The sequence below is a fragment of the Paenibacillus sp. 11B genome (assembly GCF_030487755.1).
In the GTDB taxonomy this organism is placed as follows: Bacteria; Bacillota; Bacilli; order Paenibacillales; family Paenibacillaceae; genus Paenibacillus; species Paenibacillus vandeheii.
Map to the genome: position 1 here is coordinate 173,014 of NZ_JAUKNS010000009.1, position 57,671 is coordinate 230,684.

A 57,671-nucleotide genomic window follows, 5' to 3' on the forward strand; every position below is an offset into this window, starting at 1 on the left:
GAGTGCCACATCTCTAACGCCTGCACGCGTCCCGGATTAACGGGGCGCTTTTTTAATGTTCTTTTTATAGCCAGAGAGCTAAAAAAAGTGACGTCATCCGGATCATAGCTGGTATAAATCTGTCGATTTATGCAAGAAGCTTGGATATGAAGCCAAGGAGCACCCCGCGCCACTGGCCGGACAATATGAAGGAGAGAAATGAAGATGAGATGGCGTAAAATGATGGGATTGCTGCTCTTGTGTGTGCTGCTGGTAACTGTGGCCGCATGCGGCAGCAAAGAAGCTGCACCTTCAGGAGAGAACAGCGGAAGCAACACCGAAAACAGCAGTGAGGGTGACAATGCAGCCCTCAAGGATATTAAAGTGGTACTGGACTGGACACCAAATACGAATCATACCGGCCTGTATGCGGCCGTAGATCAAGGTTTTTATAAAACTGAAGGCTTAAATGTGGAGATTGTTCAGCCAGGTACCGGAGGCGCGGATACCATGGTTGCTTCGAACGAAGTGCCTTTTGGCGTAAGTTATCAGGAGAGTGTGACCCAGGCCCGCACACAGGGCGTACCGCTCGTGTCCATCGCTGCAGTTATTCAGCATAATACATCCGGATTTGCTGCTCCGGTAGATCGGAACATCAAGTCTCCCAAAGATTTCGAAGGCAAAACCTATGGTGGCTGGGGCTCCCCGGTAGAAGAAGCCGTAATGCAGTCCATTATGGAAGGCGAAGGTGCGGATGTATCCAAAGTGAAAAATATTAACATGGGCGATGCAGACTTTTTCACAGCTGTGAAACGCGATATCGATTTTGCCTGGATTTTCTACGCGTGGACGGGCATTGAAGCCGAACTTCGCGGCGAGCCGATCGACATGCTGTATGTGAAGGATTATTCCGAAGCCCTGGATTACTACACACCTGTGCTTGTGACGAATGAACAGACGATTCAGAATGATCCCGAGCTGGTTAAAGCGTTCTTGAAAGCGACTTCCGAAGGATATCAATACGCGATTGAACATCCCGAAGAAGCTGCCAACATTCTGATCAAGGCCGTACCGGATCTGGACAAGGATCTTGTACTCGCGAGCCAGAAATGGCTGAGTCCAAAATATCAGGATGACGCACCACGCTGGGGTGAGCAGAAGCAGGAAGTATGGCAGAACTACACGGATTGGATGTTTAGCAAAAAACTGCTCGATGAGCAGGTAGATGTGTCCAAAGCGTATACAAACGAGTTCTTACCCCAATAAAAATTGTTTAAGTTTAACTTTTTTTACACCAGAACGAAGAGTGCAGAACCCATCTGAAGAAGCGAAGCGGTCGCCTAAAAGCTTTCTTAAAGAAAGCTCCTTCGGAAGCATATGCTATCCCCGGATTTTCCCCATGGGGAAAATGGAATCAAAAAATCCGGGGATAACAGCGATCGGAAGAGGGTACTGCAATCGGAGTGGTAAAGTGTAAAGCTGGTTCAACTCATGCAATTTAACCCGAAAGGAAAAGTGATGTTTCATGGCAAGCACACTACTGAGCATTCAAGTCATTCCCAAAACGCCCAATGGCGAAAATTCCTATCCTTACGTTGATCGTGCCATTGAAGTTATTCAGCAGTCAGGCTTGAAATATCAGGTTAATCCACTCGATACCACGATGGAGGGAGAACTGGAGGAGCTGCTGGAGGTTGTCCGCAAAATGCATGAAGTTCTTGTGGAAGCCGGCAGCCCCAGCATCATCTCACAGATCAAGATCGCCCATAGCCCGAGCGGCTTCAGCATGGACACCCTGACGGAGAAATATCGCTAATGCATGCCTATTGGAAAAGCGTATGGCCGCCCTTCGTGGCGGTTATTCTCTTTATAGCGGTATGGCAGGGAGCTGTCTCCCTGTTTCATATCGAGAAATGGATGCTGCCTGCGCCTTCTGACATCGCCCATGAAGCGGCCTCTCAGGCCGAGCGACTTGGCATGCACGCATGGGCAACCATCCAACTGACATTGATCGGGTTTGCAGCAGGTACACTTACGGGATTACTGATTGCGATGGTGCTGCATCTGATTCCATTTTTGAAATCTGCACTCTATCCATTACTTATTCTTAGTCAAAATATACCGACCATCGCGCTCGCTCCGCTCTTGCTGATCTGGTTCGGATTTGGGCTGCTGCCCAAACTGATTACCATCATTCTGGTCTGCTTCTTCCCGGTGGCTGTAGCTGCCATGGACGGGTTGACCCGCACCGATGCGGCGATGATGAACTATATGCGCATGGCTGGCGCAAAACGCGGCTCAATTTTCTGGAAGCTTGAGCTTCCACATGCGCTGCCCTCGGTGTTCTCAGGGATCAAAATTGCCGCTACGTACAGCGTCATGGGTGCGATCATCGCGGAATGGATTGGAGCAGATAAGGGCATCGGGTATTATATGATGCTGCAAAAATCGGCCTATCGGACGGACCGTCTGTTCGTAGCAATCATGATTATTGTGGCACTGAGTCTGCTGCTCTTCCTGCTCATTGCACTACTGGAGAAGCTGCTCGTTCGCTGGCGACCGCAGAAGCGATAATTTTGAAATATGCCCTATATAAAGGTTAGGAAGTGATGACGAGATGACACCCGAACACAACGAGCGGGCAGCTGCTTCGCCGGATGCGCGTACAACAACTCCAACGGGTAGCAGAGGTCCTGAACATGAAGCCGTGACCTTAACTGCTAAACATTCATCGCCAGCGTTGGAAGTTCAGAATGTGCATGCCTCGTTCCGCGAGCGGCGTAGCACATTACCCGTTCTGGATAGCTTGTCCCTGAACGTGGAACAAGGAGAATTCGTAGCCATCGTCGGCCCCTCCGGCTGCGGCAAAAGCACCCTTTTCCACATCATCGGCGGTTTGCTGAAACCACAGGAGGGCCAAATTCTGATGAATGGTCAGGATGTTACCGGACAGCGCGGCAAGATCAGTTATATGCCGCAGCAGCCTGCCCTCTTCCCGTGGCGTACCATTGAAGACAATGTGCTGCTTGCTGGCGAGGTGTCTGCGGACACACCGCCACGATCCGAAGCGCTTGCCAATGCCCGGAAGTGGTTGGGCAGTGTCGGACTGGCCGGATTCGAACGAGCCTATCCGCATATGTTATCGGGCGGCATGCAGCAGCGGGTTGCATTTCTGCGCGCCCTGCTCAGTCCACAGGAGCTGATGCTGCTGGACGAACCATTCAGCGCGCTGGATGCACTGACCCGCAGCGACATGCAGCGCTGGCTGCTCGATATCTGGGAACAGAATCGCCGCTCGGTGCTGTTCATTACGCATAATATCGAGGAAGCCTTGCTGCTTGCTGATCGCATCTATGTTTTATCGAACCGGCCTGCAGCCGTACTGCACGAGGTCGATGTTCCCTTTGAACGTCCACGGCGCGAAGCGATCACGGAGGAACCTGCTTTTCTTGAGCGTAAGCGGCAAATTTCCCAGTGGATGAGAGAAGAACAACAGAAGACCCGCCTATCCAAATAGTGCGGGTTTTTAAGTTATTATTTTCCTGAAATGGGTGATCCAAGAGAGACTACGCTGCGTAACATTGGTAAAAGACAAAAAGGAGGAGTTTATCCATGCACTCAACCGCTTTTGCACCCTTGATCGATGCACATCTTCACTTGGACAAATATACACCTGAAGAACAACGCGAGATGCTGCATTCCTTCTCATCCCACCAAGTTGAAGCCGTCATCGCCGTCTCCATGAATCTGGCATCTGCCCAAGCCAACCTGGAACTAGCTTCACAATACCCTCGTGCCGTATATCCAGCCTTTGGTTTCCACCCTGAACAGGCCCTGCCGTCCCTGGCAGAGCTGGATCTGTTCTTCCACTGGATCGAAAAGTATATCGGACAAGCTATAGCGATTGGGGAAGTTGGATTGCCTTATTACAACCGACAGGAAGCCGAACAATCCGGACAACTCTTTGATCAGAGCGGCTATATCGATCTGTTGGAGCGATTTATCCAGCTGGCGAAGCGGCACAGTAAACCGATTGTACTGCACGCTGTATACGAGGATGCCGATATCGCCTGTGACCTGCTGGAGCAATATCAGCATCGCCGCGCTCATTTTCACTGGTTCAAAGGTTCCAAGCGGACCGTCCAGCGAATGGCTGACAACGGACACTTCGTCTCATTCACACCCGATATCATCTATGAAGAGGAAATTCGCGAACTGGCCCGCCAGTATCCTTCGGAGCAAGTTATGGCAGAGACCGATGGACCTTGGCCTTTCGAGGGGCCTTTTCAGGGAAGAATGACACACCCTGCCATGACCAGACAAGTGATTCAGGCCTGGAGCGAAGTGACCGGTATGGGCACAGAGCGGGCTGCGCGCCTCTTTTATCAGAATACGAAACGCTTCTACGGTCTTCCTTAGACGCTATTCATAAGCACCAAAAAAAGAAGTCAGCTGGCATCCGCCGTACTGACTTCTTTGGAATTCACTTTTTAACGCTTCAGGAACCCTTTACCTTCGAGAAAAGGCTTCATCTGTAGACGTACCGGCTCTGTGAGACGTTTCGCCATCATTTCGGACCATGGTGTCGAACGTTCCCCTTGGGTGCGCTCCTTCATGTATGCAGCGGTCGTTTCATCATAGCTCTCGACGCCTTTGAGGGTCTGCTCAGCGTTATAGTGGCCATGGTGTAAGACGGCATCCAGCGGTAGACGCGGACGAATGCCCGTCTCCTGATCCGCAACACCAATGCACATGCCATAGACCGGATAGACACCTTCAGGCAAGCCTAACACTTCGTTGACTTCTTCAATGCGGTTACGCAGCCCGCCAATATAGACAATACCGAAACCTAACGACTCTGCCGCAAGCGCCGCATTTTGTGAAGCAAGCGCAACATCAATTGTCGCTACCATAAAGTTCTCAGTGGAGTCCTCATAGGATTCCTTCTCCGGCAAGTGACGTTTAGCAGCATCACTCAGACGATAAAGATCAGCACACCACACAAGAAACACAGGACATTCGTTGACGTAAGACTGATTACCCGCCAATTCAGCCAATTTGGCCTTCTGCTCCTGTTCGGTAACAGCAATTACAGTATAAGCCTGTACACTACTTGAAGAGGAAGCCATCTGCCCGGCTGCCACGATTGCTGCCAGCTGTTCCTCGCTTACCGGGTCTGGCTTGAATTTCCGTACAGAGCGGTGTTTCATCATCAATTCAATGGTTTCGTTCATTGCCATTCACTCCCAATCCTCGTAGTACGAATTCAATGGTTTGCTCGGCCAGCTCATCTGTATTCATGTGCTGATAGTCAAAGCTAAACCGTGAATTCTTGGCCCGTTTGTGCGCCAAAGCCACACCCATGACCTGAAGCATCGCATAAGACACGGACTCTATTTGGAACACGCCCTGCTCCTTGCCTTCACGAAGCAGTTCCCTCACTCTGGTCCAGACGGGGTCCAGAAAGCGAAACACGGTATGTGTGCGATGAGTACGAAGCGTAATTTCCAGCTGTACAATATCGCTCATCTCCCGGTCCGTCATCGTGAACTTTACGACTTCACCTATGATTCGTCGGATACCTTCCACAGGCGAGGACATGGACTCTGCAGCCAACTCGTTCATCATATGATCAGGAAAAAAGTGCTCAAATAATGCTTCGAACACCTTTTCTTTGCCGCCAAAATGATACGAGACCAGCGACACATTCGCACCCGCCTCATCACAGATTTGACGAACACTTGTCCCATCATACCCCTGCTGTGCAAAAAGTTTCTTGGCTGCAAGCAGAATCCTCGTCTTGATATCCAATTCCGGTTCCGTCATTCGTTCCGCTCCTCTTGTCCGTTCTATTCATATGCTCCAGCTCACCGGGCTGCAGCAAGACTGCTCTATCGTTTCATTATGAAAGTTTGTGCATCAAAGTGCAAGGTTTGCCGTCTGCAATCCTGCAAGTCTCAACCTACTATTAAACCAAGCACCCCGGTGAAAATCACCGGGGTGCTTGATCATATCCTATGAAGATCATTACGTCTGGAATATTAGCTGTTCATTGGAGCCGGGCTTGGTACCCCGGCTGGCATGCGTTGTTTTTTCAACAACGTCACTACCAGGGAGAGGGCTACTGCAATGACCAGCACAATAGCAACCGATCCAGCTGCCGCTTGGACACCAGGTCCTCCGAGCTGAACGCTAAGAATACCTTGTACTGCATACGTTGCAGGCAGATATTGCCCAATGCCGCTGTAGAAGCTGTTCAGCAATTCACGTGGCACCATTGCACCGGAAGATACCAGTTGCAGAGACAATGAAATGATATTGAACAGGCTTCCCGCCGGTCCGAAGCAGATCAGGAAGAACTGGGAGAAGAACATGAATGTGCAGAGGAACAACGCCTGGAACAACCAGAATGCGATAAATCCTTGCTCAATCTGTCCGCCCAAGGACACAATTAGTGATGATCCCAGCAGGGAAACCACCAGGGCAGACCCAATGTTAATGACCATTCTGGCACCGAACAAAGTAAGACGGGAGTAAGTAGTGGACAGCATACCCATCACTGTCTGCAGGTTCATACCCATGATCATGGCTCCTACATAAGAAGCCAGTACCATCATCATCGGAACCATCTGGTTATTCATGCCGTTAACCGGATTGATTGAAGTGGTTGTGCCTTCCACACGGGTAGTCAGGTTGGTAGCAGCTTCAGCAGCCTGATCCGCAGGCGCTCCTGCGGCCGTCAGCACGGTCTGTACACCCTGAGCTGTTGCTTGCTTGTTAATCGTGTTCGTCACGCTTTGCGACACGCCTTGCATCATGCTTTTAATCGTAACCGGGTTCGCCTCGTTAATGGTGTACTTAATCTCGGCGGTGGAACCGGCTGTCTGAAGCAGTTCATTAAACCCTGCCGGAATATTCAGCACCATATGAATCTTGCGATGGTTTAACTCATCCAGCGCTTCAGCGGCACTCAGATTAGATACGGTATGAAAAGGAAGTGTCTCGGCCATGCGATCTGCGATCCCCTTGGACTGCTCTCCATCCTCATTGACAACGGCAACCGTCAATTCATTCATCCGGTCATTCACTCCGGAATATGCTGTCATCCAGATCACGCTAAAGATCACTTGGAACATAAGTGCCGTCACGATCCCTACAATTACTGGTGGTTTTTTCAATAACACGCGTAAAGCCTGTAACATAAATGATGTCCTCCATTACTAGATAGTTCTAATTTGATTTAAACGTTTGTTTGAATCAAACGATTGTTTTAAATTTTAAATCCATATGTCTATATTGTCAATTAATTTCTGAAAGGTTCAGAAAAGATAAAGATGTCTTTCGCAAACCATAGTCATTCTTTTCATAAAAGGACATTCCTTCATATGCCCGTCTTCTACTAACAAGGAACGGACTTTTGCTTTAACCTTTCAGGCCATTTTTCCAACAAAAAAAACACGATCCGTCGCAACGGACCGCGCTTTTATTTATGGTTTTTGAAGATAGAAACGTTGAGCCCTTCCATACAGGGTAATCAGTCGTTCCGTTTCAGTTTCATTCGTTGCAGACGTAGCGAATTCAGTACAACCGACACAGAGCTGAACGCCATGGCCGCACCTGCCAACCAAGGAGCTAGGAAGCCTACTGCTGCAATTGGAATACCAATTACGTTATAACCAAGTGCCCAGAACAGATTCTGCTTGATATTGCCCATGGTGCGTCGGCTCATCTCGATGGCATCTGCAATACTGTTCAAATCGCCGCGCATCAGCGTAATATCCGCCGCTTCCATCGCTACATCGGTCCCGGTTCCAATCGCCATACCGATATCCGCTGTAGCCAGAGCTGGAGCATCGTTGATTCCATCTCCAACCATCGCTACCTTGAGTCCGCTCTCCTGAAGCTTCTTCACTTCCGCGGCTTTGCCCTCTGGCAATACCTCAGCCAGGACTTTACCGATTCCAGCCTGTTCTGCCACGGCGCGAGCTGTTCGCTCATTGTCTCCCGTAATCATGATGACATCAATTCCCATGGCTTGCAGCCGCTTAATGGCTTCTCGTGAAGTTTCCCTGATGGTGTCAGCCACAGCAACGATCCCTGCCCATTGACCATCCACCGCGATCAGCATCGCAGTGCGTCCTTGTTCTTCAAGGTTGTTCATCTGCTGCATGGTTTCCTCAGAGACATTCACCTTCGCATCCGTAAGCAGTCGGCGTGTCCCGACCAGGATCTCTTGCCCTTGAACCTGGGCCCGCACACCATATCCCGGTATGTTCTCGAATTGCTCTGGATTGTTCAGTTCCAGGCCTTTACCTCGAATTCCTTCCACAATCGCTTCAGCCAAAGGATGCTCCGAACTTTGTTCTGCTGCTCCCACCCGCTGAAGCAGATCTGCTTCCGTCCAATGTGGAGCTGTCACTACATCCGTAAGCACGGGCTTCCCTTGGGTAACTGTACCTGTTTTGTCCAGTACAACCGTCTGGATCTGCTGGGCCGATTCCAGATGTTCGCCGCCTTTGAATAACACACCATATTCAGCCGCACGTCCTGATCCAGCCATAATGGACGTTGGCGTTGCAAGGCCAAGCGCACAAGGACAAGCGATCACCAGTACAGCAATCGCCTTCTCCAGCGAACCGGCAAAGTCGCCAGGACTCGCGAACAGATACCAGATCAAGAACGTCACTGCCGCGATTCCTACAACAATCGGAACAAAGATACCGGAGATCACATCGGCAATCCGCTGAATGGGCGCTTTGGAGCCCTGCGCTTGCTCAACCACTTTAATAATCTGCGATAACGCCGTGTCAGAGCCTACTCGGGTCGCACGCAGTCTTAATACTCCATTTTTGTTCAGCGTAGCACCTGTAACGGTATCTCCCGGTTTTTTATCAACGGGCAGGCTCTCTCCGCTTAACATGGATTCATCGACAGAAGACTGTCCTTCCTCCACGACGCCGTCCACCGGAATACTATCTCCGGGTTTCACGAGAACCAGATCACCTACCGCGACATACGCCGACGGTACAACAACCTCCTGACCATCACGAATCACTCTGGCTTCACGTGGAGCAAGTTCGATGAGGCTCTTAATCGCCTGAGAGGAGCGCCCCTTGGCTACGGCCTCAAACCATTTTCCCAATAGGATCAGCGTAATCAGAATCGCACTCGTCTCATAATAAAGCTCTACTGTTGGCATGACTGCTGTAGTCATTCCCGCCCCGCCATGATCCATCATGGTCGAAGCTGTACTGCCACTGGTCAGGGTCAGATACAGACTGTAAAAGAAAGCTGCACTTGTACCCAAAGCAACCAGTACATCCATGTTGGCACTGCCATTACGCAGCGCTTTATAGGCGCCCACATAGAACTGCCAGCCAATTACAAACTGTACCGGAGTTGCCATTACCAGCTGGAACCATGGATTCATGAACAAGTCGGGTACCCATATCCAGGATGTGAACGAGAAATGGCCTACCATCGCCCACAACAGGGGCAAAGATAACAAGGCAGAGATCATCCACTTCCATTTTTTGCGCTGCAACTCACGTTCACGCACCGATTTCGTCTCTTCTTGCGTCTGTTGCAGCTCAGCTCCATAACCAAGTTGCTTGATCTTCGCCGTAATATCGGATGCCTTCAATACTCCGGCAACGTATTCCACATGCCCTTTCTCAAGCGCCAGATTCACATTCGCACGGGTTACACCCGGTAAACGTGAGAGGCCCTTTTCGATTCGAGCAGAACAAGCAGCACAGGTCATCCCTGTAATGTCCAGATCCACCGATTCCGTTACTGTACCGTAGCCAAGCGCCTCCACCTTATCCCGCAATGCATTGATGTTCGTTGTCTTCGGATCATAGGAAACCGTTGCTTGCTCTATGGCGAGGTTAACATTCGCCTGATTGACCCCTTCCATTCGGGACAACCCCTTCTCAATTCGTGTAGAGCAGGCAGCACAGGTCATACCTGTGATTTGCAGTGTTGTCTGTAATCCCGCTGCTTCCGGTGATGGTTCTGAGGCTGATGTGTTTTCCATTGCCGATGACTTATCCATGTTGTTAGCTCCTTTCTTAATAAAATATTTTTACGTGTTCAATACCCCCAAGGGGTATATAAAAGACAAAAAATCAGGCTTAAACAATGAACTCATTTATTGGAAAAGATCTGTTGAGTTCCTTTCCATACAAGGGGAAGTTCAGTTTAAGCCTGCAATGATTAGACTACGTCATACCCTTGATCTTCAATGGCTGCCTTGATCTGATCCACATTGACTTTTTGCTCGTCATATTCAACTGCGACAGTTCCTGCTGCCAGATCAACCTTACCATTCGCTCCCGCATTCTTCACGGCTTCTTCAACCGATTTCACACAGTGATTGCAAGACATTCCTGTAACGTTCAACGTAATATTAGACATGGATAGTTCCTCCTTGGATATATAAATGATGAGTTCATTCAAAAATAATTACTTCATTAACTTCCTTACCGTTACCAACAATTCATCCACGACCTCATGCTCTCCGGCCTGAATGCGCTCAACAATACAGCTCTTCATGTGACCTTCCAGCAACAGCTTGCCTACCGAATTGAGAGCAGACTGAGCCGCAGCGATCTGCGTCAGCACATCATCACAATAGGTATCCTTCTCGATTAATCCCTTGATCCCGCGAATCTGTCCTTCAACGCGGTTCAAACGGGAAATCAGGTTGCCCTTCATCTCCTGGGAGTGATGGCTCTTACGCACATGTTTCCCGTCACTGCCTGCCGTATGACATGAATTGGCTTGCTGATCATCTGTCTGTGAAACTTCGTTCACCTCTGTTACGGATGACTCCAAAGGTTCCTTGGGATGGCTCTGATGTTCCATCACGAACACCCCTTTTCTTTCGTTCTGTTATAAGAGTAACATACCCCATGGGGGTATGCAAGATTATTTCATTATTTTATTCAAAACGGATGCTTACCATGCTTCCTACGATTGAAGTATTGCACCAGACATCCCCATTAGTCTTCGTACAGGCGGACTATAGTATGTATTCCATTCTGCTGCTGCGTACAGCCAGACCCAATTGCTCATAGAAAGCCTGAGCTCCAGTATTGAATGTAGACACCGTCAGTTCAACGCTGTCGACCTGAATTTCTTTGCCAAGTTCGATTAACTCCTGCATCAACCGCTTGCCTGTCCCATGTCCGCGATGTTTGCTGCCAACGATGATTTCATTGATGTACAGCATCTTTCGATCCTTTAACAAATCCACATTCTGAATAACATTCAGCTGTGCACTTGCATATCCAACAATCTCACCTTGATTCAACAATTCCGCAACATAGAGATAACGATGATCCGTCCCCATGAGTTGTTCATATTCCTTTTCGCTCATTCTCGTCTGCAGCTCTCTGTAAACGTCTGGCCTAGCTTCTACATGCAACTGATGAAGCTCATCCATTAATGCAGATACTCCCGTATAATCTCCGATGACAGCCCGTCTAATGTTAATCTCACTCATCTTCGTATTCTCCTCTCACAAACGTTTCCCATAATTATACAATAAAAAGCAGATACCTTAACGGTACCCGCTCTGTTTCAAGCTATATTTGATTCTACTATTCTTTAGATGATTTACCTTCATCAAATGCTACAGGTGACGGTTTGGCAGCCCATTCGTCCGCTTGCGGCTCAATATCTACACCATTCAAAATTTTCTTTTTCTCCATCAAGGAATCCCCGTCTTCATCCAGCTTGTTACGAATTGCCGCCTCATCCTGAGGTTGATTGTTCTGTTGTGTCATGTTGGAGTCCTCCTTCTATTATTTCATCGTTATTATGATGTTCCTATATATAACTTACCCAATTTTTTCATTGTCATTCTGACAAGCAAGTATATCATCTGATTTTTGTATTTTACTTTGATGAAAAGTGAAATTCGCGATGCAAATTGAGTATCTGATTGAGCAGCATATTGAAACCTATGAAAAGGAGAAAGGCGTTATTAATCGAAGTCCACCTGTTTATCCAAAGTGACTTCCTCCAATTTGTGTTCCAACTCTGGTATAGAAGGAATTAAAGAGAATTGAACGTTTTCCAGAGAAAAAGGCAGGGCAGGAACTACTCGGAAACTCAATTGTGTCTCCCCACCTCCTCCACGACTGCCTTGTCTCATAGTCATATGTCTCTGTCCGCTCAACACCTCAAGAGCCAAGTGTGGCACCAACTGTATACGTTCAGACTCATTTCCCTTATATTGAATTTCCACATATACGAGACTTTCGCCTTCATACTGCATCGAATGTGTAATGATGTACTCACACGAATCTTTAATCGTTTTCTTCATGATCGGCACAACACCCGTTAATTGAAGGGGCTCACGTGGAAAGTAATGCCGTTGTGGCATCGGCTGCACACTACGGAGAACATATCGAATATCTTCCTCCTTCATATCCAATAATTTTACCCATTGATCGATGGTATCTTGAGGGGGCTGATATTGGACAGCTCCGGTTATATTCTTTCTTGCCGCAACCAACTTTAGTAGTTGCCCATCAATCTGCTGTACTTCTTCATTGTATTCATTAGGGATTTCACGAAATTCACTCCAGCTCATATTTAATCACCCTCCTAATTTAATGAAATACCATGCAAATACAATTCGCTATGGTACCTGCATCCCCTCTTCTTTTTCTAGGTTTAACCAAAAAACGGTGAACCTTCCCTTTCAGCCACAACAGCCGATTCGAGAAAGTTCACCGCATAGCTTTAGATTTTCGCCACCTTGCTGCCCTTTACTTTAACATTTACAAGCAGGATGCTGGCTATGATCATAACGAGACCTGCGATCAGATTGACCGTCACCGACTCTCCCAGGAACAGTACACTGCAAAACAGGGCAATCAGCGGAATCAGAAATGTGAATGATCCTACTTTGCTGGCTTCGCCAGAGCTGACCAGTTTGAAGAACGCGAGCCAGCCCAACGCAATGACAAACACCGAGATAAACAGCATATCCAGTATAAAAGGAAGCACCCACTGTACATCAGCCCAGCTCTCTGTGACCGTACCCGTTAAGGTCAGTACAACTCCACCAATTAGAATCGGAATGGCTGTCATCCAGATTCCATCGACCTTCATTGAAGTTCGCTTCATATATACGGTCCCGATCGCCCAGCTAATTGCACTAAACAGCCCCAGCATAACCCCTTCAGGTGAGACTTTGCCTGTCATGCCGCCTATACTGATCGTAGCCACCCCCGCAAAACCGAGCACCAATCCGGCGATTTTCATTCCATACATGGACTCTCCCAGCCACAACCAGGCCCCGATTCCAAGCAGCACAGGCTGTAGGAACACGATGGATGAAAATAATCCTGCCGGCACTTCCGTCAGCCCCACGGTCTGAAAGCCGTAGAAGAAGATAATATTAAGCACCGCAGATATGGCATAGATATGCCAAGTTTGTTTCAGTCTCAGCGTTTTGTAGCGGGGAAAAGCATACAGCCCCAGCACCACCCCCCCAATTAACAGGCGCGTGCCTGCGAATATAAGCGGCGGTGTAAAATTTAATGCGTATTTGGTCAGGGGCCAGTTTACTCCCCACATGAGTACCAGAAAAGCCAGAACCCAGCCTGCTTTTGCACGTGATAAAGCCATATGTCTATTCTCCTATCCGGCACACTTCTACAGGCACAGTTTAATCAATCACACTTTATCCCGCGCTCTCTAGGTGCCTGCAAATCATTTGGAATCCGATCCAGACCCGTTATACATCTGTTCTTTGATCGTTCCGTTTCTCCATGATACAATAATGATTATAATAATTGAAATGCATGTTAATCATAAGGAGCATACCAATTCTGATATGAACAATTCACAGTTGCAGTTATTCGTGAAAATTGCAGAAACGGGAAGTTTCACCCGTGCAGGCCAGGAACTAAATATGACGCAGCCCGCAGTCAGTCGGGCCATTTCTTCGCTGGAGAATGAGCTAGATGTCACTCTAATCATACGGGATCGCAGGAATGGCATCGTGCTTACGGATGTGGGACAGCGGATTTTGGTCATTTTCCGCCGGATTTTACAGCAATTTGATAAGGTGCAGCAGGTCGTTGCCGCTGAAAAAGGTTTGGAGATTGGCACGATTCGCATTGGCTCTTTCCCCATGTCATCAGCCCATCTGCTGCCGAAAATTATCCGCTCCATTCGGGACCGCTATCCTCAGATACAATTTGAGCTGCATGAGGGAAACATCCTTGAAATTCAGGAATGGCTAAGCTCACGGGCTATTGATGTAGCTCTCATTATTGCAACCGACAAAGAGCCCATAGATACGGCTTATGAGACACTCCCGCTGTATAGCGAAGAGATGCTGGCTGTGTTTCGGAACGATGAGCCCTTTGCAAATCAGGAAACCCTGCCCGTACAAATGCTGGACAAGCACCCCATGATCATCTGCAAAGGCGGTTACGAAGTGCCGATTGTGGATCTATTCAATCGAGCAGATGCCGAATTACATTTCGGATTTGTGGTGTATAACGTAAACACTTGTCTGAGCATGATTGAGCAGGGTCTCGGAGCCGCCATGCTGCCTGCCATTTCTCTATCCTGGCTGCCTCCGGGTGTCAAAGCACTCCCGACGGAGCCGAAAGCCTACCGTAATATCGAGATTGCCGTTCCTTCACTTGTCGATGCTTCCCCTGCATCCCGGTTATTTATTGAGACGGCGCAGCAATTGTTTGGACAAGGTTAACGGATCGATTGGCCTTCCAATGTTGAGCCAGTCGCTCCTTGTTCCCAATCAAAAAGGGCGTCCCATCGGTCATGAACATGACCTTATGGGACGCCCTTTTGATATTGTCCACCTTAGATGGACATCATTGAAGTGTTTTTCTTTTTACCAGCAGCAGCAGCAGCACAAAATGCCCCGATGATCTCAGCTTTACGCCTGATCCTGGCGAGCGAGTGCAGCCAGCGCACGCAGCGCCGCTTCGATCTCACGCTCAACCGCATCAGCTACCGCATTTGTATGCGGATCATACTCTGCCGCCAAGTCGCTATCTGCAAAACCGTCGATAGCGACAATCGCCCCGGCACGAGCACCGCGCAGTGTGCTTACGATGTAGAGCGCTGCAATCTCCATCTCAGCGGCAAGAGCACCCGCCTGCTTGTACTTGCGGTGAGGAATCTCTTCCACCCCAGTGAAGAAAGCATCCAGCGTAACGGTAATGCCCACGCCAACTTTACCCGCACTCGAAGCATCCGTTCCACTTGCATGCTTACGAGTCGCCTCAATTAACGCTTGTGTAACGCCAAGGTCTGCTACCGCAGGAAAACCATCCGGTACGAGCTGACGTGTCAGCCCGTCCGTACGCACAGCGGCCGTGCTGACGATAACACTGCCCGCTGGATAATCAGCGGTATACGAGCCCGCTGTACCTACACGAATCAGGGTCGTTACCCCTGCACGGATTAGTTCCTCGAAGCAAACAGCCGCTCCGGGTGAACCTACGCCATGACTGACCACGGCCATGGGTACACCTTCGTACAATCCAACAAATGTGCGATACTCCCGGCTGAACGCCAGTTCTTTCGCCTGCTCCAGCTTACGGGAAATCTTCTCCGCACGTGCCGGATCACCACAGACAATGGCGTATGCAGGCATATCTTCGGAATGAATTTGCAAAATAGGCATCAACATCTTAATCAAACTCCTTCTTCGTCCATTCGTCTTCCGGAATCGGAATATCTTCACCCGAGAAGCGCTGCTCCTTGAACGGATCGGCAAAATGATGGAAACCATTAACTTCCCAGAAGCCATTGCGGTCTTCTTTCATGAATTCCAGCCCCCGTATCCACTTCGCGCTCTTCCAGAAGTAGAGTTGCGGAACCACCAAGCGCAATGGATAACCATGCTTTGGTGTAAGCGGCTCACCGTTAAATTTAAAGGCAAGCAGTACATCGTCATGCATCAGTTCTTCGAGCGGAACGTTCGTCTCGTAATCATGATCCGCATGGATCATGACGTATTTCGCTTCGGGTTTAACGCCAAGAAGCTTGATGAAATCCGAGAATCGGATGCCTTCCCACGGTGTATCAAACTTCGACCAGCGAGTTACACAATGAATGTCGCTCACCGTGTTCACTTGAGGCATCGCCTGAAGCTCGGCGAAGGAGAACACCTTCTCCTCTTCAACCTCGCCGAATACTTTCAAATCCCAGGTCGCGAGGTCATATTCAGGCACTTCACCTTCATGCAGAATCGGGAACTTCTCGGTCAGTACCTGCCCCGGCGGCAGCCGGTCTCCGTGCTCAGCACCCGCTTTGGGTGCCGGGCTTTTCGTTTTTTTCAGACGTTCAGCCTTATTATGCAAGTGTGATTCCTCCTTCTTTATATGCTTCCAGCATAACATTCAGGAATTAACGCGAGCTTCCGCCCGCTTTCAGTGCATCCTGTGTGTAGGTACGATCTTTGAAAAAGAACATCGCTACCAGTGTCACAATATACGGCAGCATCATGGTAAAGTGAGTTGGCAGCGCGAAGCCCTGTAGTCGGATACTGAGTGCTTCCATGAACCCGAACAGCACACTGGACCCCATAACGCCAAGCGGATTCGCTTGCCCCAGCATAGTCGCTACCAATGCGATGAAACCGCGACCTGCGGTCATGCCTTCGGTAAACATCGTAACCTGACCAAGTGATAGCTGTGCACCCGCCAAGGCGCACAGTACACCACACATCAGGACTGCACCATATTGAATGCCGCGCACCTTGATGCCGATGCTCTGTGCTGCTACCGGATTCTCGCCAACCGAGCGGAGACGGAACCCGGAGACACTTTTGAACAGATAAAATTGCAAGGCAATTACGATAATAATTCCGAGATACACGAGTGGGCTATGCCCTGAGATGACATCACCTACCCATGGAATGTCCTTAATAAGAGGGATATCCCATTTGGGGAGTCCCACCATATCTTTGTCGTAGTACGCACCCTTCACGTCAAAAATCGCCCGTAGCGCAAAAGTCGTCAGTCCTGTCGCCAGAAAATTAAGCGAGATCCCGACTACTATCGCGTTGGCCTTAAGATTAATACTGATAAAGGCAAATAGCGCAGAGAACAACATAACGATCACAATCGAGAATATGACGGCCAGCAGTACATTACCGAACAGATAGTTACCAACAATAGCGGAGAAAGCGCCGATCAGTACGAGTCCTTCCAGACCCACGTTGAACAGACCGACACGAGAGCATAAAGCCCCACCGAGCGCTGCAAGCAGAATCGGCGTCATAATCCGCAGAGTAGAGCCAAACATGGCTGCATCAAACAGTTGTTGCATTGGACTTTTTCTCCTTTCTCCGCTTCAGGAATGAATAACCGATCTGAGCCGATACAAATAACGTCAACACCGCTTGGATGACACTGCCGACTTCCAGCGGCACATCCGTATTCCGTTCCATCCCCATGGCACCTGTCTGCAACGCTGCAAGCAGAATTGCCGCCACAGCTGTTCCTAGCGGATGCGAGCGGGCAAGCAAGGTTGCCATGATGCCGCTCCATGCATAACTTGCAGATGACAACGAGCCATCAAGGAAACGGTACTGTGTACCCAACACTTCGCCTGCACCCGCAAGACCTGCAAGTCCGCCACTAATGATCATGGACAGCATCATCATACGAATGCGGCGCACGCCGCCATAGGTTGCAAAGGAAGGATTACTCCCCAGCATGCGGATCTCATAACCCGTTACCGTCTTGTGTGTGAACCAGTAGATGAGAATAGCCGCTACGATAGCAATGATGAATCCAGCATGCAGTCCCATGCCCTGGAACAGCTTCGGCAGCCAGACACTCTGATCAATCATTGGCGTCTGGGCCATCGCCGCCGATCCGGTGCGGTCTTTGAACGGATAGGATACCATGTATCCTCCAAAATAAATCGCAATATAGTTGAGCAGCAGCGTTGTGATCAACAGATTCATACCGAAGCGAGCATCCAGCCAACCGGCAAACAGCGACCACACTCCACCGGCAATGATCCCCGCCACAATGGCTGCAATACAGACAAACCAGCCTGGACCCGGCAGGTAGAGCGCCGTCAGCGCTGCACTAAGTCCGCCGAGAACCATCTGTCCTTCGGCACCCATGTTGAAAAATCCGGCGCGGAACGCCAGTGCTACGCCCAGTCCCGCGAGAATAATTGGCGTCGAACGCGCTAATGTGTTGGTGAAGAAGTAGAAGTTGCCGAAGGCCCCTTTCCACATCTCCGCATACGTATCCACCACGGACCCGCCTACGACCAGAATGGCTACAGCACCTGCCAGCAAACCGATGAATACGGCAAGCAGCGGCTGTACGAGTCCGCGAAGTGTTTCTTTTACCCGATTCATATCCGCTCTTTCCCTCCTGCCATCAACAAGCTGATCTGTTCTTCTGTTGCTTCATCTGCCTTCAGTTCCCCAGCGATTCCGCCTTCATACATGACAATGATTCGATCGGATAATTGCAAAATCTCGGACAATTCGGATGAAACGAGCAGAATTCCTGCACCTTCATTCCGTTTGCGCAGCAATTCGGCATGAATCGTTTCCATCGCTCCAATATCTACACCCCGTGTAGGTTCAGCCGCAATGAGAAACGGTGTATCCTGGGCAAATTCACGTGCGGCAATCAGCTTCTGCAAGTTACCACCGGAAAGGAACTGTGCCTTCGTTTCCGCAGAACCCGTCTTGATGCTGAACTGCTTGATCCAGTTCTCCACCATGGTCCGTGCTGCCTTTGCTTTAATGATACCGCGTGATTGAAGCCGATGATGATGGCCCATCAAGCCATTCTCACGAACGCTTGCATCCTTCGCCGCTCCCCACATATAACGGTCTTCCGGGATATGGGCAAGTCCAAGTTCCCGAATGCGACGCACCGGCCAGTTTGTCGTATCCTGCCCTGACAGCAGGACGCGGCCGCTATCCGACTTGCGCAGTCCGGCAATGATCTGGATTAGTTCAGACTGACCGTTCCCGGAAATACCCGCGATTCCAACGACCTCACCTTTCCGAACTTCCAAATGAATATCCTTGAGTGCGGAACGGTCCTCAGCCCCTGACAGACTCACTGCTTCCACCTGAAGCACCGCTTCTCCCGGAACGGATGGCTGCTTGTCCATACGTACCAACTCACGTCCAACCATTAAGCGGGATAACTCCTCCACATTCGTATCTTTCGCTTCCAGCGTACCTGTCACCTGACCATCACGAAGAACCGTGATCCGGTCTGCCACATCCATGACTTCCTGCAGCTTGTGCGTAATCAATACAAAGGTTTTGCCCAGCTTGGCGAGAGATTTCATATTCGCGAGCAATTCTTTCACTTCCAGCGGTGTCAGTACCGCTGAAGGTTCATCCAATATAATGATATCTGCGCCCTGATGCAGCACCTTGAGAATTTCAACTCGCTGCTGCATGCCCAGAGGGCATTCATATACTTTTTTCCACGGATCAACTGGCATGCCATACGTTCTACCCAGCTCATTCACCTGGGCCGCTGCCTGTTTACGGTCAAATACACCTGCAGCAGACGGTTCACGGCCGATCACGATGTTCTCAGCAACCGTAAAGGAAGGAAACAGCATGAAATGCTGGTGCACCATGCCGATACCGCTTGCCATGGCCTGAGACGGGGTAGCGAAGCTTACCTCACGTCCACGAACTTTGATTGTGCCTGATGTCGGTTGCTCCATTCCATACAACATACGCATCAGGGTTGTTTTACCGGCTCCGTTCTCACCCACGAGGGCATGAATCTCTCCTTCTCGCAAATTAAAACGGATGTCCCGATTAGCGGTGAAGCCGCCGTATTTCTTCGTAATCTGCTCCATCTCCAACAGCATATCTCGCGTTCTCTCCTCTCGGTCTATATACGTTCAACTAAAGCATATTTACACTAGCCACTATGATGACAGAACAACCTTCCGATCGCTTATCCCCAGATTTTTTTATTTTTTTTCCAAAGGGGAAAATCCGGGGATAAAGGCGAACGCTTCGCTTCTCCAGGTTTTTTCTGTCCTCTCCGTTATCGGGTAAATGTTCAGTTGAACATATATAGTTCATTGTAATAGCAGCAAAACCGGCTGCCTGATCGGGCAGCCGGCTGATCAACTCAATTAATCCATCCTATGGAACAAAGATTACTACTGTTGCAATGGATCTTTTACAACGATTTTGCCGGATACGATATCATCCTTGATCGCTTTAACCTTGTCGATTACTTCTTGTCCAACAAAAGCATTCAATGGAGATTCGCTATCACGTGTTACATAAGTCAGGCCTACGCCATCTTCTTTCAAGCCATAATTTACAGCACCCGCTTTGAAGTTTCCTTCTACGAAATCCTTCACGGTCTGATAAGCAACCGTATCGGTCGACTTCAATTGAGACAATACGATATGTTCTGGATCTTCAACAGTACGGTCCGTATCCTGACCGGAAGTATAGAAGCCTTTTTCCTTCGCGGCTTCGAACACACCCAGATCGCCTACAGCAGATGCTCCAGCAATGAAGTCAGCGCCTTTGCCGAATTGTACCAACGCCAGCTCTTTTGCTTTGGCCGGGTCATTGAATCCACCAACATAGTTCACGAGGAATTCCGCATCCGGGTTAACCGATTCCAGACCGGCTCTGAAACCTTCTGTATATTTCTTGATTAATGGAACGTCCATCGCAGCAATCATGCCGACTTTGTCTGTTTTCGTAGACAGTCCAGCAGCTGCACCAAGCAGGTACGCTCCTTCATATTCATGGAAACCAACGCTACGAACGTTAGGCAGGTCAACGGTTGTGTCTACAATGGCAAAGGACTTGTCCGGATTCTCGGCAGCAACCTTTTTCAATGCATCTTCTGCCTGGAAAGTTGCTGTAATAATCAGATCATAGTTCTCAGCTACTGCAGCACGCAGATTTTGCTCAAATGCAGCCGGGTCAGTCGATTCGATCGTTTTGGTATCTACCTTGAATTCCTCGCCAGCTTTTTTGAAACCTTCATCCATCTGTACGAAGAACGGGTTGACCCCAATTTTTTCAGGAAGGACAAGTGCCATGCGTAGTGATTTTTCACTATCGCCACCTTGAGCCGATTGTTCGTCTTTGGAACCAGAATTTCCACAAGCCGCCAGCAAAATAGCCACCATCATGATCGATAAGACGAACGATAAACCTCTTTTCATTTTGAACTTTCCCCTTTTCACAATTCTTTTTTATAATCCTAGCGGATACTGTCGATCCTTGTCAATAAATCTTTGAGCGTATACACTAAACGGAATAAAATAGCTGATTTACATTCTACAAAGCGTCGGAAGGCGCTCTAAACCAAGTTTTTTTCCGTTGACATCCGAAGCTGCCCCATGCTAAAGTCAATCCAATTATTATATTCAGATAGGTTTTGTCAGAATTATAACGCAAGCTTGTTTATTTTCCTATCCTATTTTGAGGAGGCTATTCATTTGAAAAAAATCACCCAGATCACACTGGCCGCTCTGCTCGCCGCTCCGGTTACACTCAGCAGTCTCAGCTTGCCCGCTTCGGCATCCGCAGCATCGGCTACTCCCGCCGGACAAACTACCTCACAGGCGGTTAAAGGACCGGTAGCTCAAGCTCCTTCAGTCTATACCGAGAGTGCAGCCGATTACGCCCAATTCCTGCAGGCCAAATACAATATCCAATTGCCGCAGAAGTTAGCCAAGGGTGACTTCATCAAAGCAATTGCTGCCATTCTTGGAACAGGTCAAGCTGCACCTGCTACAGATGAAGCAAGTGACAGTGAAGTCAAGGCTCCGGCCTTCACTGATCTGAACTCCAATGATTCTGCGTATAAAGCTGCCGTTTCCTTATATAACAACGGTATCCTGTCCGGTACGGAAGTGCGTGCCAATGACAAACTGAGCACTTATGCTGCTGTCTTCATCGCAGTCAAAGCAGCCGGATTCAAAGAGCTGGCCTATACATATCCTGAAGACAAAACAACAAAGGCACTTGCTAAACTGGGCATTAGCCCAGGTCGCATTGAGGGACAAGCGGCGCAGGAGCTGGCCGCTGCCATTGATACCGGTTTGATCCCGGAAAGCCTGTACCCCGCTCTCCGTAAGGGCGGCGAAGCAAGTTCTGATTTTGCCAACATCTTGCTTGGACGGGTATTGACCAGTCAGGGCAAATACAAAAATGAAATTGGTCGTTCTGGCGATACTGACATTTACTCCAAATTGTACGCTGCCTATCGCACCGCTGATCTAATCGAAGCACCGGAACTTCGGACCATTGTGGATCAAGCACTGCGGGATGATCTCGTTACAGGTTACAATCTTAAAGACAGTCGCTTCGATTCCAACTTCATCGATGAACTGACCTTAACTTACGGGCATGATGATATTAAACACGCGGTACAGTTAATTGGATTGTTGCGTAGTGAAGGCATCGATGCGGACGTACAATTCCAGCCGAAGACTTCTGCCTTCATTTATTTGAAGGAATGGGGAGAGCCCAAAGAAACACCGGATTACAAGGTTACCCAGATCGAGAATGGCAATTACATTGCCTATGCCAAAGAATATGACATTCAGTTTGAATTCAATAACACAGCGGACAAAGCCCGCTTCAACGACATTATATTGAAGTATGCCAAAAAGAACAGCGATGACACCTCTGCCTTAATTCATGCTTCTTGGTGGCAGCCGCTGTATTACTCACCAACCACTCAGGCGGAATATCCAGTCATCGCCAACAATAAAATTTCGCTTGGCAACTATTATGCACAATCTTTCTCCCTTAAGGAGAATTCCAAGGCAATTCAAGAAGGATTCCGTAAGCTGGCCCCTGATGCGGACATTTCCAGTTACACCTTCTGGGTGGACCAACCGTTCTTCAATTATCTGAACGGGGAATCAGAATAAACTGAACGTATACCAAGTGAATTAAAACTCGCAATTTGACATAATATAAAGCCGTCTTTACCGAACTTTCCCATGGATTCGACCCATTGGTTCGTAAAGGCGGTTTTTGTTTTATTTTTTTGCAAAATTCTTCTCAAAAAAAATAATTTCATTGCAGGATTTACCAGTAAAAGGTCGAATAACATAGGTACACAAACACGCAATTACATTTACACATATCTGTAAGACAGGAGTTAATCATGGTATACGATGGCATTCTGCTCGGCTTGATCGTTGGACTGTTCCGGGGAGGATTTCGGTATGGTCTCCACCAGTTTGCAGCTCTCAAGCTGCGAGGCGGCTGGATATTCCCGGTGCTGCTGCTGGCTCAGTTCTTCATCTTTTACTTGCAGGAAAGACTTGATTGGGTTGCATCCATCAACGGATACCTGTTTGCTGCCGTTTATGTCACAGGCTTAGCATTTTTGTGGCTTAATCGACATTACAAGGGTTTCACGCTGATCTGGATCGGTGTTTTCCTCAATTTCATCGTCATGGCGGTAAATGGGGGGCGTATGCCGGTTTCCGTGGATGCCTCTGCTGTTCTTGGGCCCTATTATGTGGACATGCTGCGCGAAGGCGGAGCGGTATCCAAGCACTATATGATGGATGCTTCCACACATCTTTCGTTTCTGGGCGATATCATCCCGCTGTCCAGTCCTTATCCGAGGACACAGGTGATCAGCATCGGCGATGTGGTCATGAACATTGGCATATTCCTGTTTATCCAGTACATGATGGTGAATCGAACCGGAGAAGCTTTGAAGCCAGTGAATTCCATCAGGCCTGAAGAGATTCGGACAGACTCCAAGGAAGGGAGGTCTTTTCCATGAAAAAATTCGAAGGCATTAAATATTCTCGTCTCGTTATCAACGCAATCATCGTAGCTTCTGTCGTTGTTGCATTGACTTCGGGATACAAGCTGGGCGGCTAGTACATATACTCGCCAACCATGACAAACAGGCTGCCAGCGGCCTGTTTTTTCTTTCTGGATTTTTGGGAGGTAACTTGTTATGTTATACATCAATATAGTACAAGCCGATATATTCACATCAAGAGCAGACTAAACCAAGCAGGAGAATTTTTATGAACTTTATTCGTAACCTTATCCATAAAGCAGATCGGAGCACCATGTATGTTGTGTTGCTTAGCTGCACAGGCATCGGTATTTTTCTGTATATGAACAAGTTGTCTTATCTCCATCTATCCTCTGACGAATGGGTAATGGTATACACGATGCTCGGTGCGGCGCTGATTTTGGATTACTTCACGTTTCAGATTCCGCCCAAAGGCAATCAGCAATCCATGGACTCTTCCGTGTACCTCGCCTGTATCTTCATGTTTGGTGGTGCATTCAGTCTGTCTGTACTGCTACCCGTTTCCCTCATACTGTTAATCAAGGATCGCAAACTCGCCTGGTGGAAGCATATCGTTAATTTCAGCATCTACAGCCTCATGATTGCTGGAGCCGCTTACGTATTCACTTGGACTGGAGGAATTCCGGGAGCACTGGATGGATATAACCTGCTGCCCTATTTTGCGGCACTTGCAGCCTACTTCATCATTAATACGATCACGCTAGGGCTGTTCTTTCATTTCTCGACAAAGGATGCATTACAGCAGATGAAGCGTGTGTTCGTCACCGAATCACTGCTCGTTTATTTATGTACATTGATTTTGGCGCTCGTGTTGACCATTCTCGTTGTGCACAACGGTGTTCTCGGCCTGCTGCTCTACCTCAGTCTTAGCATTCTGCTATCGCATGCGTTCAAACAGCTGTTCGTGATGTATCAGAGTATTGAGGAAAAGGCGAATACGGATCAACGCACAGGTTTGTTCAACCACAGTCATTTTGAAAGTATGCTGGAGAGCGAGCTTGGTAACGCCCGTTCCCAAGGAACCCCGCTTTCGCTGGGACTCATCGATATTGATGATTTCAAAAAGTATAACGACCGCTTCGGTCATCTCCAGGGCGACAGTCTGCTGGCCCTGCTCGGAGATTTCCTCATCCGGAAGACGGAGGGCACTCAGGTCACCGCCTTTCGTTATGGCGGCGAAGAGTTCACCCTGCTTATGCCAGGCATGGATCTGGACGAGGCCTATGCGTTCATGAACAAGTTGCGCAAGCAGCTGAACGACACCCCTTTTGAAGGAGTTGAAGTGTTTCCGCACGGTTGCCTCTCCTTTTCGGCAGGTGTTGCGCGTTATGAGGTTGATATGTACAACAAGTCACAACTCGTGGATCAGGCGGATAAAGCGCTATATTATGCCAAGAAACAAGGCAAAAACAATGTGCATCGCCACGGCAGCAATGACGGCATGGAGCATGAGATTGATCTGGTCCAGGATGTGCGCGATATTGAGCAGCAGCTCAACTTGTTCAGATATAAGGATATGGATACATTCAAACATTCCAAACGCGTATATAAATATGCCCTCGATTTAAGTGAGTTGCTGGAGCTCGATAATGTGGAAAAGCGAAATTTCGTGCTGGGTGCACTGATTCATGATATCGGAAAGCTCGAAATTCCGTGGTCCATCCTGAATAAGAAAGAAAAGCTTACCGCTGAGGAATGGGAAACGATCAAGGGCCATGTCACCTGGGGCAAAAAGATGGCTATGACCAACGAGCGTTTTGCCGATCTCATTCCCTATATCGAATTGCATCATGAACGGTATGACGGGGCAGGCTACCCTTATGGCCTGAAAGGCTCTGAGATTCCACGGTTGTGCCGGATGCTCACAGTAATTGATTCCTTCGATGCAATGACAACGGAGCGACCATATCAGGAAACGAAAAATGTGGATGAAGCAATCAAGGAACTGCAGATGTGCTCCGGTTCACAGTTCGATCCTGAGCTAGCCGAGCTGTTCATCCGATATATTCAGAAACGAACCGTGCAACAGCAACTTTTGTAACGCTCACCGAATATCCCCTTATTAAAGCCAAAAGCGCTACCCCCGGTCTGATCGGGGATAGCGCCATTTTCATGTTCATCATGGAATGAATCATGCACGAGACTACTTTATTCTTGTGCAGATTCTGCGTTATCGAGTGGTATTCATTTCGTGTGAAGTCTGATGCAGCTCTTTAATCATCTGCTGCAAAAACATGTTATCCTGACGACTGATTCCGTGCTGATTGTCTTGAAGAAGCATTTGATGAATGTTCTTCTTGAGCAACTCGCTGCGACGTTCCAATACCTCTTGATTCATGTTGTTGCGTTCACTCCTTAACATCTTTTGTAATGAATTTGTGTTCTATATAAGTATAGAGGACCTCCTCCAATAGGGAAAATGGATACAGCCCCGCTCATCTGTACTCATCAAGGCTCACCCTGCGTGACATAATTTCACCCTATGTTGTTCTTAGATATCCTTCTAAATGCTCCCTTATCCACCCGAGGTTCCTTCAAAGAAAGCCAGACTAGGGTCTGAAGCAAGCATGCGTTATAATGGTGCCAACCCTCGAAACGGATACATATAAAAGTGGACCTTATATCAAAGGAGTTCTGTATTCATGTCATACAAACAAATTAAATGGATGATTCTGCTGGTCCCCACATTCACGGTTGGCCTCTGGGAATACATCCGTCATCAATTCCTGATGCCCTACCTTTCCATGGATGCGGGTAACTGGCTTACCCCCCTTATCCTTTACCTCATAAGCGTCACCTTGCTAAGTCGCTTATTCAACATGCTGGAAAGTGCCAGGGCTGCTCTGGAACAGGAGCGTGCCTCCAAAGCGGCACTCGAAGCTCGGGATCAACTGGCTCGGGAGCTTCACGACGGCATCTCGCAGTCTCTTTTTCTCCTGTCGGTAAAAACAGACAAGGCCGAGCGCAGTTTAGCTGGAAGTGGTTACGAGAATGAAATCCAAGACATCCGCAAAACCGTACACGAGGTTAACGCCTATGTACGGCAGGCCATTGCCCAGCTTCGCTATGTCCCTGGACAAGCGGCAGTACCAGAGGGAACTTCCCTGCTGTCACAGGTGGAATTGCTTGTACAAGAGACGGTGCCTTCGGCGCGTCTGGAGTGGGATCTGGACAGCACCTTCTTCTCCCCAAAGGAGCAGGTGGAGCTGCTCGCCTGCATTCGTGAAGCACTGCTCAATGTTCGCAAACATGCCCGGGCTACAGATACTCGGGTGATTGCAGAAGGAACTCCTTTTGTCTGGTCGATCTTCATTCAGGATAACGGTGTTGGTGTGAGCGGAGATCCGCTTCACTTGAAGGATCGGTACGGCCTGCGAATTACGAAGGAACGTGCAGCTCAGATGGGCTGGTCTTTCGCCCTCGATTCAAGGCCAGGCTACACACGAATAACGATTGGAAAGGGGCATGATTAATATGGAACTTGTACGGGTATTGGTCGTCGATGATCACGCGCATGCGCGTGAAGCGATCTGCAGTATTTTATCCGAGGATAGCCTGTTTGAAGTGATTGGGACCGCTTCGAATGGAAAGGAAGCGCTGGAGCTTACCGGGCAATGGATGCCCGATCTTATCCTGATGGATGTACAGATGCCAGATATGGATGGACTCGAAGCCACCCGGCAGATCAAACTGCGCTTTCCGTATGTCATTATCGTCATGGTCACGGTATCGGATGATGTCACGTACCTGTTTGAAGCGTTGAAGCAGGGGGCTCAAGGATATTTGCTCAAAAATCTGGCTCCCTCCACCTGGCTCGAATACCTTCGCGCCATCGTCAGCGATGATGCACCCCTGAGCAAGGAGCTTGCCTATCGAATTCTCCAAGAGTTCCCTGCGCCTCGCACTGAAGATGTACCCGATAATCCGCTGACTACGCGGGAGCTTGAGATTTTGCAATGGGTATCTGCGGGATATACCAATCGTGAGATTGCCGACCAACTTGGCATTTCGGACCAAACGGTGAAGAACCATCTGAAGAATATTTTACAAAAATTGCAGCTCGAAAATCGTGTACAGCTAACCCGCTATGCATTGGAAAGCGGACTGGCGGGTCGTAAGCTTCGGAAATAGAGGAGCATTCATGTTTTTGTCACAATTCTATGGATCATTTCGTTTTTTTATAGCCCAATGTAGTCATACGGTGTTATTTTGGACAAAGTTATAATGGTATAGATTGTGCTTGGTTGACAAAGAATGACTTACAATTCTAGACCTAAGGGTGATGATTTTTTGATTTTGAGTAGATTCACCATGAAATTGGGCAAACGGCACTGGGCACTGATGGTCGCCCTGATGTTATTGTGCTGCCTTGTTATGCCGCAATGGGCATCTGCCCATGCTTATATCGTGCAGGCCTCACCGGGTGAAAATGAACTGGTGGCGACTGCACCAGAACGCCTGACTCTGGAGTTTAACGAGTCTTTGCAAACGGCCTTTTTTGATATTAAAATCACCGCACCGGACGGAACACAGGCAGATGACGGGAATGTGCATGTCGATGAGGATCGTCCTCATATTCTGGAGACCGGTCTGCGGACCGGACTTGGAAACGGAACCTACGCTGTGAATTGGAAGGCCGTATCTGCCGATGGTCACCCAATTCAGGGAGCCTATGTGTTTCACATCGGGGAACCATCCGGCGCTCCTGCCGGTTTCGCGGATTTAGCCTCAGGTTCAGGCCAGGCTGGCGGACCGTTAAAATGGATTTTGTCGCTGACCGACTGGATTCAATATCTTGCGTTGTCTGTGATCCTGGGCACACTTGCTTTCCTGCTGTTCCGAATTGCCCCTCAGTCCATGGCGAGGGAGCCGCTGGAAGTCCCAGGAAGCTACAGGCTGTTATGGATCAGTTATGGCGCCGCTTCTGCTGCCGCTCTGATCAGCCTGCCCCTGAACACATTGTATGAATCAGGCGTTGCCATCGGGGAGTTCAGCTGGGCATTGATGGGCAGTGCACTCAAATTGACGTCATTTGGCCAGATCTGGATGGTACAAATGCTCATTGTGATGCTGCTGGCGGTTACCATCCTTTCCGGCTATGACCGGGATCGCTCACTGCGTACCCGCATCTGGTCCTCCTACGGATCACTCGTCCTCGTTCTTGGCTGGTTGTTCACCCATGCCATGACCGGACATCCGGCTGCGGCAGAACAACGCGCGCTCGCCATCGCAATGGACTTCGTTCATCTGATCGGAGCCGCTTTCTGGATCGGGGCATTAACCGCCATGGCCGTGTGCCTGCCTCCGCTCGCAGATAAACTGCCTTCCACTGTGCGAGGAGAGGTCTATTGGACAGCTATCCGGCGCTTTACAGCCTGGGGCATTGGTGCTGTTGCTGCTCTCGTCGCTACGGGAATATATAGCAGCCTGATTATTTTGCCAGCACCTATACTTACGTCCCTGTTTACAACGGCGTATGGTCTTGTGCTTATCGCCAAAGTTGTCTTGCTTGTTGTGATGCTTGTATTAGCCTGGCGTCATGCCAGAATGGCACGTGCAGGCAGCGGCAACCGACTCGCTGGAAGTCTGAAGGCCGAACTGATTGCCGGAGCCGTCGTCCTTGCGCTTGCTGCCGTGCTGACACATCTGTCACCCGGACAACCGGCAGCCGTAGGGCCTTATAAAGAAGTGCAGACTATGGATGACGGAACTACGATTACGCTTCAGGTAAGTCCCAATCGTACCGGTGAGAACCAGTTCAAGGTTGACGTGAAGAAACCGGACGGCAGTACAGTCAACGATCTGGAACAGATCACACTGTCACTGACCCACCTGGATATGGATATGGGCATTTACGAGATTACGATTCCAAAAAATGATACTGGCGTATATGAGGCAGAAGAATATATCTCCATGCGAGGACGCTGGAACATCAAGGTGCATCTGCTAACTCGAACCCTGGATTCGCTGGATAGCGAATTTGAGATCGACACCGCTAATCCGTAGGTATAAGCCATTCAGATTTGAAACGCGACTCAATCTAAAATCAGTGTCTCAACAAGCTGCAATTGTAGTGAAGGGGACGAAATCGATTCTGGAAAAGTGCAACGTTCGCCTTTATTCCCGGATTTTCACTTATAAAGTGAATCCAAAAAATCTGGGAATAACAGCGATTGAAAGAACGATTCGTAACCGGAACGGTGACTTTGCTGCACATCAGGCACTTATTTTAGAAAATGGGCCGAAACATAAATGATAAGAAATTGAGAGGGGTAAATTATTTTGAAAAAAACATCATGGACTTCCAAACTGACATCCAGCCTTACTGCTGGAGCCGCTGCGCTGATGCTGTTCGCCGGATTCGCCAGTGCACACGTTACCGTTAACCCAACCGTGGCACAGACAGGTGCATGGCAGACGTATAGCATCAAGATTCCATCCGAAAAAGAGCTGCCTACCACCAAAGTTACGCTGAAAGTACCGCAAGGCGTTGCATTCAAGCAATACCAACCACTAGCAGGCTGGAAAATCTCTACCGAAAAAAATGATGCGAATGAAGTAACGTCAATCACTTGGGAAGTGGACGGAGATAACGAAGGAATTCTGGCTGGTCAATTCCAGCAATTCAACTTCGTAGCACAGAATCCGGATACCGAAACAGAAGTAGCTTGGGATGCATTCCAGTATTATAGCGATGGTAGCATCGTGGAGTGGACAGGCGAACCAAGTGACAGCAACCCGCACAGCATCACAGCCATCAGCCAAGATCCTGCGGCTACAGGTAATGCTGCTGCAGGCGGAGGTCATGATAGTGCAGGCACTGCTGGTAATGCGGGTCATGATGATAAAGCAGCAACAGGTGATGATACAAAAGCAAACGACGATACCACTTTGGGTGACGCGTTGAACGACACCGTTACGGGTGAGCCAAACAACACGGATTCAGACCCAGGCACATTGAAGCTGCAACAGGCAACACTGATCGTATCGATCCTGGCGTTGATCATGTCCTTCCTGGGAATCGCTCTGGCAACCCGCCGCAAAAAACGTTAAGAGTTAATTGAGAGTTAACCTGCAGTCTACTATGTAGATAGAAAAAGAAAGGAGCCTTTGGCATACGGGTCTATTCCCGATGTGCCAAGGCTCCTTTTTGTTATCTGTATGCTCGCGCAGACTTCAATTCCAAACTCATACTTACCACCACTGGCTAGAATTGCTTCATTTACGCACTTACGGCACCCTTACGACTCTTTCCTTTACCGTTCCTGATCCGTCTGGATCATGATTTCAATATATTGCAGCAAGTTCTTCTTCTGTTGTTCAATGGACTGTATCCGTCCAGACAGACCTGCGAAGAACGCTTCGATCTGCTGCCTTGTATAATCAGCCGATTGGCCCTTCCAGTCGTCGAGACGGTTGTATAGGCTTCTTGCCTCCTGCTCATCAGCCTGGAGACGGGCAAGCAGCTGGGTTAATTCCTTTTCAGCAATTCGGAGATCATTCAACTCAACCAGCAATTGACCGCTCACTCGCGTTCCTCCCTCCCTTATGTAATTTCTACTCGCCATACCCTTTGCGCAAAACTCTATTTAAAACTGACCTGACTCTCATCCGCCTGACGAAATGCTTTGGCCTTCTCTTCAATAAAGTTCAAGAACTGGCTCGTATGCTTCATATGCCATGTGCTCAATTCGTTAATAGATGCATCCAGCTGGGTGACGATAGGTTCGAGCCTGCGGCTTCGGCTGGAATGCAGGTATTGGGCCATCCGACTTCGCACCTTATTCAACTCTGCATTGCACTGCTGTGCATTCTGCTTCCATCGGCCTGCAACACTTTTGAGTTCTTCTGGCGTTACCTGAATCAGGCCAGATCCCCCTGCTGCTGCGCCCATGCTTCTTGCAAGGCTGCCTGCTTGCCCACCCAGATTCCACATGAATGCCGCCAGATCGGACAGGACATTGGACGGCTGACGTGGTGAATAACTGATTTGCTCGCCTGTAACCGGATCATATAGATCGTTGGAAATATAGCCGTTCTCGAACTTGTACTGTTTCAGGCCGTGATACTCTTCGCCACCAAAGGTGTTACTGATTTTATCCCACATGCCCATGTCATCATTCATATCCTTGTAGTTGGAATTAATGTAATACATGGAGCCTACATGACGATCGTATCCACCAAAAAATCCGCTGGTTACAAAATCTCCGGGATGCCCATAGTTGATGATTTGACTATCAAAACCACCCTCTTCAGCCTTTCGTTTCGCCTCTGGCGTGAGACTGGATATCACGGATGGCGCGCTGAACGTCACCGCGGATAGTCCTGTGTAAGCAGCTGCATACTGGGCATTCCCTCCGCCAAGCGAATGTCCTGTCAGCGAAAAATCCAAGTCCTTGTATTTTTTCTGCATATCTCTGGCGTAGTCTTCCGCTTCATACATTTGATTGGGGCCCAGTCCGATGGTCTTATCCAGCTTTTTATCCAGTTCCCCCACAGCATTCTCTACCGTAGTGATCCCGGTAACATCTCTTACCTTCTGGATTCCATGAGCCAGCCAATCTGGCGTCAGGTTTGTACTTTGTTCGATTTTTCGGCCAAGCTCAGGCAAACCAATTTGAGCATCCGCATAATAATCAGGGGTACTGCGATCCAACGACGCACTTCCCTCTGTACCCCGATAAGCGATAACCGCCTGTTTGGTCTCCGGATTATAGAATGTCACCGCATCGAAACCGGATTTTTTGTTTCCGTGTGTATCCTCTAGAACTTGCCATCCGGGAAGATTCTCGAACTCAATACCTGATTTCAGATTCTCGTAAGCTAATTCAGACATCTTGTTGTATGTTTCATCATCAATCTTCGGTGATTTACTCACAACCGCTGCACCTCCAAGAAAATCCATCCTGAATTATGATTTTATTTGTTAAACGGCTCATAGCCCTTAGCGATGATGGCTTCCTTTATTGCTGGACTCATGCCAAAGTTTTTGATTTTTTTGTCCTCATAGTCATACGAGATCGTAAATTCTTGCTCTTCATGAGCAACCACATGTCCTTCCATAGCAATCGAATCAAGCGCCATCTCAGGTAACAACTCTTTGTTCGTGATGACTACATCCAGTTCATATTTATTTTTCAGATATGTTACAGCTTCGGCTTCCGCTTCTTTAAAATAAGCCTGTTTTTCACTTTCCTTCATATTCTGACACCCTCCCAAAATGAAAGTGGATAGTATGGTCAACAAAAATACACATGCGAGTTGTCGCTTCAACCTCATATCAATCACCTTTTCTTTTCTATTCATGAATGTCCATATTGAACTTCTGGTCACATTTCTCGCAGAAGCTTCATCATGATGTAGCCTATGCAATAAGGAGCCAGCGTATATCCACCCTTTTCTTCTGTTATCTGCATCATAGTACAAAATCAACAGGATCACATCGGCTGTTAGCATCGTTTTTGTGTAACTTTGTTCCTAAATGATTCCAATAGGGCATTTCGGTGTACATTACCCATTTCCCTGGATTTTGTATCAGTTCCATGATTTTTTATTTTGCTTATACAAAAAAAGAGCCTGCTCCAGAGAGCGGCCCTAAACTTGCCATTATCCATGCTTTACTCCAATACCATCCGCAGCGCGGTCAGTGCAATCCCGATCACAAAGCCGGTAACGGCCCCGTTAATTCGAATCCATTGCAGGTCCTGTCCTACCTTATCCTCAATTAACGAGATCAATGAGGCATTATCCATTTTGTCGACATTTTCACGCACGAGGTTGCCGATCTTGGAATGGTTTTTCTCCAGCAGCGTCGTTACGCCTTCCACAATCTTCGCATTCAACCCTGCCAACAATGCTTCATCGGAGCGCAGATCAGACAATACTCGCTCAATCGCAGGCAGCGCGTACGTATCCACATACTGACCATCTTCCATCGCAGTAAGCGCCTTATCCCTCAATTCGACCAGTTTGTTCAGCACGGTTTCCTCTGCGTTCCATCCGTCCAGCATGTTGTTTTTCCAGCCGTTGACTCCATCCTGCACATGCTCACTCATCGCTAGCCGGACCACCTGGGTTCGCATTAGATCAAGCACTTTATAACGAAGGGCGCTGCCTTCCCGCTTCATGTCCTCTACCCGATCAAATAGATACCCTTGCAAAATGCTGCCCATACGCTCCTCGTTCAGATAGCCCATGAACGCATTCATCGCAAATTGCATTAATCCATTCATCTGGATTCCGCTGATCGCCTTTAAGCCGCTTTCGCCTAAAAACATGATGGTCTCCGGTTTCACCAGCCACTCCTCTGCCTGTTTCAGACCGTAGTCCAGCGCTTTGGCATCATATCCACGCTCACTCATCTGGATCGAAGCCCGTTCCAGAATCGGACCCAGGTCGAAGGCACCCGCCTGTGATTTGATCTCACCCGCAACCAGTGGAGCGATCTGCTCCAACGGCAGGCCTGCAAGGATACGTTTGCAGAGTGTATCGATCATACTTTTGACTCCATCGTTGTGAAGTTCCCGTTTCATGGTGTCCAGAACGATTTCTGCCGCCTTGAAACCCGCAATTTTCTCGGTGATACTATCCTTGTTCAACAAGTTATTTTCCACTGCGGAAACGAGGCCTTCCGTCAATTTGTCCCGATTTTTGGGCAGCAATGCCGTATGGGGAATCGGAATACCCAGTGGATGACGGAACAACGCTGTTACAGCGAACCAGTCCGCAAGTCCACCTACCAACCCCGCTTCAAATGAGCCTACCAGCAGTTTGCCTACAACACCGCCCTGAAAAGGCAACGACGCGGCAAACCCCGCCCCCATAACGACGAGAGACCAGGCTGCTGCTTTTTTGGTTTGTTTAGGTTTAGCCATTGTATTCTTACTCCTTTATCGTTAATCACACGGGTTCAATGACAGCCTACGCTCCCGTGCTCCTCTGTTCTTTAGGTGATCTCTTCAATAGGAAAGCTTCTGTTTCCATATTTCGTATACTTCATCTTATCACCCGTACGCGTCAAATCCAAACCTCTGGCTGGTGAAAAAGGATAAATGAGGGGTTTTTCCTATCGAAATGGTCGTATTCTTTTCCATTACCAAAAAGGTTTTAGTATAATCAATACAGACGGCCTTCCATTTAAGATTGGCTGGCGATCAGCAGGGTAATTACATAAGGAAATAATGAATGAATCAGAGGAGGAATTTCGGACCATGAAACACGTGCAGGATACAACGACACTTTACAACGGAGTCAAAATGCCTTGGCTGGGTTTTGGCGTATTCAAAGTTAAAGACGGAGAAGAAGTGGTTGAAGCCGTTAAAACGGCCATTCAGGCAGGTTATCGCAGTATCGATACAGCGAAAGCGTATAACAACGAAACGGGTGTAGCTCAAGGTATTCGTGAATCCGGAATCGCCCGTGAGGATCTGTTCATTACCACCAAAGTGTGGAACGGGGACCAAGGTTACGAATCCACACTGGCTGCTTTTGAAGCAAGCATGGAACGTCTCGAACTGGAATATCTGGATCTCTATTTGATCCACTGGCCTGTCAAAGGCAAGTACAAGGATACATGGAGAGCGCTGGAGAAGCTCCATAAGGAAGGACGCATCCGCGCCATTGGGGTGAGTAACTTCCAGATTCACCATCTGGAGGACCTGATGACCGATGCCACCATTAAACCTGCTGTGAATCAGGTGGAACTGCATCCGCTGTTGATCCAAACAGAGCTTCGGGAGTATTGCAGCAAACATCAGATCCAGATTGAAGCCTGGTCTCCACTGGGTCAGGGACATCTGCTGGAGCATCCGCTTTTTCAGGATATTGCTGCCAAGTACAGCAAGTCACCCGCACAAGTCATTCTGCGTTGGGATCTGCAAAATGGCATCGTGACCATACCTAAATCCATCACACCACAGCGCATTCGCGATAATGCGGACTTGTATGATTTCGAGTTGACCACGGAAGAAATGGAACGTATTAGTCAACTGAACGAGAACAAGCGCTTTGGTTCCGATCCGGACAACTTTAACTTTTAACCTATAATCAGGATATCAACCATCTAAAAATCCCGATTCGGATGCACACGCACCTGATCGGGATTTTGCTTGTTCATTCATGGTTATATTAACCCTTGGAAACCAATTTGAAATCATCAAAATGGAAACCTGGCGCTACAACGCACGTTACCAGTACAGGCTCATCACCGAGGGGACGTGCTGTTTGCCATACTCCGGCTGGAACGAGCACCTGCGGTGATTGCCCAGCAGCAATATCCATACCCAGCACGTGTACTTCTTCATTTCCTGGGTTTTCCCCGTTGCCGCCCAATTTCAATTCAATTGGACTGCCGCTATGCCACAACCAGAGTTCGTCGGACAAAACGGTATGCCATTCCGAAACTTCATGTGAGTGCAGCAGGAAGTACGTCGAACTTGCCGAGAAGCGAGGGCCTGAGTATGTATCCGGCAATACGGATTGCGGAATCTGATACGATGCCTTCCATTCTTCCTTATACCAACCACCTTCAACATGTGGCTGCATATTCAGTGCAGCAACGAGTGGCGATAATTCATGTGTCGTCATATTCTGTTTCCTTCCTTCCAAATCAAATTGGAGACACTCCTATCCAGAGTTTAGCCCCACTCCCCCTACTGTAAAACATGAATAGACTTTTGTCACCTTTACAGCATATATAGGCTTGCCCAAAATCATTCCAATAACAATCACAACCAGCTCTATTCATTTAGCCCGGGTGGCCCCTCATCCAAATGATAGCGTTTACAACAAACTGGATTTTCCGTTATGATATGGATATTAACCGTAGATCAGCTGGCGCAGAGGGGAGACGGGTTATGAGTGTTATAGAAGATCGGATTGGACCCAAATATCGGATTGGCGAGAATTCATTCACCATTGAACACATGAGCAGACACGATGGAAACGCTATGCCACAGCCTCACGCGCATCCTTTTTACGAACTGTACTATCTGCTTGAAGGAGAACGGGTTTATTCCATGAATGGTCAGCTTCTTACCGCCCGCAAAGGTGATTTGATCCTGATCAATCCCCATGATGAACATACAACATCCAAAGGAAACATTCCCGGCTTTGAACGAATTCTGATCGGATTCTCGCCTTCATTTGCCACCGGGATGGAGCTCGGAATATGTGGTCTGCTTCCTTTTGATCGTTCAAGGATGCTGCATTTTCCTGATGCGGAACAAGCCGAGATCGAACGAATGCTGTGGCAGATGCTGCAAGAATGCAAGGAGCGCCGACCTCATTACGAAATCGTGGTGAGAAGCCTGCTCACCCAGGTCCTGATCCTCATCCACCGGGTCGAAGAGCATACTCGGCAGTCCTCTCCGGTTTCGCCTCATCCCATGCAGGATAAAATCAGTGAAATCGTTACTTACGTGAACAATCATTATACCGAGCCCCTTACATTGGAAGAGGCCGCAGCACGATTTTACATCAGTCCATCCTATTTGAGCCGGATGTTCAGCCGTTTTACCGGATTTCGCTTCAGCGAATATTTGCGTGTTACACGGGTTCGGGAGGCACAGAGACGTTTACTGTCCACTCAGGAGCGGGTGCAAATGATAGCGGAGAAGGTTGGATTTGAGCATACAGCCCATTTTAATAAAACGTTTAAACAGGTGACCGGGACTACGCCGCTTCGCTATCGTAAAGAACATCGATAGGTCGTTCCAGCGACTGGCGAATCCGGACGTCTGACATATGACAACCTATCATGACACCGCGCGCCAGAAAATGCCCGCGGTGATAGGCTAATCCGAACCCTTTCTACCTGCGAATCAATACACCACTTCTGACTTCAGGACCCACGGAGATCTGGCGCCCCTCTGTATCTGCATCACTTTCCCGGCATACGATTCCTGCCGATTCATGCCCCGTCACCATCAGAAGTCGACTATCTGCGCCCACACCCTCAATCGCCTCCAGCTCCGCACCCTTACACTGATGCAAATGAATCAACGGTCCTTCAGTAATTTGAGCAGTCATTTCGGCGATTCGCAGATGCTTCGCATGAGCGCACTGCACCCCGTTACGGGCCGCCACCGTATATCCCTGGATGACCAGACCGTCCAAAGGCATCTCCGGCAGGCCACTCACCAACAACGCCGTCTCCGCCCCTGCACAGACCACATCCGAAATTCGAATATCCCGGAACACCGGGGTCTCTTCGCTGACTTCCTGGGACAGATCGCTACCGCGAGCCGAACCCTCCTGATTGGCATAGAAAAAGGAAAACGAGATAGCTTCCATGATGATATTCTTCATATAGATGCGCTCCACCTGAATATCTTCAACGACCCCGCCACGCCCACGTGCGCTTTTGAAGCGAAGCCCAATATCCGTTCCAATAAATGTACAATCCGAGACCCGCACGTGCCGCACGCCACCGGACATCTCACTTCCGATTACAAAGCCGCCATGACCGTGATACACGGTGCAATCCCGAATCGTAATATACTCCGAGGGCAGACTGAGCTCACGGCCTTCAGCATCCTTGCCGGATTTCAGGCAGATCGCATCATCCCCCACATCGAATACACTCTGCTCCACAATGACATGACGGCAGGATTCGATGTCCAGCCCATCCCCATTCTGGGAAAACCATGGATTCCGCACACTCACGTTACGAATTGTAATATGCTCGGATGCCCAAGGATGCAGATTCCATGCCGGCGAATTCTGGAACGTCGGGCCGTCCAATAACACCCGTTTACACTGGCGCAAGCTAACCATGTTGGGACGCAAAAAATCTCTGACTTCTTCATAAGCAGCCAAATCATTCACTTGTTCCAGATGCAGACGATTGGCAATCACATCGCCTTCAAGGGCAGAAGACGAGGGCCACCAAATGGCTTCATCTCCATCAGCATGCTCCACTACACCGCCCGAAGAAACCAGTCGACTCCACTGCGATGCGGTCATCTTGGATCGCTTCACCGGACGCCATGCCTCTCCACCGCCATCCCAAATCCCCTCACCCGTGATCGCAATATCCTCCAGATGCTCACCATCAATGGGCGACTGACACCGCACCGCCTGCCAACCTTCGAAGCTGGACGCAATCAAGGGATATTGGTCGAAATTGCGGCTGAACGTAACCAGAGCACCTGCCTGAACATGAAGCTCAATCCGACTGCGGAGCACAATGGGACCTGTGAGCCAGACGCCCGCCGGGATGACAATCCGACCACCACCCGCTTCTGAACATGCTGCTATAGCCAACCGAAATACCTCCGTATTATCCGTCAAGCCATCCCCTACTGCTCCATAATCCGTAATCTGAAAATCTCGTGTAGGGATGACAGGTAAACTCACTTCATAAGCCTTCATATCGGAACCAATACCTTCTCCTGTACCAAGTGGGGAATAATATGTATTCATCGTTCAGAACATCCTCTCTACCTATAATTGGACCGGACTGTCTTTACTATTGCACGACTTCCTGGTAAGCGCATTCTCGCTCCATCATATCAATGGTGCAGAGCGTAAGGTTGAGCTTTTTTGCCATGTAGGATGAAAAATTTGATGTTATTTGTTTTATAAACAGAGTCATAAAGTAAACATCCCTTTCAGTATACTATATACATCTATTCCAATGGTTGTAAAAGAACTAGGAGAATCGATTCATTTTTCTGTCAGGATTCGTCACAACGACACCAATAATATGACAAATATATAACACAGTTACTGGCTATAGCCCTATAAAACCCATTACTTATGTCATGTTTTATCACAAACCAATTGCCTTTAGCAGGATGAGTATGTATGATTAAATAACTAGTTTCAATTTATTCCTTAATATCCCTTTTCAAACAGACGTTGCAGAAAGGATGGGGTACTCTTGATTGAATTTAGGGGTGTTCAGAAGCATTTCGGTCATTTTCATGTCCTCAAGGATATTCATCTTCACATTGAAGAAGGAGAGGTCGTTGTCATTATCGGCCCTTCCGGCTCAGGCAAAAGCACCTTGCTGCGCTGTATCAACCGTCTGGAAACGATTACCGAAGGTGAACTTGTCGTCAGTGGTGTCCCTTTACATCAGAAAAAGGTGGACATCAACCTCTTCCGCCGTGACATCGGCATGGTATTTCAACACTTCAATCTCTATCCTCACAAAAAAGTCATCGATAACATTACCCTTGCACCCATGAAGGTGCGTAAACAACCCAAAGCACAGGCAGCCTCTACGGCAATGAAGTATCTGACCCGGGTGGGCATTGCCGACAAAGCAGACAGTTATCCTTCCCAGTTGTCCGGTGGACAACAGCAGCGTGTAGCCATTGCAAGAGGTCTCGCCATGGAGCCCAAAATCATGCTTTTTGATGAACCCACCTCTGCGCTGGACCCCGAAATGATCGGGGAAGTTCTGGATGTCATGCGATCGCTCGCCCATAACGGAATGACGATGGTTGTCGTTACACATGAGATGGGATTTGCCCGCGAGGTCGCAGACCGGGTCATCTTCATGGATGAAGGCCGGATTGTGGAAGAAGCCGCCGCCGCTGAATTTTTTGACAACCCGAGAGAAGAACGGGCCAAGCAATTCCTGAGCCGTCTGATTCACCACTGAGAATAATCCATTTTGAAAGGGGTCTTTACCAAATGAAAAATGTATTAAAGTGGCCGTCGTTTATGCTTGTTTTGATTCTATCCCTTGTATTGTCCGGTTGTAGTACCGGAGAGGAAAGCAGCAGCGGTGGTTCTGGTGGAAATACGGAAGCTAAAGGCACGATTGAACAGATTAAAGAGCGCGGCAAGCTCATTGCCGGCGTGAAATACGATACCAAATTGTTCGGTTTGAAAGACCCCGCAAGCGGCGAAGTTGAAGGCTTCGATATTGATATTGCCAAAGCCCTTGCCAAACAGATTCTTGGAGACGAAACGAAGGTAGAACTGAAGGAAGTAACGTCCAAAACGCGCATTCCGATGCTGCAAAACGGCGACATTGATATCATCATCGCTACGATGACGATTACGGATGAACGCAAGGAACAAGTGGATTTCAGCGATGTCTATTTTGAGGCCGGGCAATCCCTGCTTGTGAAAAATGACAGCGCAATTACCGGTCTGGAAAGTCTCGGCGGTGTGAAGGTACTTGCCGTCAAAGGCTCTACTTCTGCACAAAATATTCGCGAAAAGGCCCCGGATGCCGAAGTGCTCGAATATGACAATTACCAGGATGCCTTCACAGCCCTCAAAGCAGGTAAAGGCGAAGCACTGACGACCGATAACATTATCCTGATCGGCATGCAGCAGACCGATAACAACTACAAGCTGGTTGGTGGCAATTTCACCAGTGAACCTTACGGCATGGCGATTCGCAAAGGCGACACGGCCTTCGTCGAAGAAGTAAACAGCCTGCTCAAAAGCATGAAGGACAGCGGTGAATATGATACGTTGCACGAGAAATGGCTGGGCAGCAAGCCCGAGTAACCCCGATTAATGATGATTAAGCAGCGACTTCGCCTGTGATATGCGATGCATGGGCAGAGCGCAGTCGCTGTTGCAACATCTGGAGAACGGAGGCTTCGCCTACATGGGCAAATTGGACTTCAGTATACTGATCAAACACTCGGATCGATTTCTGGAAGGTTTCCTCAATACCATCCAGGTGAGCATCATGGCCCTGATTGGCAGCTTTATTCTTGGGGCAATTATGGCCATCTTTCGCATCTCGCCCATCAAACCACTCAACTGGATCGGCACGGCCTTTGTGGAGTTCATCCGTAACATCCCCCTGCTGCTCGTCGTGTTTTTCTTCTATCTCGGATTGCCTGCAATGGGCATTTCACTGGATGGATTTATCTCGGGTACACTCGGCCTGACGATCTATACAGCCGCCTTCATTGCCGAAGCAATCCGGGCAGGCATTCAGACGGTCCCTCGCGGGCAGCTGGAAGCCGCAAGATCATCGGGTCTGTCCTACGTACAGGCCATGAACCTGGTCATTCTGCCGCAAGCAATCAAAATTGTACTGCCGTCCATTGGCAATCAATTTATCAATCTGGTCAAAAATTCATCCATCCTTGCGGTCGTGGCTGGTATGGATCTGATGTATTTTGCCGATCTGATCAACTCGGATACATTCCTGCCGCTGAGTGTTTACACCATTGTTGCCCTGTTCTACCTGGTGTTGACCTTACCGCTCAGCTTCCTGGTTCACTATATGGAGCGAAGGTTCGGACAAAGTGATGCTGACGCCAGCCGCACCAAAGGCAAACCGAAAAAGACCAAACCAACGGGTCAGGTCACCTTGTAACACTCAAACTATTTCTCTCTGTGTTCAGCACACCCGTTCAAGCTGTATCTCTACTCTAATATGTTATGCAATCACTGTTCCAAATATTTACATTTTATGTCCGCACACAGAAGGAGGCTGATGAATCATGGACTTTAGCGGGGCCTACGCCTGGCCCAACCTTCGTTTCCTGCTGCACGGATTCCTGATTACCTTGCAAGTGGCAGGGTTGTCGATTGTATTCAGCTTTGTACTCGGCACGGTGCTCGGTACCGTTCGATACACCCGAATTCCGGTCCTGTCACAGATTGTGGCTGTTATCGTGGATACGATCCGGAATCTGCCGCTGCTGCTGATCATTTTCTTCATCCATATCGTACTGCCCCAGCTGGGGATCAAAATGTCCGTCTTCTGGTCCACGGTTGTTGGACTGAGTCTGTTCGAAGGTGCCATGATCGCAGAGATTGTCCGCAGCGGCCTCAAATCGATTGAACGCGGTCAGGTCGAAGCAGCCCGCTCCTCGGGCCTGAGCTATATGCAGACACTCGGCGGCATCATCATGCCCCAGGCTTTGCGGCGCATGTCACCACCGATGGTGAGCCAGTTCATCTCCTTGTTGAAGGATACGTCACTGGCGATCATCATCTCCCTGCCAGAGCTGATGCACAATGTGCAGATTCTCGGAGGTCAGAGCTTCGATTACGTCATCCCTGCCCTGCTGCTCGCAGCCGTATTGTACTTTGTTATTAACTACACGCTGTCCATTGTGGCGCGACGACTTGAAGCACGAATGACTTAATGATCGGAAGAAATAAGGCATGAAGGAATATAAATCATGAAGGAACTTTCGCCTCATCGTTGATTAGATATGAAGGTAATAGACATGAGGAAATAATCAAATTAACGAAAAGAATGAAAGTGTCCAAAAAAACTCCCAATCCAAGTATCAGTGGATTGGGAGTTTTTTTGGACCTACAGTTATGCTCATAAATTCACGAACTTCCCACCCATTTCTAACGAACTGAGGGAAGCTTATCTAGCCATTTTTGAGACCGTTTCTAATCTAACGAATCGTAGACGCTCTATTCCTCCGATTCCCCCGCTATTACCCGCTAATTCAGTGTTTTGAGTAAAATAGCTTCACTGAGATTCGTTACATTTTTTATTTCAGCTTATATCCCCAAATTAGACGTCTCAGGTTCGTTAAAATTTTCGACCCAGCGATTAAATAAACACCCGCACCACTCCCACTACTTCGCCCACAATCAGCTCATCCTTAGATCGCCGCTCCGTTACGGCGTAGTTCCTTTTGTAGCACCGCTATCGGCAGCTCCAACGGATCTAGCTTCATCTGCACAGCTAAAGCAGCGGCTGTTCCCGCGGCTTGCCCTGTAGCCATGCAGCTTGGAGTCAGCCTTGTCGTTGCATGAGCTTCGTGTGTGGTGGAAAGGCAGCGCCCTGCCGCCAGCAGATTGCGGATATTGCGGGAGATCAGACAGCGGTACGGAATATCGTATGCTCCATCTCCTTCGATAAAGGCCGCTACGACACCCTGACCCGAGGGATCATGGATATCAATCGGATAGCCGCTTCTGGCAATTACATCGTCAAATTTTCGCCCTGCAACCACATCCGCCTTGGTCAACGCATAATGCCCGATGATTCGTCTGGATTCACGGATACCGATCTGCGGCGCTACCGCTGAGATGGAGGCCCGTTCGAATCCAGGCACATCGCGCTGCAAAAACGCTGCGATCATCAGCACCTGCTTCCTGCCTTCCTGTTCAGCAGAGGTCAGATCCTCTGCATCCGTCGCATCGAGTCCCTGCACCCGGGTACAGTTAATCAATACTTCATCTTCAGCCGGTCCGGTAAAAAACAATACCTGATCACGATTAATTGGCACACCCGCTTTTTTCCATTGGGAATAGAAGCCACTCACCCCGGTTAACGGGATACTGTCCAGCTCAGCGAACGGGGTCTTGGCATAGAAATCTTCGGGGTGCTCCTGCATGTATTGCTTCACTCGTCCAAGGTCCACACCACGCATACGGAACTTCATCGTCATCGGCTGTGACTGGTTGTCCTCATCCCGTCCCTTTGCAACAGCAGCGCCAGCAAGATAAGCCGCATCCGCATCACCGCTGGTATCCACGATTACGTGCGCTTGGAGCTCCATTCGACCGGACTTGTTCGTCAGACGTACCGCCTCCATCCGATCATTCACAACAACCACTTCATCCACGAAGCTGTGCAATAACAACCGGACACCTGCCTCTTGCAGCATATCCGCTGCCACGACTTGATAAATAGCCGGGTGGTAAGGCGTGACGGTATGTACAAACCCAACCGTATCACGCAGATGGCCCGGGGAACCGCCATGCGCCTGCAGCCGATCTACGATCTCCTGGGCGATGCCCCGAATCACCTGTTCACCACTCTCCGTATGAAAGGTCATCCAAGGGTAGACCATGGCGGCGGTCGACATCCCGCCAACGAAACCGTACCGTTCCACTAGCACCGTCCGCACACCCTGCCGTCCAGCAGCAATGGCAGCCGCTATGCCCGCCGGACCCCCTCCCACAATAACCACATCCGCATCTTCCTTTTTCAACCTCATCCGTTCACTCAAGTGTTATCACTCCTTCCGTTCTATTGCACGGGTTACTCTTTCAGTCCCGTCATGGCCACTCCCTCAATGAATCGCCGTTGTGCCAGGAAAAAGACAATTAGCAGTGGCAGGGTCGCCATGACGGTGGCGCTCATGAGATATTGCCAGGCGGTACCCACTTCATCCGTGAACAGGGATAACCCAAGCGGCAGCGTCATCAGTTCACGCGAGTTAATGAAAATCAACGGATCAAAAAACTCATTCCAGATCGTCACAAAAGTGAAGATCGTCAGCGTAGCCATACCGGGCTTGGCAATTGGCAGCATAATTCGCGCATAGATCCGGAATCGGTTACAGCCATCAATCATCGCCGCTTCCTCCAGCTCCGTCGGTACTGTAATGAAGAACTGCCGCATCACAAAGATGCCAAACACGCCGCCAGCCCCAAAGATCGGCAGTAAAATCAGCGGAAGATGTGTATCAATCCACCCCAGCTGCCGCATGAACAGAAACATGGGGATTGCCGTCACCTCATGAGGAATCATCATCGCACTCAGCAGGATAAGAAATACCACATTCCGTCCCTTGAACGGAATTTTGGCAAATGCGTACCCGGCGAGAGATGCAAAGAATACCGTACCCACCACAACCACAGCAGCAATATATACACTGTTAAAATAAAAACGATGGAACGGAATCAACCGAAAGACATCGATGTAGTTCTGAAACCGGAACGTATCCGGTATCCACTGCGGTGGATAGGTGAATATGCTATGAGGCTCCTTGAATGACGTCGATATCATCCAGATAAATGGAACAATCATGATCAGCGAGATCAGTGTGAGCAATAAGTACGTACCAAGGGCACTACCTGTCTTGCGAAATGAAGAACTAGGCATCGCCTTCATTGAATACCCACCTCTTTCGAAGCTGCCATTGCAGCAGCGTCAGGATTAGCACGATAAAGAAAAGTACATAAGCAAGCGAAGAGGCGTAGCCGAACTGAAATAACTTGAATGCTTTTTCCCAGATATAATAGACCAATACCTTTGTGCTGTTGCTCGGCCCGCCCTGTGTCATGACGTAGATCTGTCCAAACACCTTGAGCGAGCCAATTACGGTCATCACCATGGTTAGAAACACCGTTGGTGTAATCATGGGCAGCGTGACGTGAAAGAAGGTCCCCCTTCTGCCCGCTCCGTCCAGTGTTGCCGCTTCGTACAGTGAACGCGGTACCTGCTGAATGGCTGCAATGAACAGTACCATATTCAGACCCACATTTTTCAGTACACTCGTCACGATAACGGCAGGCATCGCCAGATCCTGATTGTAGAGCCAGGCCGGGCCTTTGATGCCCATCATCAACAGAAGCTGATTGATTAGTCCCGACTCAGTTGCATACATCAGCTTCCACACGATGGACCATACAATCAGCGAGGTCATGACCGGAACGAAGATGGCTGTGCGGAAAATCCCGATGCCGCGCAAACTTCTGGATAGCAGCAATGCGAGCAGAAGGGCGAGCACAATATTGAGCGGCACAAGCCCAGCCGTGAAATAGACCGTATTGGCAAGCACCTTCCAGAACATGGCGTCTGTCATCACATTCCGGTAATTTTCCAGTCCAATAAAATGATGATCACCCAGCAGCGGCCAGTCGGTCAGGCTCATGTATAGCGCCAAACCCATGGGAAACAGCAGCAGCAGGGTAAACCCGAGCACCATTGGTGATACGAACAGCCACCCCGCGATCTGGGCCTCTCTGGCGAGCGGACCTCTTCCTGTACGCTTGCGTGAATGGGTCACAGTCAGGCCCCCTTTTTATCAAATTTCTTCCCTGAAACTGAACTCAGTGACGATTCTATATAAGTTGACCTATACATATACACAAGAACGTAGAGAACAGAAAAACCTGAAGAAGCGAAGTGTTCGCCTTTATCCCCGGATTTCCCCTTTATAAAAGGATTCAAAAAAATCTGGGGATAACAGCGATCGGAAGGTTGTTCTGGTATCGGAGTGGCAAGTGTAAATATTATTTAGTTCAATTTATATAGTCTGGACGGTTCAGATTGTCCACTGCATTGCGGAAGCCGTTCACAGCCCTTCGCAGCTGTTCCTCCGCTCTGCCTGTTACAACCGCTCCAAGCATGATCGCCTTGACCCCGGTATCGTGTAGCACCCGAACGTCTTCCGGCACCAGCTTACGCTGGGAAGGAACCAATACCGGAATCTGGGCCTGCAAGACCAGACGGCGATACTTGAGCACATCCGCGAAGCTTAGGGGTGTACCATATTCACTCCCGGGCACAATGGATGCCTCCAGGGCGGTGAAGCCGTAATGAGCCGCCGACGTGACGAGGGAAGGTTCAAATTCGTCATTGATCGCAAACGTTGGGTCCAGCCCCAAGTCATCCAGCATGAAGGACGGCAAGTGATGTGCATAGATGGAATAGAAGTCCAAACCCAGCCCCGAAAGGCGCTCCACATCCTCCCGCCTTGCTCCATCAATACTGCCGGACGGTACAACGCCCAGCGGAACGCCAAACTCACTGCGGATCGCCCGGAATACCTCGACATAATTATCCAGTGGACCAAATTGATTTCCGCTGGCGCGATGACCGACATTATAATGCACCTTCAGTGCATCAGCTCCCTCTTCGATTGCTGCACGGGCCAAAGACAGATCGTTCTCGGGCAAGCTGACCACTAGTGACAGCGATTTCCGATCAAGCAATTCCTTGAATTTGCCCATCATCCTCACCCTCCAGTTTCTATAAAAGATTTATTGTTGCAGTACGCTTTGGACCTCTTCCTGCATTTGTTTCAGATTATCCTCGGGTTTCGCTGAACGGGCGAACAGGCGGTCAAATCCCTGCAACACCGCATTGTCGATATCCTGCCAACGGATATGGCCGGGAATCAGGCGCGCTTTTGGCATTTCATCAATTACCGCCTGCACAATATGCTCCTTGCTTGGATTATTCGGCTGATTAATGAACACATCGGAGTTCAGAACAGAGGTCCGTGGAGGCACAAAGTAGGTGGCCGTCGCCTGAATACCCTGCTCACTGGCGAAATACTTCAACAGCTTCTTGGTTTCTTCCGGATGTTTGCTGTCGTTGAACATGGCATATCCAGCCTGCCCCAGCATCGGTACACTGCCCTGTGAGCCGGAAGGCATAGGAGCGATACTCCATTCAAAATCCGTAATCTCCCTTGCTTTGGAGACATAGCTGTAGTTATCGAAGAACATGCCCACATTACCAGCATCGAAGCTGACCTGCTCGCCCGCTTTCGGATGCGATTCATCGGTGAACATCATTCGCTCCAGCAGTTCAAAGGTCTGTACGCCATAGGCGTCGTTCCAGGTGAACTTCGTCATGCCTTCGTCGAATGGACCGCTTCCATTAGACCAGGAATAGGAGGAAAGCACCGCCCATGTCTTCCAATCGCGAAAAAAGTTGGCGCCATAGATTCGGTTGGTCGCCTCCTTGCTCGTGATCGCCTTGGCAGACTCCTCAAACTGTTCCCACGTCCATTGTCCTTGAGCGGCTAGTGTATTGGGATTGGTCAGGCCGGCTTTGTCGAACAGCGTTTTATTGTAGAACATGACTACCGGAGGTGTGGAAAAAGGCAGCCCCAGCAGCTGATCGCCGTCCCGGAACAAATCCAGTGTACTTGGAATATAATCATCCAGCTTAAACTGTGCATCATCCTTGAATTCGGATACATCGGCCAGAATGTGATTGGATTTGAATTGTGGCACCATCCGCTCCGACACCCAGGCAATATCCGGGAGGGAGCCCCCAGCGGCAAGCACAGATATTTTTTGTTGGTATTCCGCAAATGGCACGGATTCCATCGTTACCTTGATGCCTGGATTTTCCTTCGTGAAGCCATCGATCAGCTTGTTGTATACATCCATATGTGCCTGATTGCCCCACATCATGAACTTCAGCTCAACCTCTCCATCCTCTGAGACTCCATTTTCAGGATCTGTGCCTGAACTGGAGCTTGTGCATCCGATCAAAGTAAAAATCATGAATGCGAGCATAAGCATCAGTGCTGCTTTTTTCATGAAAATCCCCCTTAAGGCTTAGTGGTATAGATGTGCAACCAAAGTATAACGAAGGTATCGACCGCCCATAAATCACGTCAATTACAGAAATGGTATGGTTTTTCAAGACGTTGGAATAAATAGCCTGCGCCCGGCTATTCCTTCTCGTTGCTTTCCCGTCCAGCCATGCTGAATCGGTCACGATATTCGCCTGCTGTCCATCCCACCTGCTGCTTGAATACCAGCATGAAGTGCTTGGGACTCTGATGCCCGGATAACCGCGCTACGTCATAGATTTTGAGTCCCGTGTTGATCAGCAGCCACTTGGCCCGCTCCATGCGGGCCTCGGAGATGTATTCGGAGTAATTGGTTCCTGTTTCATTCTTGAACAGCTGACTTAGATAGGTGGGGTTCAGATTAACAAGTGCTGCTATCGTCTGAAGTCGCAGATCGCCATCGGGGTGCTGCTTGATGTGCTCTTTCACATCTCGGATAATCTTCCGCGTATCTCCGCCAGCGTGCTCCTCTTTGCCAGATGACTCAGTGATTGGAAGGGTTGAAATGCCATACCTGCGATCCAGCAGTAATTGAATTTTTTGGATGCATAATGCCAGTTCATGACGTTCAATCGGCTTCAGCAGATAGTTCAGTACCCCGTACTCCATCGCCCTGCGTGCATATTCAAACTCCCCATAGCCGCTAATGATGATCATCAGCAGTTCAGGGTACATATCTCTCGCTTTGGATACCAATGTCAATCCGTCCATTTCACGCATGCGAATATCCGTGATTAACACATCCGGCACTTCACATCTCAGAAAATCCAGTGCCTCGGCTCCGCTCGAAGCTTCCCCTGTTACCTGAAACTGAGGAGCCGCCTGTACAATCAGCTCTCTCAGTCCCTGACGGATAACCGTCTCATCCTCCACCAGCAATACTTTATACATGCGCTTCATTCCCCTTTCGGTTGAAGTTGAATGGATATCGTGACCGCCAGCCCCTGCCCGGGACTGCCATCGACGCTCAGGCTGCTGCCTTCTCCATACATGAGTCGGAGCCTTTGGGCGATATTGTTAAGCCCCAGCCTGTCCCCGGCATGGCAGCGCAATGCCTCACTGGAAGGCTGTCGAGCAATGGATTCATTTAATTCATCAATCTCTGCTTGAGCCATGCCTTTGCCATTGTCACGCACAATAATCAGCAGCTCATCAGCAAATTTCAATGCAGATACCCAGATCACCCCACCATCCGCCTGCCCTTCAATGCCATGGTAGACCGCGTTCTCCACCAGCGGTTGCACGACCAGCTTGGGAATCATATACTCCGTCACAGCCTCATCGATGTCATAGATTACCTCTAACTTGCCGTCATAACGTACCTGTTGAATGCGTACATACGATTGTACAAAAGCTAATTCTTCCTGAAGCGGAACCCTCCGGTCCACCTTATCAATCGTATAGCGCAGCAGCTTGCCAAGTGCCGTCACCATATCAGACACCTCAGCGTGCTTCTGACGGACCGCCATCATGTTGATGGACTCCAATGTGTTGTATATAAAATGGGGATTGATCTGGCTCTGCAATGCTGACAGCTCCGCCTCCCGCTCTTGAATGCCCAGCAAAAACACCTCGTTGAACAGTCGATTAATCTCTTCCATCATTCGGTTAAAGCCCCGGCTAATCTGCCCGAACTCATCATTACTGAAATGTGCTACGCGCTGGCTAAAGTCTCCCTGCTCCACCCGAATCATATTGTGCTTCAGTCGAATCAGGGGCCGAGTTATACGATAGGATAAAAGAACCGCGAGAATCGATACGGCCGCCATACATAGCACAGCGAATCCAAACGTAAACGTAAGCATCTCGCCTGATTCCTTCTGAATAACGGCAATAGGCGTAAGGCTGATCACCGAAAGTCCTGAATAACTGGAATGGTGCTGTACGTAGAGATAGGGCTTCCCATCAAGGACAACCTTCTGGTTTCCTGCGTAGCCTTGAAGCTGTCCAAGCGTTAACAGTTGGTCGTATGCGGACAGACCTCCGGCTGAGGTGCGTTCGAACAGAAGACGCTGCTTGCTGTCGACAATCATCAGACTCGCATTTTGCTCAAAGTTCAGATTGGATAAGAGCTGGCCGAAGGCTTCCAGCCGGATGTCGATTAGAATGTAGCCCAGTCGCTGGAGTGTACCCGGATCACGAATCTCACGGGCAACCGATATATACGGCTCTTCCTGACTGCCTGTGTAATAGCTGGGTTCGTGCGGAGGAAGCAGACGCCATTCCCCTTCCGAGCCGTCAAGCTCTGCAAACCAATGATCTGGTCTACTGTCCCATACTGGCTTGACCACTAACGAATCGAGATTAGAGAACAGAATGCCGCTGTTGCTGATTAGATGGATGCCACGAATTTCCGGTCGATCATAAGCTTGACCGGACGTGTAAAGCTTCATTTTCAAATAATCATCGGACCTCGCCCATGTACCCGATCCCATCGGAGCATTGTATTTGCCCAGAATGCCGAGCACCATCTGATCGTAGAGCGGCAAGAGCGACAACCTCTCGAAGTCCTTGACCAGCCGATTCAGATTGGTATTAATCTGGCGAACGATATCAATGGTGAACTGCTCCGTCTTGCGGTCAATCGTCTGCGAGAAATGCAGGTAATTCACCACTCCCTGCAAGCTTAGTGGCAGCAAGGTTAGCGCCAGGAACAACAGGAGCAGCTTGGTGCGCAGATTGATGCTTCCTCCCAAATAACCCTGTACCTTGTCCATCATTTCCGTTTATCCCTCCCTCTCCCGATCATTGTATGAGCTCCCCTCACCGATCAATCTGGATATAACTGGGGTTTATCATATCCAGTTTCAGTGATCGTTGGCTATCCTGCCAACCATGGGTTTGGTACGAAATTTCAAGATTGAAGCACAGGTTTCGGGGAAACGCAAAAAAGCCGACTGCATCTCTGCAGTCGACTAATCATCTTTTGCATAAAAAAACCGATTGCATTAGGCAATCGGCTGTCTTTTCATAAAGTGTTTCTTATATTTGAAGCGATTATATTCATTAATAAGTTCGTCCAATACCATGGACTGTTGAAGGACTTTGTAGTCTTGCATGCCATGATGTTCCGCCAAACGACTTAACACTTGCCTGTTCTGTTCGATCTGGTCTCTGATCTGTTTTGGTTCTCTCACAGCATGCACCCCCTCTTTTTAAAACATTTTAGGATACATTGCCAAAAAATTCATATTTTATTCCTTTGCAAAATAAAATGTTTGTTTACATAACAATACTTTCATAAAATAGCATTTTGCATTAATCCGTGAAAACTGTCACAGCCACAACATGTAGGTATATATTTAAATATCCGTCTACATATCGGGTTTACATGAAATTGAAGTTATATTATAGAATGAAGAAATTAAAATCTATTATAAATTTTGCTCCATCGGCTGCTGTATCTTGCTCGTTCTGGAGCCCGTCATACGCTGTTCCCCCTGTAATTTGCTTGATTTAATGTTATAAGCATAGCAGGGAGAACACCGCTCTAGCGTCCACAACCAGGTGGATTATAGACAAGGAGACGAACCTTACTTCTCCAAAGATTCAATTTATATTACCTTTCGTTTTAAGTTGAATATATTTATTAATCAGTTCATCCAGTACCATAGACTGCCTGAGGACTTTATCACTATGCATGCCATGCTTCTCCGCCAACCGACGCAAGTTTTGCCTATTCTGCTCGATCTGGTCTTTAATCTGTTGGATTTCTCTCACAGCATGCACCCCTTTTTCAAACTATTTTAGGGTACATTTATCTAAAAATTCATAATGGAATGCTTTGCAAAATTTTGTATTAGATCTTTTAGAAAAGCTGGTATTTCAAACACACTAGCTCTCATTGGTTATACATTTTTAATTTTACTCCCAAAATTTTGTGAGCTCAGGCCCTCCATTAACCTAGTGTACTGCTCGTCCTGCTGGTTCGTTACATGTCTTCTGAATTTCCCATACAAATCAATAGATTTAATAGACATTAGGTCATCGTTGCTTAAAGATGATAGTTCCAGGCTCATGAGCAAAGTTTCAATCCCAGTTGCGTATCTTTGTTGATTAAGTCTGTACTTCGCTAATTCATAATAAAAGCGAATATATCTATGATTCAACATTTGCCTATTGTACGTCCCTTTTAAATGCATATCCGTGTTGAATTGTTTAATATAAGGATCAAACCTATCCAATGCAGAATCAATATCCAGGGAGTGCTGGTTAGCAGCCTGAACTATATTCACGAATGCTGTTAAAACCTCATGAGGATTAGCGTCAAGGTAATTCAGATAAGGCTCAATAACCTCATGGTTTCCATTCATCAAATGGTATAAATACCGATTCCCCTCTGCCCATCCTTTGAAACGTTCTATTAATTCTTGCTCTTCTTCCGTTGGATTAGAGATTTCAATAATATTCACGTAAACATCTGTATACTCCAGAGCTTTTTCATATTCTTTACGCACTTCACATACACTTGCCTTCAATAGATTCGCATATGCTTTGTATGTAAATATGGGATAAAAGGCAAATCTTTTTTTATTTTTGCGCCTTCGAGATTGAAGTTCAAGTTGAAAGTCAACTTTTCTTTCCAGTTCCTCTGCCAAATCATAAACCTTATCCCAGAGATGTATTGTACTATAAACATTCGCCAAATCCTTAATAGCATCCAATTGGATTTCTTCATCTAATTTCTCAATATAGGGCTCCAATTGAACCGCTGCTGCTAAATTATCGAATTTGCTCATTGTTTTATGAAGCAAAAAAATGCGGTACTGGCATAACGCCAACCGTTCCGAGTGCTGATATTTCTCACCTGCGGCTACGCATTCATATAAAATAAGCGCCGCTTCATTCATTTCTCTGGAATACAGATTCTCTGCCATTTCAAATAGTTCTGAAATATAGGAACGATCATCTGTAACCTGATAAACCACCGTTTTAATACAGCCTAGCTTGTTAAGTTCAGCACAGCGATACAGGAAAGGTTCCAAACGCCTCCAATGAGGCGCGGCTTCCACAAAACATTCCACACTGTACATTTCGTAGAAGTATCCCTTCTCCAAACCCATACCAGATGTGATCTGATCCAACTGGTTCATAGCTAGAGGCCTGCTGCCCTTAAGGATGGCACTTAAAGTGCCAACGTTGACACCCGTGATATCTGAGAATTGCTGTAGTTTATATCCTCGTTCTCTTATGTGATTCTCTATATATGTGCGTATCGTAGGTGCAAGTTTCAATTCTCCCACCCCCATCAACCAAACTAACTTAAGGATTCATCAGCTCTTATTAAATGTAATTTTAATCCTGAATTTTACAATGGTCAATCTGCGCAAAAAAGGCTTATTTCCGATCTCGGAAATAAACCTTGTTTTTAAATATGGCTTTTTATAAGTTCATTGTGATTAATCTTACAACGTTCCATCACCATGAGATGATGGACCAAAGGATTGTATTGGTATGTCGATTGGATATTGATGTATGACAGAGAAAAAAATAATACTAAACAAAAGTATTGTTATAATTTTTTTTAATTTCATAGTTATATGCCTCCTTAATTATAGATCCGTACAAGTTTTGTATCTCCTGAGATGCAAAAGACCTGTATCTTTCAAAGAGAGCAACGCATTGTATAATATCTCTATAATTGTTAATATTGATTGCTGAATTCAAACAATTAATCAGCTTTTGCATTCCTTCAGCATATCGTTCCTGGCGAAAATAATAAATGGCCAATTCAGCCAAAAATTTAGTATACCTGTCATTTATAATCTGCTTATTGTATCTTTTATTTAACATAATATCTCTTGAAATAGTATTAATTTTACTATCAAATTTTAAAAGGACATGATTGATGTTCATATCATAAGTATTTGCTGCCTCCATAATTTTGACAAGAGCAGTAAGGAATTCTTCTTCATTTTGTTCAATCCATGACACATATGCTGGGAGCACTTCTTCATTTCCCATCATCAGATTATACAGATAGGTGTTTACTTCAGTCCAGCCACTGAACATATTGATATATAATTGGTCCTCTTCACTAGGGTTTGCAATATTAATTATCTCAGCATATTCTTGGGTATAGTCTAAAGCTTCCCTATATTTCCCACTCCACTCACAAGCTGAAGCCTTGAGGAGATTTGAATATGCTCTGTACACAAAAAGGGGATATGCAGTTACCCTGTTTACTTTATCGACTTTTTTCTTAGTAAATGATTGTATAAATTCAGCTTTACGCCCCAATTCATCTGCCAATGAAAACAGCTTGTCCCAATAACGTAGAGCTGAGTATGTATTCGCCAGATCCTTGATCGCATCCAGCTGCCGCTCTTCATCCAGCCGATTAATATATGGCTCAAAATGAACTGCCGCCCTGAGATTTTCATGCTGATCCTGACCCAGAGATAGTGTGAAAATACGATATTGGCACAACGCGAGACGTTCCGAGTGTTGGTACTTCTCACACTCCGCGACGCATTCATATAACATGCGGGCCGCATTCTTTTGTCCTCGCTCAATCATGCCCTCGGCCATCTCGAACAATTCGGAGATATAGGATCGGTCATCCGTCACTTGCTGGATTACCCTCTGAATACATTCGAGCTTGTCCAGCTCGGCGCAACGTTGCAGAAAAGGCTCTAGTCTTCTCCAATGCGGTGCAGATTCCACAAAACACTCAGCGCCGTATATTTCGTAGAAATGACCCTCCTCCAGCTTCATGCCTTGGGTAATCAGATCCAGTTGAGCCATGGCGATTGGCCGCGTCCCTTTGATGATCGCACTTAACGTTCCAGCGTTCACACCCGATATATCGGCAAAGTATTGCAGGGTATAGCCCTGTTTCCTGATGTAGTCCTCAATAAAGGAGCGTATCGTAGTTGTAGGTTCCATGTCTCCCACCTCCACAATCAAAATCCATAAATTTGAATTTATATGATATGCACAATTTTAATCCTAAATTTTACAGCGGTCAATAAAAATCGTGGCAACTTCCTGCCCATATGTTCAGGGGTTGAGAGGCTTTAATCCGCCTTATAGAAAAAATCCATTAGAAGAATACATGGCAACATGGTAAAGTTAGTTTCAGTTTAAATATCCTACTATTTCCATAGGATTAGACAACCCAGGTGCTTTTCCAATCCAATCCAAGGGGATGGTTAGATGAAATTTGCCTTATTTAGTCTCATGATGAATCTTCCAAATGCCGTAACCGGTGAATCACTAACGACACAACAGAAGTTCCACAATATTTTGGAACAAGCCAAACTGGCCGAACGACTGGGATTCAATGCATATGGGATCGGTGAGCGGCATGGTGCACCTTTTCTGTCTTCCTCACCTCCCGTCGTACTGACCGCCGTAGCTGCTGCGACTTCACGTATTCGGTTGTTAACAACGGTTACTGTTCTCAGTATACTTGATCCGGTACGGGTTGCCGAGGATTATGCCACGCTGGATCAATTATCGGGCGGACGGCTGGAAATGATCATCGGGAAAGGCAATGACCCTCGGCACTATCCCCTGTTTGGCATTAGTGAAGAGGAACAATGGGATTCACTCGGTGAGCGCTACGAACTGCTGAAACGGCTGTGGACTGAAGAGAATGTAACCTGGCAGGGAACGTATCGCCCTCCCCTTCAAGAGGTTACCACTCAGCCGAGACCGCTTCAGCAATCCATTCCGATCTGGCATGGCAGCGCATCGAGCACCCGTTCTACCGAGCTTGCAGCTAAGTATGGCGAACCAATATTTAGCTCGAACTCCTTCCACCCTCAGGAAAAATATAAGGCGTTAATTGACCATTACCGGGAACGGCTCGATTACTATGGTCATGATGCGAACCGGGCGGTGGTCGGCTCCGGGGCAGGCAGCCTGTATCTCGCGAATACTCGTGAAGAGGCCATCCTTCGTTATACGCCTTATTATGAGGCGTTTCATGCTACGGCCGCTGCGCAGCACAACCAGTCACCCTTTAAGGACCTGGAGGATAACATTGCGCATGGGCCTGTACTGATTGGTAGTCCGGAGCAGGTCATTGAGAAGATCCTGAATTACCATGCAGCATATGGACACCAGGTGCTGAGCATTAGCGTGGATGGACTCAGCCATACGGAGCAGCTGGAGCAGGTAGAACGCTTTGCCCAGGATGTAGCGCCTGTGTTACGACGCGAAATCCCCAGTTTCATATGGAACGAACCCCCGCTCTTGAACCACTCACTTCCCTTTTCCTCTTCCACTTCACATTCTTCCGATTCATGGCCCCCAGCCATCTCACCGATCTTCCAGGTATAGTTCTCAGTTCCTCACGGACTCCCCATTCACCCACAAGTTTTTGCATCCAGGGTGATTCTTGCGAATCGCCCTATCCCTCCCCCAAGAACCTTTCACTATGATTAAGACTTAATGCCTTCAAACAAGGAAATCAACGCACGCAGCACGAATTCAGTATCTAACGGTTCGCCAGTCACCAGCATGCGATAGAACATCGCTCCATAGACGAGGTCTATGCACAGTCCGATGTCACAATCCTTTTTCAACTCTCCCCGTTCTACACCTTTTTCAAAAATTCCCCACGCTTCGCGCCGACGAGGCTGAATGTATCTGGTTCGGTATTCTTCTGCAAGCCCTGGATCAGACTGTCCCTCTCCGACAATCTGTGTGATCACTTTCCCTTCCCGGCTGATCAAAAAATCAACCAGATTGCTCGCATGAATGCGCACATCCTCAAATACCGATCCTGTATCCGGTACAGGCAATCTTGCCGTTGCCGCAGACATGTACCCATCCATAATGACAGCACCTTTGTTAGGCCACCATTTATATATTGTTGCTTTGCTCACCT

55 protein-coding genes (1 of these 55 running past the window's edge) are annotated in these 57,671 nt (G+C 48.3%); 20 read left to right on the plus strand and 35 right to left on the minus strand.

What is annotated here, in order from left to right; translation table 11 throughout:
- The first annotated feature begins 204 nt into the window (after window positions 1-204).
- From Q0V21_RS29750 to Q0V21_RS29770, 5 genes are all read left to right on the plus strand, one after another.
- The gene (locus Q0V21_RS29750; protein WP_301881983.1) at window positions 205-1,245 is read left to right on the plus strand and encodes an ABC transporter substrate-binding protein; all 1,041 of its coding nucleotides are present in this window, start codon (window positions 205-207) and stop codon (window positions 1,243-1,245) included.
- Between the two features lie 259 nt (window positions 1,246-1,504).
- Window positions 1,505-1,795 (plus strand): thiamine-binding protein, encoded by a 291-nt coding sequence (locus Q0V21_RS29755; RefSeq protein ID WP_024632265.1) that lies wholly within the window; start codon window positions 1,505-1,507, stop codon window positions 1,793-1,795.
- Complete coding sequence (locus Q0V21_RS29760; protein ID WP_079348698.1) at window positions 1,795-2,553, plus strand: ABC transporter permease; 759 nt, start codon at window positions 1,795-1,797, stop codon at window positions 2,551-2,553. Before Q0V21_RS29755 ends, Q0V21_RS29760 begins: the two co-directional genes overlap by 1 nt.
- Before the next feature lie 43 nt (window positions 2,554-2,596).
- Window positions 2,597-3,496, plus strand: a complete 900-nt coding sequence (locus tag Q0V21_RS29765) for an ABC transporter ATP-binding protein (RefSeq protein WP_301881986.1) — start codon at window positions 2,597-2,599, stop codon at window positions 3,494-3,496.
- Window positions 3,497-3,591: 95 nt separating this feature from the next.
- Window positions 3,592-4,398, plus strand: a complete 807-nt coding sequence (locus tag Q0V21_RS29770) for a TatD family hydrolase (RefSeq protein WP_301881989.1) — start codon at window positions 3,592-3,594, stop codon at window positions 4,396-4,398.
- 71 nt (window positions 4,399-4,469) lie between these two features.
- Here Q0V21_RS29770 and nfsA read toward each other — a convergent pair whose 3' ends face one another.
- The 10 genes from nfsA to Q0V21_RS29820 form a co-directional block, all read right to left on the minus strand.
- Window positions 4,470-5,213, minus strand: a complete 744-nt coding sequence (gene nfsA, locus Q0V21_RS29775; RefSeq protein WP_301881990.1) for an oxygen-insensitive NADPH nitroreductase — start codon at window positions 5,211-5,213, stop codon at window positions 4,470-4,472.
- A complete protein-coding gene (locus tag Q0V21_RS29780; protein ID WP_079348679.1) occupies window positions 5,197-5,805 on the minus strand; it encodes a TetR family transcriptional regulator in 609 nt (202 codons plus the stop codon). The genes nfsA and Q0V21_RS29780 overlap by 17 nt, the downstream gene beginning before the upstream one ends.
- A 215-nt stretch (window positions 5,806-6,020) precedes the next feature.
- On the minus strand, window positions 6,021-7,181 hold the full coding sequence (locus Q0V21_RS29785; RefSeq protein ID WP_301881993.1) for a YhgE/Pip domain-containing protein: 1,161 nt from the start codon (window positions 7,179-7,181) through the stop codon (window positions 6,021-6,023).
- Between the two features lie 332 nt (window positions 7,182-7,513).
- Window positions 7,514-10,018 (minus strand): heavy metal translocating P-type ATPase, encoded by a 2,505-nt coding sequence (locus Q0V21_RS29790; RefSeq protein WP_301882116.1) that lies wholly within the window; start codon window positions 10,016-10,018, stop codon window positions 7,514-7,516.
- A gap of 179 nt (window positions 10,019-10,197) precedes the next feature.
- The gene (locus Q0V21_RS29795; RefSeq protein WP_079348675.1) at window positions 10,198-10,398 is read right to left on the minus strand and encodes a copper ion binding protein; all 201 of its coding nucleotides are present in this window, start codon (window positions 10,396-10,398) and stop codon (window positions 10,198-10,200) included.
- Between the two features lie 48 nt (window positions 10,399-10,446).
- Window positions 10,447-10,848 carry a metal-sensitive transcriptional regulator gene (locus Q0V21_RS29800; RefSeq protein ID WP_301247329.1) on the minus strand — a complete coding sequence of 134 codons (402 nt, stop codon included), beginning with the start codon at window positions 10,846-10,848 and terminating at the stop codon, window positions 10,447-10,449.
- A gap of 157 nt (window positions 10,849-11,005) precedes the next feature.
- Window positions 11,006-11,488, minus strand: coding sequence for a GNAT family N-acetyltransferase (locus tag Q0V21_RS29805; RefSeq protein ID WP_301881995.1), 483 nt, complete (start codon window positions 11,486-11,488; stop codon window positions 11,006-11,008).
- 97 nt (window positions 11,489-11,585) lie between these two features.
- Window positions 11,586-11,771, minus strand: coding sequence for a hypothetical protein (locus Q0V21_RS29810; protein ID WP_301881997.1), 186 nt, complete (start codon window positions 11,769-11,771; stop codon window positions 11,586-11,588).
- A gap of 200 nt (window positions 11,772-11,971) precedes the next feature.
- On the minus strand, window positions 11,972-12,583 hold the full coding sequence (locus Q0V21_RS29815) for a hypothetical protein (RefSeq protein WP_301881999.1): 612 nt from the start codon (window positions 12,581-12,583) through the stop codon (window positions 11,972-11,974).
- A gap of 152 nt (window positions 12,584-12,735) precedes the next feature.
- Window positions 12,736-13,626: a DMT family transporter gene (locus Q0V21_RS29820; protein WP_301882001.1), complete on the minus strand. Its 891-nt coding sequence runs from the start codon at window positions 13,624-13,626 to the stop codon at window positions 12,736-12,738.
- A gap of 208 nt (window positions 13,627-13,834) precedes the next feature.
- Here Q0V21_RS29820 and Q0V21_RS29825 point away from each other — a divergent pair, with 208 nt between their 5' ends.
- Complete coding sequence (locus Q0V21_RS29825) at window positions 13,835-14,722, plus strand: LysR family transcriptional regulator (protein WP_301882003.1); 888 nt, start codon at window positions 13,835-13,837, stop codon at window positions 14,720-14,722.
- Window positions 14,723-14,911: 189 nt separating this feature from the next.
- On the opposite strand, the gene Q0V21_RS29830 is transcribed toward Q0V21_RS29825, so the two are convergent.
- From Q0V21_RS29830 to Q0V21_RS29855, 6 genes are all read right to left on the minus strand, one after another.
- Window positions 14,912-15,670, minus strand: a complete 759-nt coding sequence (locus tag Q0V21_RS29830) for a nucleoside phosphorylase (protein ID WP_301882005.1) — start codon at window positions 15,668-15,670, stop codon at window positions 14,912-14,914.
- Window position 15,671: 1 nt separating this feature from the next.
- Window positions 15,672-16,343, minus strand: coding sequence for a sulfite oxidase-like oxidoreductase (locus Q0V21_RS29835; RefSeq protein ID WP_079348664.1), 672 nt, complete (start codon window positions 16,341-16,343; stop codon window positions 15,672-15,674).
- Window positions 16,344-16,389: 46 nt separating this feature from the next.
- On the minus strand, window positions 16,390-17,313 hold the full coding sequence (locus Q0V21_RS29840; protein WP_301882007.1) for an ABC transporter permease: 924 nt from the start codon (window positions 17,311-17,313) through the stop codon (window positions 16,390-16,392).
- Window positions 17,297-18,364 (minus strand): ABC transporter permease, encoded by a 1,068-nt coding sequence (locus Q0V21_RS29845; protein ID WP_024632283.1) that lies wholly within the window; start codon window positions 18,362-18,364, stop codon window positions 17,297-17,299. The genes Q0V21_RS29840 and Q0V21_RS29845 overlap by 17 nt, the downstream gene beginning before the upstream one ends.
- Window positions 18,361-19,860, minus strand: a complete 1,500-nt coding sequence (locus Q0V21_RS29850; protein WP_079348662.1) for an ABC transporter ATP-binding protein — start codon at window positions 19,858-19,860, stop codon at window positions 18,361-18,363. Before Q0V21_RS29850 ends, Q0V21_RS29845 begins: the two co-directional genes overlap by 4 nt.
- A gap of 300 nt (window positions 19,861-20,160) precedes the next feature.
- Window positions 20,161-21,192, minus strand: a complete 1,032-nt coding sequence (locus Q0V21_RS29855) for a BMP family lipoprotein (protein ID WP_024632286.1) — start codon at window positions 21,190-21,192, stop codon at window positions 20,161-20,163.
- 276 nt (window positions 21,193-21,468) lie between these two features.
- On the opposite strand from Q0V21_RS29855, the gene Q0V21_RS29860 reads away from it, so the two are divergent.
- From Q0V21_RS29860 to Q0V21_RS29870, 3 genes are all read left to right on the plus strand, one after another.
- The gene (locus Q0V21_RS29860) at window positions 21,469-22,911 is read left to right on the plus strand and encodes a hypothetical protein (RefSeq protein ID WP_301882012.1); all 1,443 of its coding nucleotides are present in this window, start codon (window positions 21,469-21,471) and stop codon (window positions 22,909-22,911) included.
- Between the two features lie 239 nt (window positions 22,912-23,150).
- Window positions 23,151-23,783, plus strand: a complete 633-nt coding sequence (locus tag Q0V21_RS29865) for a DUF5317 domain-containing protein (RefSeq protein ID WP_024632288.1) — start codon at window positions 23,151-23,153, stop codon at window positions 23,781-23,783.
- 253 nt (window positions 23,784-24,036) lie between these two features.
- A complete protein-coding gene (locus Q0V21_RS29870) occupies window positions 24,037-25,869 on the plus strand; it encodes a bifunctional diguanylate cyclase/phosphohydrolase (RefSeq protein WP_285078996.1) in 1,833 nt (610 codons plus the stop codon).
- A 129-nt stretch (window positions 25,870-25,998) separates the two neighbouring features.
- On the opposite strand, the gene Q0V21_RS29875 is transcribed toward Q0V21_RS29870, so the two are convergent.
- Window positions 25,999-26,166, minus strand: coding sequence for a hypothetical protein (locus tag Q0V21_RS29875; protein WP_162842449.1), 168 nt, complete (start codon window positions 26,164-26,166; stop codon window positions 25,999-26,001).
- Window positions 26,167-26,470: 304 nt separating this feature from the next.
- Between Q0V21_RS29875 and Q0V21_RS29880 the strand changes: the two genes are divergently transcribed.
- The 4 genes from Q0V21_RS29880 (at window position 26,471) to Q0V21_RS29895 (ending at window position 30,881) form a co-directional block, all read left to right on the plus strand.
- The gene (locus Q0V21_RS29880; protein ID WP_301882016.1) at window positions 26,471-27,301 is read left to right on the plus strand and encodes a sensor histidine kinase; all 831 of its coding nucleotides are present in this window, start codon (window positions 26,471-26,473) and stop codon (window positions 27,299-27,301) included.
- A 1-nt stretch (window position 27,302) separates the two neighbouring features.
- On the plus strand, window positions 27,303-27,959 hold the full coding sequence (locus tag Q0V21_RS29885) for a response regulator (protein WP_301882018.1): 657 nt from the start codon (window positions 27,303-27,305) through the stop codon (window positions 27,957-27,959).
- A 159-nt stretch (window positions 27,960-28,118) separates the two neighbouring features.
- Window positions 28,119-29,834, plus strand: a complete 1,716-nt coding sequence (locus tag Q0V21_RS29890) for a copper resistance CopC/CopD family protein (protein WP_301882019.1) — start codon at window positions 28,119-28,121, stop codon at window positions 29,832-29,834.
- 276 nt (window positions 29,835-30,110) lie between these two features.
- On the plus strand, window positions 30,111-30,881 hold the full coding sequence (locus tag Q0V21_RS29895; RefSeq protein ID WP_301882020.1) for a YcnI family copper-binding membrane protein: 771 nt from the start codon (window positions 30,111-30,113) through the stop codon (window positions 30,879-30,881).
- 203 nt (window positions 30,882-31,084) lie between these two features.
- On the opposite strand, the gene Q0V21_RS29900 is transcribed toward Q0V21_RS29895, so the two are convergent.
- From Q0V21_RS29900 to Q0V21_RS29915, 4 genes are all read right to left on the minus strand, one after another.
- Window positions 31,085-31,357 (minus strand): hypothetical protein, encoded by a 273-nt coding sequence (locus Q0V21_RS29900; RefSeq protein WP_024632294.1) that lies wholly within the window; start codon window positions 31,355-31,357, stop codon window positions 31,085-31,087.
- A gap of 56 nt (window positions 31,358-31,413) precedes the next feature.
- Window positions 31,414-32,664 carry a Tle-like phospholipase domain-containing protein gene (locus tag Q0V21_RS29905; protein WP_443146452.1) on the minus strand — a complete coding sequence of 417 codons (1,251 nt, stop codon included), beginning with the start codon at window positions 32,662-32,664 and terminating at the stop codon, window positions 31,414-31,416.
- An 83-nt stretch (window positions 32,665-32,747) separates the two neighbouring features.
- Window positions 32,748-33,029, minus strand: a complete 282-nt coding sequence (locus tag Q0V21_RS29910) for a hypothetical protein (RefSeq protein WP_301882023.1) — start codon at window positions 33,027-33,029, stop codon at window positions 32,748-32,750.
- Between the two features lie 416 nt (window positions 33,030-33,445).
- Window positions 33,446-34,702, minus strand: a complete 1,257-nt coding sequence (locus tag Q0V21_RS29915) for a DUF445 domain-containing protein (RefSeq protein WP_079348649.1) — start codon at window positions 34,700-34,702, stop codon at window positions 33,446-33,448.
- 336 nt (window positions 34,703-35,038) lie between these two features.
- Between Q0V21_RS29915 and Q0V21_RS29920 the strand changes: the two genes are divergently transcribed.
- Window positions 35,039-35,866 (plus strand): aldo/keto reductase, encoded by an 828-nt coding sequence (locus Q0V21_RS29920; protein ID WP_301882025.1) that lies wholly within the window; start codon window positions 35,039-35,041, stop codon window positions 35,864-35,866.
- 88 nt (window positions 35,867-35,954) lie between these two features.
- Here the strand turns inward: Q0V21_RS29920 and Q0V21_RS29925 are convergent, their stop codons facing one another.
- Window positions 35,955-36,413, minus strand: a complete 459-nt coding sequence (locus tag Q0V21_RS29925; protein ID WP_301882027.1) for a cupin domain-containing protein — start codon at window positions 36,411-36,413, stop codon at window positions 35,955-35,957.
- Between the two features lie 269 nt (window positions 36,414-36,682).
- Here Q0V21_RS29925 and Q0V21_RS29930 point away from each other — a divergent pair, with 269 nt between their 5' ends.
- Window positions 36,683-37,534, plus strand: a complete 852-nt coding sequence (locus Q0V21_RS29930; RefSeq protein WP_301882029.1) for a helix-turn-helix transcriptional regulator — start codon at window positions 36,683-36,685, stop codon at window positions 37,532-37,534.
- 103 nt (window positions 37,535-37,637) lie between these two features.
- Here Q0V21_RS29930 and Q0V21_RS29935 read toward each other — a convergent pair whose 3' ends face one another.
- A complete protein-coding gene (locus Q0V21_RS29935) occupies window positions 37,638-39,251 on the minus strand; it encodes a glycoside hydrolase family 28 protein (RefSeq protein ID WP_301882030.1) in 1,614 nt (537 codons plus the stop codon).
- A 460-nt stretch (window positions 39,252-39,711) separates the two neighbouring features.
- On the opposite strand from Q0V21_RS29935, the gene Q0V21_RS29940 reads away from it, so the two are divergent.
- The 4 genes from Q0V21_RS29940 (at window position 39,712) to Q0V21_RS29955 (ending at window position 42,907) form a co-directional block, all read left to right on the plus strand.
- The gene (locus Q0V21_RS29940) at window positions 39,712-40,440 is read left to right on the plus strand and encodes an amino acid ABC transporter ATP-binding protein (protein WP_024632303.1); all 729 of its coding nucleotides are present in this window, start codon (window positions 39,712-39,714) and stop codon (window positions 40,438-40,440) included.
- A 32-nt stretch (window positions 40,441-40,472) separates the two neighbouring features.
- Complete coding sequence (locus Q0V21_RS29945; RefSeq protein ID WP_301882033.1) at window positions 40,473-41,303, plus strand: transporter substrate-binding domain-containing protein; 831 nt, start codon at window positions 40,473-40,475, stop codon at window positions 41,301-41,303.
- Window positions 41,304-41,406: 103 nt separating this feature from the next.
- The gene (locus Q0V21_RS29950; protein ID WP_094939313.1) at window positions 41,407-42,129 is read left to right on the plus strand and encodes an amino acid ABC transporter permease; all 723 of its coding nucleotides are present in this window, start codon (window positions 41,407-41,409) and stop codon (window positions 42,127-42,129) included.
- 127 nt (window positions 42,130-42,256) lie between these two features.
- Window positions 42,257-42,907, plus strand: coding sequence for an amino acid ABC transporter permease (locus Q0V21_RS29955; RefSeq protein ID WP_063566273.1), 651 nt, complete (start codon window positions 42,257-42,259; stop codon window positions 42,905-42,907).
- A gap of 477 nt (window positions 42,908-43,384) precedes the next feature.
- Here the strand turns inward: Q0V21_RS29955 and Q0V21_RS29960 are convergent, their stop codons facing one another.
- From Q0V21_RS29960 to Q0V21_RS30005, 11 genes are all read right to left on the minus strand, one after another.
- Window positions 43,385-44,740, minus strand: coding sequence for an FAD-dependent oxidoreductase (locus Q0V21_RS29960; RefSeq protein ID WP_483312392.1), 1,356 nt, complete (start codon window positions 44,738-44,740; stop codon window positions 43,385-43,387).
- 32 nt (window positions 44,741-44,772) lie between these two features.
- Entirely contained in the window at window positions 44,773-45,618 is an 846-nt protein-coding gene (locus Q0V21_RS29965; RefSeq protein ID WP_079348902.1) for a carbohydrate ABC transporter permease, read from the minus strand.
- A complete protein-coding gene (locus tag Q0V21_RS29970) occupies window positions 45,611-46,525 on the minus strand; it encodes a carbohydrate ABC transporter permease (protein WP_079348631.1) in 915 nt (304 codons plus the stop codon). Before Q0V21_RS29970 ends, Q0V21_RS29965 begins: the two co-directional genes overlap by 8 nt.
- Window positions 46,526-46,760: 235 nt before the next feature.
- Window positions 46,761-47,474 carry a beta/alpha barrel domain-containing protein gene (locus Q0V21_RS29975; protein WP_079348629.1) on the minus strand — a complete coding sequence of 238 codons (714 nt, stop codon included), beginning with the start codon at window positions 47,472-47,474 and terminating at the stop codon, window positions 46,761-46,763.
- Between the two features lie 27 nt (window positions 47,475-47,501).
- On the minus strand, window positions 47,502-48,797 hold the full coding sequence (locus tag Q0V21_RS29980; protein ID WP_079348626.1) for an ABC transporter substrate-binding protein: 1,296 nt from the start codon (window positions 48,795-48,797) through the stop codon (window positions 47,502-47,504).
- A gap of 134 nt (window positions 48,798-48,931) precedes the next feature.
- Window positions 48,932-49,723, minus strand: a complete 792-nt coding sequence (locus Q0V21_RS29985; protein ID WP_079348623.1) for a response regulator transcription factor — start codon at window positions 49,721-49,723, stop codon at window positions 48,932-48,934.
- 5 nt (window positions 49,724-49,728) lie between these two features.
- Window positions 49,729-51,552, minus strand: a complete 1,824-nt coding sequence (locus Q0V21_RS29990) for a cache domain-containing sensor histidine kinase (protein ID WP_079348621.1) — start codon at window positions 51,550-51,552, stop codon at window positions 49,729-49,731.
- 228 nt (window positions 51,553-51,780) lie between these two features.
- The gene (locus Q0V21_RS29995) at window positions 51,781-51,969 is read right to left on the minus strand and encodes an aspartyl-phosphate phosphatase Spo0E family protein (protein WP_024632314.1); all 189 of its coding nucleotides are present in this window, start codon (window positions 51,967-51,969) and stop codon (window positions 51,781-51,783) included.
- Window positions 51,970-52,381: 412 nt separating this feature from the next.
- Window positions 52,382-52,561 (minus strand): aspartyl-phosphate phosphatase Spo0E family protein, encoded by a 180-nt coding sequence (locus tag Q0V21_RS32945; RefSeq protein WP_079348619.1) that lies wholly within the window; start codon window positions 52,559-52,561, stop codon window positions 52,382-52,384.
- A gap of 119 nt (window positions 52,562-52,680) precedes the next feature.
- Window positions 52,681-54,066: a hypothetical protein gene (locus Q0V21_RS30000; protein ID WP_079348616.1), complete on the minus strand. Its 1,386-nt coding sequence runs from the start codon at window positions 54,064-54,066 to the stop codon at window positions 52,681-52,683.
- 262 nt (window positions 54,067-54,328) lie between these two features.
- On the minus strand, window positions 54,329-55,729 hold the full coding sequence (locus Q0V21_RS30005; protein ID WP_301882043.1) for a transcriptional regulator: 1,401 nt from the start codon (window positions 55,727-55,729) through the stop codon (window positions 54,329-54,331).
- Between the two features lie 261 nt (window positions 55,730-55,990).
- Here Q0V21_RS30005 and Q0V21_RS30010 point away from each other — a divergent pair, with 261 nt between their 5' ends.
- Window positions 55,991-57,121 carry an LLM class flavin-dependent oxidoreductase gene (locus Q0V21_RS30010; RefSeq protein WP_301882044.1) on the plus strand — a complete coding sequence of 377 codons (1,131 nt, stop codon included), beginning with the start codon at window positions 55,991-55,993 and terminating at the stop codon, window positions 57,119-57,121.
- Window positions 57,122-57,222: 101 nt separating this feature from the next.
- Here Q0V21_RS30010 and Q0V21_RS30015 read toward each other — a convergent pair whose 3' ends face one another.
- Window positions 57,223-57,671, minus strand: the 3' portion of a protein-coding gene (locus tag Q0V21_RS30015) for a TetR/AcrR family transcriptional regulator (RefSeq protein WP_301882119.1). The gene runs 127 nt beyond the window's last position; the window shows 449 of its 576 coding nt (coding positions 128-576); its start codon lies beyond the right edge, outside the window; it ends in the stop codon at window positions 57,223-57,225.

What these genes read in the sequence shown, in the direction of transcription:
- Q0V21_RS29750 (WP_301881983.1), top strand. Translation starts at nt 205, where the DNA reads ATGAGATGGCGTAAAATGATGGGATTGCTGCTCTTGTGTGTGCTGCTG.
- Q0V21_RS29755 (WP_024632265.1), top strand. Translation starts at nt 1,505, where the DNA reads ATGGCAAGCACACTACTGAGCATTCAAGTCATTCCCAAAACGCCCAAT.
- Q0V21_RS29760 (WP_079348698.1), top strand. Translation starts at nt 1,795, where the DNA reads ATGCATGCCTATTGGAAAAGCGTATGGCCGCCCTTCGTGGCGGTTATT.
- Q0V21_RS29765 (WP_301881986.1), top strand. Translation starts at nt 2,597, where the DNA reads ATGACACCCGAACACAACGAGCGGGCAGCTGCTTCGCCGGATGCGCGT.
- Q0V21_RS29770 (WP_301881989.1), top strand. Translation starts at nt 3,592, where the DNA reads ATGCACTCAACCGCTTTTGCACCCTTGATCGATGCACATCTTCACTTG.
- nfsA (WP_301881990.1), bottom strand. Translation starts at nt 5,213, where the DNA reads ATGAACGAAACCATTGAATTGATGATGAAACACCGCTCTGTACGGAAA.
- Q0V21_RS29780 (WP_079348679.1), bottom strand. Translation starts at nt 5,805, where the DNA reads ATGACGGAACCGGAATTGGATATCAAGACGAGGATTCTGCTTGCAGCC.
- Q0V21_RS29785 (WP_301881993.1), bottom strand. Translation starts at nt 7,181, where the DNA reads ATGTTACAGGCTTTACGCGTGTTATTGAAAAAACCACCAGTAATTGTA.
- Q0V21_RS29790 (WP_301882116.1), bottom strand. Translation starts at nt 10,018, where the DNA reads ATGGAAAACACATCAGCCTCAGAACCATCACCGGAAGCAGCGGGATTA.
- Q0V21_RS29795 (WP_079348675.1), bottom strand. Translation starts at nt 10,398, where the DNA reads ATGTCTAATATTACGTTGAACGTTACAGGAATGTCTTGCAATCACTGT.
- Q0V21_RS29800 (WP_301247329.1), bottom strand. Translation starts at nt 10,848, where the DNA reads ATGGAACATCAGAGCCATCCCAAGGAACCTTTGGAGTCATCCGTAACA.
- Q0V21_RS29805 (WP_301881995.1), bottom strand. Translation starts at nt 11,488, where the DNA reads ATGAGTGAGATTAACATTAGACGGGCTGTCATCGGAGATTATACGGGA.
- Q0V21_RS29810 (WP_301881997.1), bottom strand. Translation starts at nt 11,771, where the DNA reads ATGACACAACAGAACAATCAACCTCAGGATGAGGCGGCAATTCGTAAC.
- Q0V21_RS29815 (WP_301881999.1), bottom strand. Translation starts at nt 12,583, where the DNA reads ATGAGCTGGAGTGAATTTCGTGAAATCCCTAATGAATACAATGAAGAA.
- Q0V21_RS29820 (WP_301882001.1), bottom strand. Translation starts at nt 13,626, where the DNA reads ATGGCTTTATCACGTGCAAAAGCAGGCTGGGTTCTGGCTTTTCTGGTA.
- Q0V21_RS29825 (WP_301882003.1), top strand. Translation starts at nt 13,835, where the DNA reads ATGAACAATTCACAGTTGCAGTTATTCGTGAAAATTGCAGAAACGGGA.
- Q0V21_RS29830 (WP_301882005.1), bottom strand. Translation starts at nt 15,670, where the DNA reads ATGTTGATGCCTATTTTGCAAATTCATTCCGAAGATATGCCTGCATAC.
- Q0V21_RS29840 (WP_301882007.1), bottom strand. Translation starts at nt 17,313, where the DNA reads ATGCAACAACTGTTTGATGCAGCCATGTTTGGCTCTACTCTGCGGATT.
- Q0V21_RS29845 (WP_024632283.1), bottom strand. Translation starts at nt 18,364, where the DNA reads ATGAATCGGGTAAAAGAAACACTTCGCGGACTCGTACAGCCGCTGCTT.
- Q0V21_RS29850 (WP_079348662.1), bottom strand. Translation starts at nt 19,860, where the DNA reads ATGCTGTTGGAGATGGAGCAGATTACGAAGAAATACGGCGGCTTCACC.
- Q0V21_RS29855 (WP_024632286.1), bottom strand. Translation starts at nt 21,192, where the DNA reads ATGAAAAGAGGTTTATCGTTCGTCTTATCGATCATGATGGTGGCTATT.
- Q0V21_RS29865 (WP_024632288.1), top strand. Translation starts at nt 23,151, where the DNA reads ATGGTATACGATGGCATTCTGCTCGGCTTGATCGTTGGACTGTTCCGG.
- Q0V21_RS29870 (WP_285078996.1), top strand. Translation starts at nt 24,037, where the DNA reads ATGAACTTTATTCGTAACCTTATCCATAAAGCAGATCGGAGCACCATG.
- Q0V21_RS29875 (WP_162842449.1), bottom strand. Translation starts at nt 26,166, where the DNA reads ATGAATCAAGAGGTATTGGAACGTCGCAGCGAGTTGCTCAAGAAGAAC.
- Q0V21_RS29880 (WP_301882016.1), top strand. Translation starts at nt 26,471, where the DNA reads ATGTCATACAAACAAATTAAATGGATGATTCTGCTGGTCCCCACATTC.
- Q0V21_RS29885 (WP_301882018.1), top strand. Translation starts at nt 27,303, where the DNA reads ATGGAACTTGTACGGGTATTGGTCGTCGATGATCACGCGCATGCGCGT.
- Q0V21_RS29905 (WP_443146452.1), bottom strand. Translation starts at nt 32,664, where the DNA reads ATGTCTGAATTAGCTTACGAGAATCTGAAATCAGGTATTGAGTTCGAG.
- Q0V21_RS29910 (WP_301882023.1), bottom strand. Translation starts at nt 33,029, where the DNA reads ATGAAGGAAAGTGAAAAACAGGCTTATTTTAAAGAAGCGGAAGCCGAA.
- Q0V21_RS29915 (WP_079348649.1), bottom strand. Translation starts at nt 34,702, where the DNA reads ATGGCTAAACCTAAACAAACCAAAAAAGCAGCAGCCTGGTCTCTCGTC.
- Q0V21_RS29920 (WP_301882025.1), top strand. Translation starts at nt 35,039, where the DNA reads ATGAAACACGTGCAGGATACAACGACACTTTACAACGGAGTCAAAATG.
- Q0V21_RS29925 (WP_301882027.1), bottom strand. Translation starts at nt 36,413, where the DNA reads ATGACGACACATGAATTATCGCCACTCGTTGCTGCACTGAATATGCAG.
- Q0V21_RS29930 (WP_301882029.1), top strand. Translation starts at nt 36,683, where the DNA reads ATGAGTGTTATAGAAGATCGGATTGGACCCAAATATCGGATTGGCGAG.
- Q0V21_RS29935 (WP_301882030.1), bottom strand. Translation starts at nt 39,251, where the DNA reads ATGAATACATATTATTCCCCACTTGGTACAGGAGAAGGTATTGGTTCC.
- Q0V21_RS29945 (WP_301882033.1), top strand. Translation starts at nt 40,473, where the DNA reads ATGAAAAATGTATTAAAGTGGCCGTCGTTTATGCTTGTTTTGATTCTA.
- Q0V21_RS29950 (WP_094939313.1), top strand. Translation starts at nt 41,407, where the DNA reads ATGGGCAAATTGGACTTCAGTATACTGATCAAACACTCGGATCGATTT.
- Q0V21_RS29955 (WP_063566273.1), top strand. Translation starts at nt 42,257, where the DNA reads ATGGACTTTAGCGGGGCCTACGCCTGGCCCAACCTTCGTTTCCTGCTG.
- Q0V21_RS29965 (WP_079348902.1), bottom strand. Translation starts at nt 45,618, where the DNA reads ATGCCTAGTTCTTCATTTCGCAAGACAGGTAGTGCCCTTGGTACGTAC.
- Q0V21_RS29975 (WP_079348629.1), bottom strand. Translation starts at nt 47,474, where the DNA reads ATGATGGGCAAATTCAAGGAATTGCTTGATCGGAAATCGCTGTCACTA.
- Q0V21_RS29980 (WP_079348626.1), bottom strand. Translation starts at nt 48,797, where the DNA reads ATGAAAAAAGCAGCACTGATGCTTATGCTCGCATTCATGATTTTTACT.
- Q0V21_RS29985 (WP_079348623.1), bottom strand. Translation starts at nt 49,723, where the DNA reads ATGTATAAAGTATTGCTGGTGGAGGATGAGACGGTTATCCGTCAGGGA.
- Q0V21_RS29990 (WP_079348621.1), bottom strand. Translation starts at nt 51,552, where the DNA reads ATGATGGACAAGGTACAGGGTTATTTGGGAGGAAGCATCAATCTGCGC.
- Q0V21_RS30010 (WP_301882044.1), top strand. Translation starts at nt 55,991, where the DNA reads ATGAAATTTGCCTTATTTAGTCTCATGATGAATCTTCCAAATGCCGTA.